Origin of the sequence: Aeromonas ichthyocola, assembly GCF_046087985.1 — a bacterium.
Lineage (GTDB): Bacteria > Pseudomonadota > Gammaproteobacteria > Enterobacterales > Aeromonadaceae > Aeromonas > Aeromonas rivipollensis.
This window is the reverse complement of sequence record NZ_JBJSWH010000007.1, coordinates 169,278-225,227: the sequence shown is the minus strand read 5'-3', so window position 1 is coordinate 225,227 and position 55,950 is coordinate 169,278. Positions and strand designations below refer to the sequence as shown.

Annotated in this window: 53 protein-coding genes and 6 pseudogenes (2 of these 59 running past the window's edge); 31 read left to right on the top strand and 28 right to left on the bottom strand. The window is 61.9% G+C overall.

The genetic code is table 11. The annotated features are described in order from the left end of the window. Positions 1–211, bottom strand: the start of a protein-coding gene (locus ACF2JD_RS20085; protein WP_111913441.1) for a hypothetical protein. Its footprint begins 317 nt before the window's first position; only the first 211 of its 528 coding nucleotides appear in the window; it begins with the start codon at positions 209–211; its stop codon lies off the left edge, out of view. 163 nt (positions 212–374) lie between these two features. Between ACF2JD_RS20085 and ACF2JD_RS20080 the strand changes: the two genes are divergently transcribed. Then, positions 375–854 (top strand): MarR family winged helix-turn-helix transcriptional regulator, encoded by a 480-nt coding sequence (locus tag ACF2JD_RS20080; protein WP_025325615.1) that lies wholly within the window; start codon positions 375–377, stop codon positions 852–854. Between the two features lie 65 nt (positions 855–919). Here the strand turns inward: ACF2JD_RS20080 and ACF2JD_RS20075 are convergent, their stop codons facing one another. Then, on the bottom strand, positions 920–1,501 hold the full coding sequence (locus ACF2JD_RS20075) for a YjaG family protein (protein WP_106885051.1): 582 nt from the start codon (positions 1,499–1,501) through the stop codon (positions 920–922). Positions 1,502–1,662: 161 nt separating this feature from the next. Here ACF2JD_RS20075 and ACF2JD_RS20070 point away from each other — a divergent pair, with 161 nt between their 5' ends. Further along, positions 1,663–2,607 (top strand): D-2-hydroxyacid dehydrogenase, encoded by a 945-nt coding sequence (locus tag ACF2JD_RS20070; protein WP_440988060.1) that lies wholly within the window; start codon positions 1,663–1,665, stop codon positions 2,605–2,607. Between the two features lie 66 nt (positions 2,608–2,673). Here the strand turns inward: ACF2JD_RS20070 and mepM are convergent, their stop codons facing one another. Next, complete coding sequence (gene mepM, locus ACF2JD_RS20065; protein WP_440988059.1) at positions 2,674–4,011, bottom strand: murein DD-endopeptidase MepM; 1,338 nt, start codon at positions 4,009–4,011, stop codon at positions 2,674–2,676. A 270-nt stretch (positions 4,012–4,281) separates the two neighbouring features. Between mepM and ACF2JD_RS20060 the strand changes: the two are divergent. Further along, positions 4,282–5,575: pseudogene (locus tag ACF2JD_RS20060) on the top strand (LapD/MoxY N-terminal periplasmic domain-containing protein). Beyond that, complete coding sequence (locus tag ACF2JD_RS20055) at positions 5,572–6,513, top strand: TAXI family TRAP transporter solute-binding subunit (protein WP_440988058.1); 942 nt, start codon at positions 5,572–5,574, stop codon at positions 6,511–6,513. Before ACF2JD_RS20060 ends, ACF2JD_RS20055 begins: the two are co-directional and overlap by 4 nt. Here the strand turns inward: ACF2JD_RS20055 and ACF2JD_RS20050 are convergent. Beyond that, positions 6,508–7,182, bottom strand: coding sequence for a transglutaminase-like cysteine peptidase (locus tag ACF2JD_RS20050; RefSeq protein ID WP_440988057.1), 675 nt, complete (start codon positions 7,180–7,182; stop codon positions 6,508–6,510). The two genes, ACF2JD_RS20055 and ACF2JD_RS20050, sit on opposite strands and share 6 nt — an antisense overlap. Positions 7,183–7,258: 76 nt before the next feature. Next, the gene (gene znuA / locus ACF2JD_RS20045) at positions 7,259–8,197 is read right to left on the bottom strand and encodes a zinc ABC transporter substrate-binding protein ZnuA (RefSeq protein ID WP_440988056.1); all 939 of its coding nucleotides are present in this window, start codon (positions 8,195–8,197) and stop codon (positions 7,259–7,261) included. Positions 8,198–8,291: 94 nt separating this feature from the next. Here znuA and znuC point away from each other — a divergent pair, with 94 nt between their 5' ends. After that, on the top strand, positions 8,292–9,056 hold the full coding sequence (gene znuC, locus ACF2JD_RS20040) for a zinc ABC transporter ATP-binding protein ZnuC (RefSeq protein ID WP_025325607.1): 765 nt from the start codon (positions 8,292–8,294) through the stop codon (positions 9,054–9,056). A 20-nt stretch (positions 9,057–9,076) separates the two neighbouring features. Beyond that, complete coding sequence (gene znuB, locus ACF2JD_RS20035; RefSeq protein WP_025325606.1) at positions 9,077–9,856, top strand: zinc ABC transporter permease subunit ZnuB; 780 nt, start codon at positions 9,077–9,079, stop codon at positions 9,854–9,856. A gap of 96 nt (positions 9,857–9,952) precedes the next feature. Here znuB and ACF2JD_RS20030 read toward each other — a convergent pair whose 3' ends face one another. Continuing rightward, a complete protein-coding gene (locus ACF2JD_RS20030) occupies positions 9,953–10,843 on the bottom strand; it encodes a LysR substrate-binding domain-containing protein (RefSeq protein ID WP_025325605.1) in 891 nt (296 codons plus the stop codon). Positions 10,844–10,934: 91 nt separating this feature from the next. Here ACF2JD_RS20030 and ACF2JD_RS20025 point away from each other — a divergent pair, with 91 nt between their 5' ends. Beyond that, positions 10,935–11,792: a DMT family transporter gene (locus ACF2JD_RS20025; RefSeq protein ID WP_005331061.1), complete on the top strand. Its 858-nt coding sequence runs from the start codon at positions 10,935–10,937 to the stop codon at positions 11,790–11,792. Position 11,793: 1 nt separating this feature from the next. Here ACF2JD_RS20025 and ACF2JD_RS20020 read toward each other — a convergent pair whose 3' ends face one another. After that, on the bottom strand, positions 11,794–12,375 hold the full coding sequence (locus ACF2JD_RS20020; protein ID WP_408848231.1) for a uracil-DNA glycosylase family protein: 582 nt from the start codon (positions 12,373–12,375) through the stop codon (positions 11,794–11,796). 100 nt (positions 12,376–12,475) lie between these two features. Between ACF2JD_RS20020 and rarD the strand changes: the two are divergent. Beyond that, positions 12,476–13,357, top strand: a pseudogene (rarD, locus tag ACF2JD_RS20015) (EamA family transporter RarD). On the opposite strand, the pseudogene ACF2JD_RS20010 reads toward rarD, so the two are convergent. Further along, positions 13,339–13,870 (bottom strand): annotated as a pseudogene (locus tag ACF2JD_RS20010) (ABC transporter substrate-binding protein); the annotation flags it as partial. The pseudogenes rarD and ACF2JD_RS20010 overlap by 19 nt on opposite strands. Positions 13,871–13,953: 83 nt before the next feature. On the opposite strand from ACF2JD_RS20010, the pseudogene ACF2JD_RS20005 reads away from it, so the two are divergent. Then, positions 13,954–14,239, top strand: a pseudogene (locus tag ACF2JD_RS20005) (GIY-YIG nuclease family protein). A gap of 83 nt (positions 14,240–14,322) precedes the next feature. Here ACF2JD_RS20005 and pspG read toward each other — a convergent pair. The 4 genes from pspG to ACF2JD_RS19985 all read right to left on the bottom strand — a co-directional run bounded on the left by pspG (position 14,323) and on the right by ACF2JD_RS19985 (position 16,399). Then, on the bottom strand, positions 14,323–14,541 hold the full coding sequence (gene pspG, locus ACF2JD_RS20000; RefSeq protein WP_440988055.1) for an envelope stress response protein PspG: 219 nt from the start codon (positions 14,539–14,541) through the stop codon (positions 14,323–14,325). A 48-nt stretch (positions 14,542–14,589) separates the two neighbouring features. Further along, entirely contained in the window at positions 14,590–14,796 is a 207-nt protein-coding gene (locus ACF2JD_RS19995; RefSeq protein WP_440988054.1) for a PspC domain-containing protein, read from the bottom strand. A gap of 2 nt (positions 14,797–14,798) precedes the next feature. Then, positions 14,799–15,461 (bottom strand): phage shock protein PspA, encoded by a 663-nt coding sequence (gene pspA / locus ACF2JD_RS19990; RefSeq protein WP_163147997.1) that lies wholly within the window; start codon positions 15,459–15,461, stop codon positions 14,799–14,801. Between the two features lie 209 nt (positions 15,462–15,670). Beyond that, positions 15,671–16,399: a 1-acylglycerol-3-phosphate O-acyltransferase gene (locus ACF2JD_RS19985; protein ID WP_106885064.1), complete on the bottom strand. Its 729-nt coding sequence runs from the start codon at positions 16,397–16,399 to the stop codon at positions 15,671–15,673. Between the two features lie 189 nt (positions 16,400–16,588). Between ACF2JD_RS19985 and ACF2JD_RS19980 the strand changes: the two genes are divergently transcribed. The 4 genes and pseudogenes from ACF2JD_RS19980 (at position 16,589) to ACF2JD_RS19965 (ending at position 20,297) form a co-directional block, all read left to right on the top strand. Further along, a complete protein-coding gene (locus ACF2JD_RS19980) occupies positions 16,589–16,957 on the top strand; it encodes a hypothetical protein (RefSeq protein WP_440988053.1) in 369 nt (122 codons plus the stop codon). 50 nt (positions 16,958–17,007) lie between these two features. Further along, positions 17,008–19,038 (top strand): annotated as a pseudogene (locus tag ACF2JD_RS19975) (protein-disulfide reductase DsbD family protein). Beyond that, positions 19,035–19,766 carry a DsbA family protein gene (locus tag ACF2JD_RS19970; RefSeq protein WP_163135702.1) on the top strand — a complete coding sequence of 244 codons (732 nt, stop codon included), beginning with the start codon at positions 19,035–19,037 and terminating at the stop codon, positions 19,764–19,766. The pseudogene ACF2JD_RS19975 and the gene ACF2JD_RS19970 overlap by 4 nt, the downstream one beginning before the upstream one ends. Before the next feature lie 3 nt (positions 19,767–19,769). Then, positions 19,770–20,297, top strand: coding sequence for a protein disulfide oxidoreductase (locus ACF2JD_RS19965; RefSeq protein ID WP_408866500.1), 528 nt, complete (start codon positions 19,770–19,772; stop codon positions 20,295–20,297). A 79-nt stretch (positions 20,298–20,376) separates the two neighbouring features. On the opposite strand, the gene ACF2JD_RS19960 is transcribed toward ACF2JD_RS19965, so the two are convergent. Continuing rightward, the gene (locus tag ACF2JD_RS19960) at positions 20,377–20,796 is read right to left on the bottom strand and encodes an EF-hand domain-containing protein (RefSeq protein WP_106885069.1); all 420 of its coding nucleotides are present in this window, start codon (positions 20,794–20,796) and stop codon (positions 20,377–20,379) included. Between the two features lie 360 nt (positions 20,797–21,156). Here ACF2JD_RS19960 and atcJ point away from each other — a divergent pair, with 360 nt between their 5' ends. The 9 genes from atcJ (at position 21,157) to ACF2JD_RS19915 (ending at position 26,660) form a co-directional block, all read left to right on the top strand. Next, complete coding sequence (gene atcJ, locus ACF2JD_RS19955) at positions 21,157–21,441, top strand: cold adaptation protein ActJcold adaptation protein ActJ (RefSeq protein ID WP_440988052.1); 285 nt, start codon at positions 21,157–21,159, stop codon at positions 21,439–21,441. 7 nt (positions 21,442–21,448) lie between these two features. Then, positions 21,449–21,979, top strand: a complete 531-nt coding sequence (atcA, locus tag ACF2JD_RS19950; protein ID WP_139751118.1) for a cold adaptation protein AtcA — start codon at positions 21,449–21,451, stop codon at positions 21,977–21,979. A 13-nt stretch (positions 21,980–21,992) separates the two neighbouring features. Beyond that, positions 21,993–22,754 (top strand): cold adaptation protein AtcB, encoded by a 762-nt coding sequence (atcB, locus tag ACF2JD_RS19945; RefSeq protein ID WP_106885072.1) that lies wholly within the window; start codon positions 21,993–21,995, stop codon positions 22,752–22,754. Positions 22,755–22,764: 10 nt separating this feature from the next. Beyond that, positions 22,765–23,667 carry a cold adaptation protein AtcC gene (gene atcC / locus ACF2JD_RS19940; protein ID WP_289978695.1) on the top strand — a complete coding sequence of 301 codons (903 nt, stop codon included), beginning with the start codon at positions 22,765–22,767 and terminating at the stop codon, positions 23,665–23,667. Positions 23,668–24,006: 339 nt separating this feature from the next. Then, positions 24,007–24,222 carry a glycine zipper 2TM domain-containing protein gene (locus ACF2JD_RS19935; RefSeq protein ID WP_440988051.1) on the top strand — a complete coding sequence of 72 codons (216 nt, stop codon included), beginning with the start codon at positions 24,007–24,009 and terminating at the stop codon, positions 24,220–24,222. Positions 24,223–24,418: 196 nt separating this feature from the next. Then, positions 24,419–24,670 (top strand): hypothetical protein, encoded by a 252-nt coding sequence (locus ACF2JD_RS19930; RefSeq protein WP_162520044.1) that lies wholly within the window; start codon positions 24,419–24,421, stop codon positions 24,668–24,670. 71 nt (positions 24,671–24,741) lie between these two features. Next, a complete protein-coding gene (locus tag ACF2JD_RS19925; RefSeq protein WP_440988050.1) occupies positions 24,742–25,116 on the top strand; it encodes a hypothetical protein in 375 nt (124 codons plus the stop codon). 69 nt (positions 25,117–25,185) lie between these two features. Continuing rightward, entirely contained in the window at positions 25,186–25,629 is a 444-nt protein-coding gene (locus tag ACF2JD_RS19920; protein ID WP_440988049.1) for a GNAT family N-acetyltransferase, read from the top strand. 266 nt (positions 25,630–25,895) lie between these two features. Continuing rightward, a complete protein-coding gene (locus ACF2JD_RS19915; RefSeq protein ID WP_440988048.1) occupies positions 25,896–26,660 on the top strand; it encodes a CPBP family glutamic-type intramembrane protease in 765 nt (254 codons plus the stop codon). A 109-nt stretch (positions 26,661–26,769) separates the two neighbouring features. Here ACF2JD_RS19915 and ACF2JD_RS19910 read toward each other — a convergent pair whose 3' ends face one another. Beyond that, a complete protein-coding gene (locus ACF2JD_RS19910) occupies positions 26,770–26,982 on the bottom strand; it encodes a hypothetical protein (RefSeq protein ID WP_106885079.1) in 213 nt (70 codons plus the stop codon). A 653-nt stretch (positions 26,983–27,635) separates the two neighbouring features. On the opposite strand from ACF2JD_RS19910, the gene ACF2JD_RS19905 reads away from it, so the two are divergent. Next, complete coding sequence (locus ACF2JD_RS19905) at positions 27,636–28,283, top strand: SH3 domain-containing protein (protein WP_440988047.1); 648 nt, start codon at positions 27,636–27,638, stop codon at positions 28,281–28,283. 53 nt (positions 28,284–28,336) lie between these two features. Here ACF2JD_RS19905 and parC read toward each other — a convergent pair whose 3' ends face one another. From parC to nudF, 10 genes are all read right to left on the bottom strand, one after another. Further along, entirely contained in the window at positions 28,337–30,631 is a 2,295-nt protein-coding gene (parC, locus tag ACF2JD_RS19900; RefSeq protein WP_440988046.1) for a DNA topoisomerase IV subunit A, read from the bottom strand. 78 nt (positions 30,632–30,709) lie between these two features. Next, positions 30,710–32,605, bottom strand: a complete 1,896-nt coding sequence (gene parE / locus ACF2JD_RS19895; protein ID WP_163148007.1) for a DNA topoisomerase IV subunit B — start codon at positions 32,603–32,605, stop codon at positions 30,710–30,712. A gap of 361 nt (positions 32,606–32,966) precedes the next feature. Next, a complete protein-coding gene (locus tag ACF2JD_RS19890) occupies positions 32,967–34,979 on the bottom strand; it encodes an FUSC family protein (protein WP_440988045.1) in 2,013 nt (670 codons plus the stop codon). A gap of 1 nt (position 34,980) precedes the next feature. Next, positions 34,981–35,847 (bottom strand): efflux RND transporter periplasmic adaptor subunit, encoded by an 867-nt coding sequence (locus tag ACF2JD_RS19885; protein WP_440988044.1) that lies wholly within the window; start codon positions 35,845–35,847, stop codon positions 34,981–34,983. Beyond that, positions 35,840–36,082, bottom strand: a complete 243-nt coding sequence (locus ACF2JD_RS19880; protein WP_106885084.1) for a DUF1656 domain-containing protein — start codon at positions 36,080–36,082, stop codon at positions 35,840–35,842. The genes ACF2JD_RS19885 and ACF2JD_RS19880 overlap by 8 nt, the downstream gene beginning before the upstream one ends. Before the next feature lie 96 nt (positions 36,083–36,178). Next, entirely contained in the window at positions 36,179–36,802 is a 624-nt protein-coding gene (locus ACF2JD_RS19875) for an NUDIX hydrolase N-terminal domain-containing protein (RefSeq protein WP_440988043.1), read from the bottom strand. A 2-nt stretch (positions 36,803–36,804) separates the two neighbouring features. Continuing rightward, a complete protein-coding gene (locus ACF2JD_RS19870; protein ID WP_440988042.1) occupies positions 36,805–37,392 on the bottom strand; it encodes a YqiA/YcfP family alpha/beta fold hydrolase in 588 nt (195 codons plus the stop codon). Positions 37,393–37,405: 13 nt separating this feature from the next. Beyond that, complete coding sequence (gene cpdA / locus ACF2JD_RS19865) at positions 37,406–38,224, bottom strand: 3',5'-cyclic-AMP phosphodiesterase (RefSeq protein WP_111913459.1); 819 nt, start codon at positions 38,222–38,224, stop codon at positions 37,406–37,408. Between the two features lie 27 nt (positions 38,225–38,251). Beyond that, complete coding sequence (locus ACF2JD_RS19860; protein WP_440988041.1) at positions 38,252–38,698, bottom strand: DUF1249 domain-containing protein; 447 nt, start codon at positions 38,696–38,698, stop codon at positions 38,252–38,254. An 88-nt stretch (positions 38,699–38,786) separates the two neighbouring features. Then, entirely contained in the window at positions 38,787–39,428 is a 642-nt protein-coding gene (gene nudF / locus ACF2JD_RS19855; RefSeq protein WP_440988040.1) for an ADP-ribose diphosphatase, read from the bottom strand. A gap of 307 nt (positions 39,429–39,735) precedes the next feature. Here nudF and tolC point away from each other — a divergent pair, with 307 nt between their 5' ends. Next, positions 39,736–41,061 (top strand): outer membrane channel protein TolC, encoded by a 1,326-nt coding sequence (gene tolC, locus ACF2JD_RS19850; protein ID WP_440988039.1) that lies wholly within the window; start codon positions 39,736–39,738, stop codon positions 41,059–41,061. A gap of 108 nt (positions 41,062–41,169) precedes the next feature. Here the strand turns inward: tolC and hldE are convergent, their stop codons facing one another. Then, on the bottom strand, positions 41,170–42,597 hold the full coding sequence (gene hldE, locus ACF2JD_RS19845; protein WP_440988038.1) for a bifunctional D-glycero-beta-D-manno-heptose-7-phosphate kinase/D-glycero-beta-D-manno-heptose 1-phosphate adenylyltransferase HldE: 1,428 nt from the start codon (positions 42,595–42,597) through the stop codon (positions 41,170–41,172). A gap of 252 nt (positions 42,598–42,849) precedes the next feature. Here hldE and lpxL point away from each other — a divergent pair, with 252 nt between their 5' ends. Next, positions 42,850–43,773, top strand: a complete 924-nt coding sequence (lpxL, locus tag ACF2JD_RS19840; protein WP_106885091.1) for an LpxL/LpxP family Kdo(2)-lipid IV(A) lauroyl/palmitoleoyl acyltransferase — start codon at positions 42,850–42,852, stop codon at positions 43,771–43,773. Between the two features lie 67 nt (positions 43,774–43,840). Here the strand turns inward: lpxL and ACF2JD_RS19835 are convergent, their stop codons facing one another. The 3 genes and pseudogenes from ACF2JD_RS19835 to ACF2JD_RS19825 all read right to left on the bottom strand — a co-directional run bounded on the left by ACF2JD_RS19835 (position 43,841) and on the right by ACF2JD_RS19825 (position 47,614). Beyond that, complete coding sequence (locus ACF2JD_RS19835) at positions 43,841–45,820, bottom strand: bifunctional 2',3'-cyclic-nucleotide 2'-phosphodiesterase/3'-nucleotidase (protein WP_440988081.1); 1,980 nt, start codon at positions 45,818–45,820, stop codon at positions 43,841–43,843. Positions 45,821–45,947: 127 nt separating this feature from the next. Continuing rightward, positions 45,948–46,568 carry an L-lysine exporter gene (lysE, locus tag ACF2JD_RS19830; RefSeq protein ID WP_440988037.1) on the bottom strand — a complete coding sequence of 207 codons (621 nt, stop codon included), beginning with the start codon at positions 46,566–46,568 and terminating at the stop codon, positions 45,948–45,950. Between the two features lie 264 nt (positions 46,569–46,832). Then, positions 46,833–47,614: pseudogene (locus ACF2JD_RS19825) on the bottom strand (LuxR family transcriptional regulator). Between the two features lie 64 nt (positions 47,615–47,678). On the opposite strand from ACF2JD_RS19825, the gene ACF2JD_RS19820 reads away from it, so the two are divergent. The 6 genes from ACF2JD_RS19820 to ACF2JD_RS19795 form a co-directional block, all read left to right on the top strand. Continuing rightward, complete coding sequence (locus ACF2JD_RS19820; protein WP_290029443.1) at positions 47,679–48,305, top strand: acyl-homoserine-lactone synthase; 627 nt, start codon at positions 47,679–47,681, stop codon at positions 48,303–48,305. 240 nt (positions 48,306–48,545) lie between these two features. Beyond that, positions 48,546–49,445, top strand: a complete 900-nt coding sequence (locus ACF2JD_RS19815; RefSeq protein WP_025325564.1) for a LysR family transcriptional regulator ArgP — start codon at positions 48,546–48,548, stop codon at positions 49,443–49,445. Positions 49,446–49,545: 100 nt separating this feature from the next. Continuing rightward, positions 49,546–51,582 carry an exoribonuclease II gene (locus tag ACF2JD_RS19810; protein WP_440988036.1) on the top strand — a complete coding sequence of 679 codons (2,037 nt, stop codon included), beginning with the start codon at positions 49,546–49,548 and terminating at the stop codon, positions 51,580–51,582. Positions 51,583–52,253: 671 nt separating this feature from the next. Next, a complete protein-coding gene (locus tag ACF2JD_RS19805; protein ID WP_440988035.1) occupies positions 52,254–54,182 on the top strand; it encodes a PTS mannitol transporter subunit IICBA in 1,929 nt (642 codons plus the stop codon). Positions 54,183–54,219: 37 nt separating this feature from the next. Beyond that, positions 54,220–55,365 (top strand): mannitol-1-phosphate 5-dehydrogenase, encoded by a 1,146-nt coding sequence (locus ACF2JD_RS19800; RefSeq protein ID WP_162627234.1) that lies wholly within the window; start codon positions 54,220–54,222, stop codon positions 55,363–55,365. A 114-nt stretch (positions 55,366–55,479) separates the two neighbouring features. Beyond that, a protein-coding gene (locus ACF2JD_RS19795; protein WP_440988034.1) for an MltR family transcriptional regulator crosses the window boundary here: on the top strand, positions 55,480–55,950 show its 5' portion. Its footprint extends 51 nt past the window's final position; only the first 471 of its 522 coding nucleotides appear in the window; its start codon is at positions 55,480–55,482; its stop codon lies beyond the right edge, outside the window.

Below are 55,950 nucleotides of genomic sequence, written 5' to 3'. Positions count from 1 at the left end.
ATTCGTTCACCAACTCCTTTAGACTGAAAGAACCTGTGTCGCTGCAGGAGAGCGGCAGCTCACCATCGTAGTGATGCACCTGCAGGTTGTTGGGATCCTCGTCATAGGCGGGCTGATAACGCACGAAAGCCGAGGTATCTGGCAGTTCATAGCGGACCCTGACCACGCGAAGGTCGGCAACCAGGGACTTGATATCCAGGTCGTCATTCATGATGTCACTCCTCAAATATCGGGTTTAAATGCGGCAATTGTCCAATAACCTAACATAAAATTCATTAGAGCAGAAATTATTACACCAAAAACCATATTGACCTTGTTGGGGATTAGGCGGAGAATTTTGCGCCTCTCCACTGCCCTGCGATGACCCCGACTCCATGGAAAAACATGATGAAGTGCTGATTGCTCTGCGCCAGATCATCCGTGCCATCGACATGCACTCCAAACGCCTGATCAAGGAGGCCGGGCTGACGTCGCCGCAGCTCCTGCTGCTCAAGGGGATCAACGAGCTTGGCCAGATCTCCATGCGCCAGCTCGCCGATCACACCAACATGAGCCAGGCCACCGCGACCACCATCATGGACAGGCTAGAGAGCCGCCAGCTGGTGCAGCGCATCCGCAGCGAAACCGACAAGCGCAAGGTGCATGCGACACTGACTGACGCGGGTCGCGCTCTGCTCGCCCAGGCCCCCACCCCGCTGCAGGAGAGCTTCATCCAGCGCTTCCAGGCCCTGGAGAACTGGGAACAGGGACTGCTGCTCTCCTCCCTGCAACGGATCTCGGCCATGATGAATGCCGACGGCATAGACGCGGCTCCCGTGCTGAGCGTCAGACCGCTCACCGAAGAGCGCGCCTGAACAAACGACGGCCATAAAAAAAGCTCCCGAATGGGAGCTTTTTTTATGGGAAGCGTGCGGGGAGATCACTCTTCCAGGCTAATGCCTATGTTGGAGACGCCACCCTGGGCCGCAAAGGTGCGGATGGCCAGGATGCGATCGCTGTCGCGCTCATGGGCGACCTGCTTGAGCAGCTCGACCTGGAACTCCAGTTCTGCCTCGATGTATTCGTGCTCGTAGAGCTCTTCGTCACTGAGATCCCGCTCTTCCAGCATCTCGATGAAACCGGCCACTGTACCGACCGAAGCGTGGCTGGCATCCATGGCTTCTTCCCCCACCCGGCAGATCACCGAGTTGTAGGCACAGCCCAGCGCCACGCAGGCATCCAGCGCCGGGTAGGCTCCGTAGGATTCAAACTTGCCAGGCTCGGGAATATAGACCTCGAACGCCTCCAGGATGGCCCCCAGATTGACACGGGATCCCTTCACGGTGAGGTAGTTCCACATCTGATCCAGCGCGTGGCGAAACGCCTTCGCATCCCCGAAACCGGCTGCCTGGGTAAACAGCACATAGTTGGGGTACATGCGCTCTGCCAGCGCCAGGGTGTAGACGGTCTGCTGCCAAGGCTGCAGCTCGGCCAGTCGCTTATAAAACTTGTCACCAAACACTGGAGTCGGATCCTTTGCAAAATGTGGGGCAGATTGTAGCCCACGAGGGGCGTGGCGAAAACGAAAAAGCGCCCTGGTCGACTATCTTGCCCGATCAACTGGGGTAAGATGAGGACAGACCCCTCCTCCGCCGTGCCGCAAACATGATAAGGAACAAGAGTATGAGCCAACGAACCCTGCTTCTGCTCAGCCAGGACAACAACCACTATGAACGCCTGCTCAAGGCCGCCCGCCTCCCCCATCTGCACATACTGCGGGCCGACAACCAGAGCGATGCCGAAAAGATGATCGGTGATGCCCACATCCTGATGGCAGAACCGGCACGGGCCAGACCCCTGCTGGCCAAGGCCGACAGGCTGAGCTGGCTCCAGTCCACCTACGCCGGGGTCGACGTGCTGCTGGATGCCAGCTGCCGCCGCGACTACCTGCTCACCAATGTGCGCGGCATCTTCGGGCCGCTGATGAGCGAGTACGTGTTCGGCTACCTGCTCAACCTGTCGCGCCAGTTGCCGCTCTACCGCGAACAGCAGCAACAGCGACTGTGGCAGAGCCATCCCTATCAGGGGCTCAAGGGACGCACCATGCTGATCCTGGGCACCGGCAGCATAGGCCAGCACATAGCCCACACCGCCAAGCACTTCGGCATGCGGGTGCTCGGCATCAGCCACAGTGGCAATGAGCGCGCCGGCTTCGATCAGGTGTATCAGCTGCCGACGCTGAACAAGATGCTGGCCCAGGCCGACGTCATCGTCAGCGTACTGCCGGCGACCCGCGAGACCCGCCATCTGTTCACCGCCGATCGCTTCAACCACTGCAAGCCGGGGGCCATCTTCTTCAACGTCGGCCGGGGCAATGCGGTCCATGAAGGGGATCTGCTGGCGGCATTGCGCGGCGGCAAGCTGGGCACTGCGGTGCTGGATGTGTTCGAGCAGGAGCCCCTGCCCGCTGACAGCCCGCTCTGGCATCAGCCCAATCTCATCATCACCCCCCACAACAGCGCCTACAGCTTCCCGGAAGATGTGGCCCAGATCTTCATCCGCAACTACATCCGCTTCATCGACGGTCAGCAACTCGATGGCCGCATCGACTTCGACAAGGGTTACTGAGCCCAACCACCAGCAAAAAGGCCCCACCAGATTGGCGGGGCCTTTTTTGTATCCGCAGAGAGGGGCTCAACCCGCCTCCATCTCCTTGCGATAGCTCTTCACCTTGGCAAGGAACTGGCGCTTGTCCTTGCCGGAGAGCGGCTCCGCCATCGGCAGCTTGACCTTCATGGGGTCCACCGGGCGGTTGTTGACTCGCACCTCATAGTGCAGATGGGCGCCGGTAGAGCGGCCCGTGTTGCCGGAGAGCGCTATCTTGTCCCCCATCTTCACCTTCTGGCCGGGTTTGACCAGCAACTTGCTCAGGTGCAGATAGCGAGTCATCAAGGTGCGGCCGTGCTTTATCACCACATAGGTGCCCGCGAGGGGGTGGCGGGTCGCTTTGAGCACGACACCGTCGCCGGTCGCCATCACGGGCGTTCCCACCGGCAGGGCGAAGTCAGTCCCCTCATGGGGGCGGACCTGGCCGGTAATGGGGTGGCGTCGGGCCGGGTTGAAGTTGGAGCTGACCCGATAGCGACTATGGGTCGGATACCGGCGGAAGCCGCGCTCCAGGCTGTTCGCCTGACCGTCATAATAGTTGCCATCTTCCGACAGCCAGGCCGATACCGTCTTGCCCTGGCTGAACACTTCGATGCCCAGCAGCTGGGTGTTGCCCGTGCTCTTGCCCTCCACCGTCTCCTGTCTCACCAACACCTTGAACTTGTCGCCTCTTTGCAGATCCTTGGCGAAATTCAGGCGCCACTGGAACAGGTTGGCAATCTTCTGGATGTGGTTGGCCGGGATCCCCGCGTTGCGGGCGCTGACGTAGAAGCTGCCATTGATGACGCCGTCATAACTCTTCTGCTGCCACTGCACCTCTTCATTGAGCATGTTGGCACTGTAGGTGTCGTCGGTACGCTCCAGCACCAGAGTCTGCTTGATGTTCAGGCGGATCTTCAGCTGCTGCAGTATGTTGTCCTGATCGATCAGCAACTCTATGGTCTGGCCAGGCTTGAGGCGGGCCAGATTGTTCTTGGCATCCGCATCCAGCACCTTGTAGAGGGTGGTGGTGGAGAGGCCGAGGTTGTTGAAGATGGTGGTCAGGTTCTCGCCGTTGCGTACCCGGTAATCCTGCCACTGGGGCGTGGCATCGGCCGGAATGTCATCTTCCGGCGCCGCGGCTTCCACCAGTTCGTGATCCGGGATGTCGTTAAAATCCGTATTGTCTTCGTTGGTTGCCGTGCCAGTGGTGGCAATGGGCAACTCCAGACGCAATGGCCGCTCAAGGATGTCACCTGGAGCTGGCAATACGGCTACTGCTGACAGCGTCATGGCCGTGAGCAATAGCATGGCGTAAAAATGTTTGCGGGGAACCGGGGGTTCCCAGTTGGCAGCCTGTGCTACCAAGGGACGGAGACGTTTCATCCGCTATCCTGTTATTAGATCTAAGGGTGGTAGTTGTGGGTCTGTTTTTATGATTTTTTATTATGAAAACCGAATATCTGGGTTTTAGACCTAAATACTTACAAAAAGTTCATCGCGATATGCACGAAACTCACATTTTATGCATAACCTTCCTGCATGGGCAGAAATGATCGCTTTTTTCAGCCATTTTTTTCTATTTTTAAGAACCAAGTCCGGTTGCGTTCACCCCCGGACCATCAGATGTTGCAAAAACATTTCCAGGGAGTGGGTATGTCATTGGCAAGATTGTTAAATGTAATCATCCTGATCCTGTTCACCATTGGTGCCATCGCTGCTGTTCATGCTGGAGAAGTCACGACGGTCCGCCAGTCCATCCTCGACCAGATGTCAGCCAACCTGGAAACGGCCATCACGGCCCTCGGGTCTGGTGCTGCAAGGCACCCTGCTCAACGATGACAAGGTGCTGGCCGAAACCATCGTCAACGCCATGTTCGATGGCGGCTTCGTCAGCTCGGTCACCCTGCTGGATCCCGATGGCCAGGTGCTGTTCCAGAAGGTATTCCACGGCCCAGCAAAATGTCCCCGGCTGGCTGCCCTCTGTTATCGGCATGCCACCGGTCAAGATTGAGCAGGAGTTGACCGATGGCTGGCGCATGCTGGGCACCCTCACCCTGGAAGGGCATAGCGGCTACGCCTATCAGCACCTGTGGAATGCCATCAGCCGCACCGGTACTGGCGCTGCTGGCGGGGCTGCTGGTATTTACCCTGATGATCTCCTGGGTCTGCCAACGCCTGCTGCGCCCCCTCGAACAGATCAGCCTGCAATTGGTGCGTATCCGCAAACGCCAGTTCAACAGCACCCTGCCCACTCCCTGGCTGCAGACCTCAAAGAGGTGGCACTTCCATCAACCAGCTGGTCTCCGAACGCAAACGGGATCTGCTGCAACAACGACTCAAAATCACCCAGCTGGGCAAACAGACTGCCTGCATGGCACATCAGCCGCTGCAAGGGGTGACCCATCGCCAAAGGCGGGTACCTGCAAAAATTTGTCTCCACACAGGGCAGCATCCGCCTCTATAGCCGGTTACTGCCCCAGACCCCCCCTACCACGGACAGCTCGAACGGACCATCCAGAGCGCCCTGCAACAGTGGCTGCACTCAGAAGACGGAAGGGATTTCGCTCCCCTCTCCCTGCTCAATCACCCGACTGGGCACAGTTCGCCTCTGCTCCCTGGGCGCCAGGGCAAGACCCTGGACTGGCGCTGGGATGTGGCAAGCTTTTCCCTCCCACGGCCAGGAGCGCCTGGGCGCTGCAGGAACAGGGGGTGTGAGATGGCATTCAGCAATGTGCCCATGAACAACGACACCTTCAATCAGCTCGACCCCATCAAGCCAGTCTTCATCAGTTGCCAGCTGACTCAGGCCCCCCTCTACTGGAACCTGCTTTCCCAGTGCCTGCACGCCTCCGGCTATACCCTGCTGGCAGAAGCCGGTGACATCAACGACGTGGACACCCTGCGCAGTTGGGGTATCGATGGCTATGCCAGCCAGGAGGCATCATGAAACTCCCCATCCTATTGCTTGCCCTGTTGTGGCAGCCCAGTCTGCACGCAGTATCAGTGACCATTAGCACGGGAGGAGAACAGGGCATCTATTACCAGGTCATCAAGGAGTTCTGCCGGCTGGCCCACAAGAGCGACCCCACAGTGCAATGCAAACCGCAGGCCAGTTCGGGCTCCATCGAAAATCTACGTCTGCTGCAAGCCAAAGAGATCCCCTACGCCCTCGTCCAATCTGACTGGCTCTATCAGGCCAGTCAGGGCACGGGGCCATTTGCCAGGCAACCTCAGCCCGAATTGAGAACCCTCTTTGCTACCCATGCCGAGCCTTTCACCATAGTGATGCGGGCCGATGGCGATATCACCACCCTGGAGCAACTCAAGCTGGCCCCCATCGACATGGGGCTGAAGAATTCGGGCACTCGCCAGACAGCATTGGCACTGTTCAGCGTGCTGGGGGCAAAGGAACAGGATCTCGATCTGAAGAGCGTGGCCAATCTGTCCGAAGCCTTGTGCAGCAAACAGATCGATGCCTATGGACTGGTGATTGGTCACCCCAACCGGATCGTGCTGGAGACATCCAAGCGCTGTGCCATCCGTTTCATGTCCGTCGAGGGCGCAATCCGGGAGCAATTGTTGCAAGGCGTCAAATATTATCAGCGCAGTCAGATACCGGCCCGCATCTATCCCGGCAATCTGAAAGCCACCCCCACCTTTGCCATCGCCGCCACTCTGGTGACCAATGCCATCACGCCGGATAAGGATGTCTATCACCTGACCAAGGCGATGCTGAGCCAGCAGACCAGCTTCAACGAGCAGACCTATGGCTATGCCAACCTGTTTCACAAGGCGCGCAACAAAACAGGCCCGGTGCTCAGCGTCACTCAGCATCCGGGGGCAGCGAGGTATTTCGAGGAGTTGAAAGCCGCAGGCAAGCTATAGCTGGCGACGGGGAGCACGCAGATGCTCGCTGGAGAAGCGGCTCTGCATCGACTTCCACTGGGTCAGGCGATCGGCACTCCCGGCCAGGGTTCCCTCACGACGTGACTTCATGACCCAGATGCTCTTGGCGTCGAAACTGTACACGGGTTGCAGATCGTTGCGCTGGCTGCCGGGCAGGATACGGCCGTTGATATTGTCCAGCACCAAGGGATCGGACTTGGTCGTCGGGAAGTAGAGCGTCACCATGTGAAACTGGTTGTAGCGGATCGCCTTCACATAGGCCAGCCGCAGTTTCTTCTCGTCGACGCCGAGTTCCATCAGGGTGTAGTACTTGGAAATGCTGTAATCCTCGCAGTCCCCCCCCCTGGCCCCGATAAATTCCAGCGGATTGGCCCAGTAGTCCTCATCTCCCCATAGCCTGGGATCCTCGCTGTAGGTCAGATTGTTGAAGTAGTTATTGACCAGTTCCAGCTTCTGCTGATCCGTGGTGCCCGCTCTGGGCGCGAGCAGGCGTGAAAAGGCCTCGGCGCGCTGGATAGCCCTGGCGCCATAGACTTCCTGCATTTTTGCCTTCAGCTCGGGGCTGGCAATGTGCTCGGACAGGCGGGAGGCCTGCACGCTGGCACAGAACAGTGCCAGGGTGCAGGTGGGGACAAGCAATAATTTCATAACTGACGCTCCATATCAGACGCTGGAGGTCAGTATAGTTGGCCGCGGCCGCCCCATAGGGCGAGTCTGGGATGACTCAGCGGCACTGGGCGAAGGCGTCGGCCAGCTGTTGCATGAAGCGCGGATAAGCATCAGCACCAAGCGGCACCTGCTCACCCACTTCATCGAGCAGCAACACCTTGGCGCCCGTGTTGCGGGCGACCGATTCGATCACCGCAGGCGAGAATTGCGGCTCGGCATAGATGCAGCTCGCCTGTTTCTCTTCAAGCGCCTTGCGGATCTCCACCAGGGTCTTGGCGCCGGGGCGACGCTCCGGGCTCACAGTGAAGTGGCCCTTGGAGCTCATGCCGTAGTGACGCTCCCAGTAACCATAGGCCTCGTGAAACACGAAATAGCCCTTCTGGTTCACCGCCTTCATCTGTTCGGCGATCACCTTGTCCTTGGCGTCCACCTTGGCATCGAATGCGGCGAGGTTGGCGGCATAACGGGCCTGATTGGCTGGATCCTGCTTGCCAAGCTCGGTCGCGATTGCCTTGGCAATCACCTTGGCCTGGGTCGGCCCCAGCCAGATATGGGGATCCACGCCCTCGTGGTGATGCCCCTCATGACCTTCATCGTGGTCATCGTGCTCATGGGCGGCGTGGTCATGGTCGTGGTCGTCATGATGAGCGGTATCCTGGCGGCCCTGAGTCGCGTAGTTGAACAGCGGCATCCCCGGAACCTGGGTCAGGGTCAGCTTGTGGGGATGCTCGGCCAGCGGCTTGGCCATGAAACCTTCCAGCTCGGGGCCGACCCACACCACCAGATCGGCGTCATTGATGCTGCGAATATCGGAAGGACGCAGGGAGAAGTCATGGGGAGAGGCGCCGGTTGGCAGCAAGACTTTGGGCTCGCTCACGCCATCCGTGATGGCCGCCGCGATAAAACCCAGGGGTTTGATGGTGGTCAGCACCTCGAGGGCGCGGACAGGCAGACTCACTGCCAGCAACGCAGTGATCAGAGTAAGAATTCGCATAGAGGTCTCGTCAGGGAGTGAGTGTGTGATAATATAACAAACCAACGTCGCTGTTATATTATAACTCTCACAGGCTGTAAACCCCGGAGCTGTCATGACCCAACTGGTGGAGCTGAAAGAGGTCTGTCTGTCATTTGACGGACGGTCCGTGCTCGACAAGGTCTCCTTTACCCTGAACAAAGGCAAAATCACCACGCTAGTCGGCCCCAACGGGGCGGGCAAGAGCACCCTGAGCAAGCTGGTACTGGGCCTGCTCAACCCGGACTCCGGCAAGATCATTCGTCGTCGCGATCTGCGGGTCGGCTATGTTCCCCAGCGCCTCTATCTGGATCCCACCCTGCCACTGACGGTGCGCCGCTTCCTCCAGCTCGGCAAGAACAGCCGCCTCTCCATCGAGGAAGCGCTGGAGCGGGTCGGCGCCCAGGAGCTGCTGGACAACCGGATGCAGAAACTCTCCGGCGGCGAGATGCAGCGAGTGCTGCTGGCCCGCGCCCTGCTGGTCAAGCCCGAGCTGCTGGTGCTGGACGAACCGGTCCAGGGGGTGGATATCACGGGCCAGATCGAGCTTTACGCCCTCATCAGCCAGCTGGCGGCCGAGTTCAACTGCGCCGTGCTGATGGTCTCCCACGATCTGCACCTGGTGATGGCCAGCACCCACGAGGTGATCTGCCTCAATCGCCATGTCTGCTGCCACGGCGAGCCGGAGAGCGTGGCACGCCACCCCGAATTTGCCCGCCTGTTCGGGCGCCCGGAGCGGGAGGTGCTGGCGGTCTACACCCACCATCATCACTGCGACGGCGAACACCATCATCATGAGCCGCAGGTCCCCGTCATCCGCCTGCCGTCTCGCAATCCATAAGCGCAGTTAAGGACATTCAAGTGGACAGCTTTCTGTTATATGCCCTCGCGGCCGGCCTCGGCATCGCCCTGCTGGCCGGGCCCCTCGGCAGCTTCGTGGTGTGGCGCAAGATGGCCTACTTCGGCGACACCCTCTCCCACGCCTGCCTGTTCGGCATAGCGCTGGGCATACTGCTGCAGGTGGATCTCACCCTGGCGGTGGTAGTCTGCTGCCTCGCCATGGCCATGCTGCTGGTGATCATGAGCCGCAACCAGCAGGTGGCGACCGATACCCTGCTCGGCATCCTGGCCCACAGCGCCCTCTCCCTTGGCCTGGTCACCTTGAGCTTCATGGACAACGTGCGGGTGGATCTGATGGCCTACCTGTTCGGCGACCTGCTCTCGGTACAGCCCATGGATCTGCTCTGGATCTACGGCGGCGGCGCCCTGGTGCTGCTGACCCTTTGGCGGCTGTGGGATCCCCTGCTCTCCATGACCATCTCGGAGGAGCTGGCGCGGGTGGAAGGGGTGCGGGTCGACGTGCTGCGCTGCGTGCTGATGCTGCTGATAGGCCTGGTGATAGCCGTGGCCATGAAGTTTGTCGGGGCGCTGATCATCACATCCTTGCTGATCATTCCCGCCGCCACCGCCCGCCGCTTCAGCCAGACGCCGGAGCAGATGGCCGGCTTTGCGGCCCTGATCGGCTGCCTCGCCGTGCTGGGGGGCCTGACCCTCTCCTGGTACCAGGACACACCCGCAGGCCCCTCGGTCGTGGTCTGCGCCACCAGCCTCTTTATCCTGAGCCAGTTCAAGAAAGCCTGAGCCTGGAGTGGCCTGATCCTAGTTATCAGGCCGCTCACACCCTCGGCCCCTCGTTCATCGCCAGCCCCTGTTTATCCTGAGCCGGCAGCCCACCGGCTAGAGCGGCATGCTCTGGCGCGTCTCCATCATCAGCCACTGGCGCAGCCGGCTGATGGCGGGCTCATGGGCCCGGGATCGCTTGCAGGTGAAGTAGAAGGCATCCCCCGTCTCCAGCTGGTGCACCGGCAAGGCCACCAACTGGGGATCGTCCGGTCGCAGCATGTAATCGTTCACAAACGCCACCCCCTGATCCCAGGCCGCCGCCTCCATCGCCAGCAGCACATGGCTGAAGTGGTGCATCCGCGCCTCGTCCGGAATGACCAGCCCCCCCGCCTTGGCCCAGCGCTGCCAATCCTCCCCCCGCGCCTTGTAGATGGACTGCACCGAGAGCAGCGGCAACTGCCAGATGGCGGCAGGCCACTCCCCCTCCACCTGCTGCAACAGGCGACGGCTGCAGACCGGAAAGAGCCGCTCCCGATAGATGAGATCGTGGCAATAGCCGCGCCCGTGGGGGGAGACGGTAATGAAGCAATCCGCCACCCGATCGGAGAGTTCGGGATCTTCCGCCACCATCTCGAGGCTCAGATCCAGCTCGGGGTAGAGCTGGCGCAGCCCGGCCAGCCTGGGGATCAGCCACTTCACCGCGAACGAGCTGTAGACCGCGAGCCGCAGCCGCATCTCGCCGCCACCGCGCAGCTGTTCGCTGCTCTGGGCTATCTGGCCGAGCCCGGCGGAGATCCCCTCGAAATAGCTCTCCCCCTGGGCGGTCAGTGACAGCAGGCGCCCCTGGCGCAGCAGCAGACGCTCCCCCAGAAAATCCTCCAGCAGGCGGATCTGGTGGCTGACCGCGCTCTGGCTGACATTGAGCTCCAGGGCCGCACGGGAGAAGCTGAGCAGGCGGGCAACCGCCTCGAAGTACTGGACGGCGCGCAGGGGAGGTAGCTTCATTATCCAAAATTCTCATGGATGGTGATTTTTTATCATTTTACTGGATAACGGGCGTCAGACTACCCTTCCCTCATCTAACGTGGGAGGTGGTATGAACGCAGTCGGGATTGGCATCCTCTATCTGGTGCTGGGCAACATGGTGGCGGTTTTCTCCGATGCGCTGGTCAAGGTGCTGGAGCCGAGCCAGCCGGTGTTCCAGTTCGTCTTCTTCCGCCAGCTCTCCGCCGCCCTCCTGCTGGCACCCTGGCTGCTCTGGTCCTGGCGGCGCAACCCGCCGGTGGCCATCAAGTGGCACCTGCTGCGAGCCCACATCTGGGCGATCGGCGTCTGCCTGATGGTGGTCGCCCTCACCCGCTTGCCGCTGGCCACCGCCAACGCCCTGTTTTATGCGGCGCCGCTGCTGATGGTGCCGCTCGCGGTCTGGCTGGCGGGGGAAGCGCTGTCGCGCCAGAAGGTGCTGACTGCCCTGGTGGGTTTCATCGGTGTGCTGATAGTGCTGCGCCCGACCGAGGTGAACTGGGCGGCCCTGGCGGCGCTCGGAGTGGCGCTCTCCATGGCGGTCAACAACCTGCTGATCAAGCGGATCCCCCTCAAGCAGCCCATAGCCCAGACCCTGTTCTTCACCAACGTGCTGAGCATGCCCATCATACTGGCGCTGGCCTGGTGGGAAGGGGGGGCCTGGCAGTGGCAGATGTGGTGGCCCGCCTTCGGCTCCTCGGCGCTGATCATGGTCTATGCGGGCTTGTGCGTGGTGGCCTATCGCAAGGCGGAGGCGAGCAAGATCGCCTCGGCGGAATACACGGGCCTGCTGATGGCGGTCGCCATCGGGGTCTGGTTGTTTGACGAGCAACCGGGTCTGCCGCTGCTGCTGGGGTGCCTGTGCATCATACTGCCGCTGGTCGCCATGGCGCGCGGCAAGTCAAAGCCGCTGGCAGAGCCGGCGGTCTGAATCAGAGCAGCAAGGGGGCAACCCTCTGCTGCAGATGGGGGATCACCTCCTGCTCGAACCAGGGATTCTTCTTGAGCCAGAAGGTATTGCGGGGGGAAGGGTGCGGCAGCGGCAACCAGGCCGGGCCATAGTCAGCCCAACTGCGCACCGTCTCGGTAAGCGAATCCTTACCCGCCTCACGCAGATAGTGCCGCTGAGCGTACTGGCCGATCAGCAGGGTCAGCTCTATGTTGGGCAACAGCATCAGCACCTTGTCGTGCCAGGTGGGCGCGCACTCGGGTCTGGGCGGCAGATCCCCCGACTTGCCCTTGCCGGGGTAGCAGAGCCCCATCGGCATGATGGCGATGCGGGACTCGTCGTAGAAGGTGGCCTTGTCCACCCCGAGCCAGTGCCGCAGCCGATCGCCTGAGGGATCATCCCAGGGGATGCCGCTGGCATGGACGCGGGTACCGGGCGCCTGACCGATGATCAGCAGGCGAGCACGCTCGCTGCCGCGGATCACCGGCCTTGGTCCCAGCGGCAGGTGGGCCTCGCACAGACGGCAGGCCCGGATCTGTTCAAACAGCAGGTCGAGTCGGTTCATGGCCTTGATAGTACCAGCATTTCCCTATTTCCCTCTTGTGGAACCGGCGGCAGATACTTATCATGCGGCCACATTTGTTTAATTTAATAAACGGAAAGCGATGAAGAACTGGCTGGGCCCCGGCAGTGCGGCCCTCTCCTTCGTGCTCTGGGGCATGCTGCCCCTCTATTACCAGTTCATGCCCGAGATCAACATGTGGGAGCTGCTCTCCCACCGGGTACTCTGGTCTGTCATCCTGCTGGGCGGCCTCTTCCTGCTGCTCGGGGTGCGGGTCCCCTGGGCACGCCTGCGCAGCGAGCCCCGCCAGCTTGGCCTCATCCTGCTGGCGGGCCCCGTCATGTCCATCAGCTGGTGCATGTTCACCTGGTGCCTGACCACGGGCCAGGTGCTGGCCACCAGCCTCGCCTTCTTCATGACGCCGCTGTTCAATATCGCCTTCGCCGTGCTCTTCCTCAAGGAGCGGCTCACCCCCCAGAAGCATCTGGCGGTCGCCCTGGCCCTGGCGGGACTGGCCTACATGCTGTTCTCCTACGGCGAGCTGCCCTGGTTCTCCCTGATCATGGGGGCCAACTTCGCCTTCTACGGCCTCATCAAGAAGAAGGTGCGCCACGACACCGGCACCAGCCTCTATCTGGAAGCCATGGTGCAGTGGCCCGTCGCGCTGATCATCATCGGCACGCTGGCGGGCACGGGGAAGGGGCATTCGTGAACGGGGATTGGCCGACAAGATGCTGCTGATGGGCAGCGCCCCCGCCACCCTGCTGCCGGTGGGGCTCTTCTGCTACGCGGTGGCGAGAACCCGGATGAGCACGGTGGGCTGCTGCAATATATCGAGCCCAGCCTCGCCTTCCTGCTCGCCATCTACTGGTTTGGTGAGGCGCCGGATCAGGCAGTCGGTTTCGCCTTCGTCTGGGCAGGTCTGCTGGTGAGCCTGTTGCCACTGCATCGGCTCAAGCGCCGCCCTCAGGGCGTACCGCGATAGGACTCCAGCACCTTGTGCCAACGGGGATCCCTCTGTCCATCTGCTCGGCGATGTCGTTGAGGGTGGCATGCAGCTGGGACGGGATTGGGCAGCAGGATATGGCGGGTATAGCTGGATTGGGGGAAGGGCGAGATAAACAGCTTGCCCTGATAGTGCTGTGCGTCGATGAAAAAGCCCAGCGATGAACCACTTACCAGCGTCACATCGATGCGGCGCACCAGCAGCTCAAGATTGGTCTTCGCCTTCTTGGCATCCTGACGTACCAGCCCCCCGCGGCCAGCTGCATCATCGCCCCTGATAGCGGTAGCCCTCCACCCCGCCAAACACCAGCCCCTCGAGGGAGTCAGGCCCGCGATAGGTGACCGGGTGCTGTTCGAGACCAGCTCGTTGGTGTCGCGCATCACCGGAAAGGTCCAGAGATAGCGTTCGCAAAACATGAGCATGTCGGACCGCCATCTCCAGCGCCAGTCGGGCGCGATTGACCAGCCAAAGCTCGATTCTGGGTTCACCCCCAGCTGGTTTACCAGCTCTAGCCCTTCATCCACTGGTGCGCACCGGATCGCGGGCTGCTCTATCGCACCTCCTTTGGGATCGGCATGGATCCGCCCCTTCCCGCGTCTGTCTATATGGTGCGCACCGCGTCTGCGCCAGCACCCCACTGCGCCGCGTGCGCCAGCACCAGCGGCAAGGGCGCTCGCGCCCTGCGCGGCAAGGGGCCGCTGACGCTGGCGTGGCAACAGGAAGTTGGCGAGAAGGGGGCGGCCCTGCGCATCGAATACCGCCTCAAGCAGCAGCCAAAATCCTTCAAGGAGCAGCTGATAAAAAGCCCCACTCTGGCAGCGCTGGAGCCCCCAGTGGTTACCCGCAGCCACCCAGCCTTGAGGACGACAGGCAAAAAAAGGCCACTCGATGAGCCGCCATAAAAATCAGGCCACCACAAAACGTCTTGCACAACCTCAGGCGGGTTAGAGGTAGGTATTGGAACGCTTGCTGCGGTTGCTGATCAACCAGCACACCGCCAGCACCAGCAGCAACCAGGGCGCCAGCTTGATGATGAGAGCAAGCATGCCGGCCAGGGCGCCAAACAGCACGAACAGGCCGCTCACCAGCAGCATGGCCAGCACGGTAAAACCGGTCAGCGCCATGACCAGCAGCACCACCAGCAATATGAAAAATTCCAGCATAACTTGCTCCTTATCAGTACCTTGTCTGCCGGCTGGTCAACCCTTCGGTCAATCCAGCCAGCGCTTCAATTCATAACGGGGCGGCATCACCAGCACCGCCAGCAGATAGGCGGCCAGTGCCAGCGGCGGCATCAGGATCAGGGCCAGCAAGGCCAGCACCCGCACCGTCACCCTCGAGATCCCAAGCCCGTTGGCCAGACCGGCACAGACCCCGGTCAGCTTGCGATGGGCCAGATCTTTGGGCCAGGGGCTCATGGTTATGCCTCCGCCTTCCGGCTTTTCAGGCGAGCCAGCTCGCGCTCAATCTCATCGTTCAACTCCAGCTCGCGGAACTGGGCCTCCAGCGAGGGATTCTGCCCCAGGGTAGCCGCCTCCAGCTGGGCTTCCAGCTGATCGACCCGGCCCTGAAAGCCGTCGAAGCGGGCCATCAGCTCATGCATGCGCTGGTTGTCCACCTGGGCGCGGGCACGGATCCGGCTGTGGGCAGTCTGTTCGCGCAGGGTCAGCATCTTCTGCTTCTCGCGGGCCTCGGTCAGCTTGGTCGCCAGCCGCTCGCTGTCGGCGGTGAGCTGGGCCAGCACCTCGGCTACCCGGGCCTTGTCCTGCTCCAGTTGCTCGCACTTCTTGACCTCGGCCAGCTTCTCCGTGAGGGCGGCACGGGCCAGATCCTCACGTCCCTTCTGGATGGCGAGCTCGGCCTTGGCAGACCACTCCTGGATCTGGTGGCGCAGCGCCTGCTGATGGCGCTCCAGCTGTTTCTGTTCGGCGATGACGCGGGCAGCCTGGGTTCTCATCTCGATCTGCACCTGCTCCATCTCTTCGATCATCAGACGCAGCATCTTTTCCGGCTCTTCACTCTTGTCGAGCAGGCTGTGCAGGTTGGCATTGATCACGTCAGTCAGGCGGCTGAATACGCTCATGGTCTGGCTCCTTGTTCATGGGGATGGCTATCTCTTCCCATGGCATTACAAGAGCCGTGCCAAGATAATTTATTGTTGTTTTACAGATAGATGGAGATTCGACGTTGTCATCTCAAGGCCATGAGTTGGTAAGAATGGCCAACATGGTGGTGATTTTAACCAATAAAAAAGGGAACCGGCGGCTCCCTTCATGCAGTTGAACTCAAACCTCAGGCGGCCGGGCGATGGCCCAGCTTGCCATCCAGCTCCGCCAGCTTGGCTTCCATCTTGGCCCGGCAGGTATCCGACAGATCGCGGATGCCGGCGGCGCCGTGCTCCTTGCTGCACAGGGGGGGCAGCATCTCCAGCAGCACCTCGCCGTTGTCCCAGCGGTTCAGGTCAACCTGACCGAAGTAGCTGGAGCAGACGATGGGCACCACGGGCACTTCGGCCTGGACGGCGGTGTGGAAGGCGCCGGCCTTGAACGGCAGCAGACCGCGGCCCTGCGAGCGGGTCCCTTCCGGGAACATCCAGATGGAGGTGCCGTGGTGCTTGATGCGATCCACCACCTGGCCTATGGTGCCGATGGCGCGGGAGCGGTTGGATCTGTCGATCAGCACGTTGCCGGAGAGCCAGAAGATGAGGCCGAAGAAGGGCAGCCACAGCAGGCTCTTCTTGCCCACCGCCACCACGCCGGGGCGCACGGCACCGGTCACGGTGAAGATGTCGAAGTTGCTCTGGTGATTGCAGACATAGACGGCAGGCCCCGCCGACTTGACCTCGTCCGGAATGGTGACCCGGACCTTGAGCCCGATGAGCGGGCAGACGGCATGGTACATGCGGGCGAAAACATAGACGTTGTTGGGGTGGCGCGGACGCACCAGACAGAGCAACAGACCAAACACGAACCAGAAGATGAGCAGCAGGGTAAGCAGCAGCACACGGGCAAGTTTGAGCATCGAACACCTCGGAATTTGACTCGGCGCAGTATACTGGTCCCCCTTTTAGCGAACAAGCGTTCGCCAGACAGAACCGACCACCCCAGATGGAGCATGTGGTCGGCTCATCAATACGCTGTTTGACTTGCCCCACCCGCCATTGGTCGTTAGATAAGATGGCCCCATCTTGATGGACGGGGCGAACATGATATGCAACAACGGGTAGCGAAACATCTCCTGCTGCTGGTCTGCCTGCTGGTGCTCAACTGTGCGGCCCAGCCGCTGGCTCAAACTTGCCCAGCTCGACCAGGCCCTCAGCTGTCAGGCACTGCCCGTTCCTCGCATCCACCAACGAAACGAGGCCAAGCCGCCAGCCCGCAGCCCAGCAGTTGCCAGCTCAACGGCAAGTGGCTCAGTGCCGCCAATCTGCTCTGCGCCGAGCAGATCTTCTTTGCCATCGCCTTCGTGATTGCCCTGCTGGCGCCCCTGTCGCGCCGCTCCCCTGCGCTTCCTCCTCCCATCAACATCTCGCCTCCCGAACGGCGACTGCACCTCACCCTCTGCGTCTGGCGGGAATGAGTCTGCGGCGGTTTTCTCCACCCTGACTTTCATTTTCAAGAGACAAACACATGTCAAACATCATCAAGACCGCCCTGTTGCTGAGCGGTCTGCTGTGGCAATCCATGGGATTGGCCAGCGACACCGGCTGGCTCACCAGCCCCCAGAACGATCATGCCCGGGTACGGCTGCAAGCCGACAGCAACCCGGCCCAGAGCCGCCTCCTGCTCGATGTGCAGCTTGAATCCGGCTGGAAAACCTATTGGCACAGCCCGGGAGAGGGGGGCATAGCCCCCCAGATCCTCTGGGATCAGCCGAAGCACGGAACCGGCGGCGCAGTGGCGTTGGCCGGTGCCACGTCGGCTTCGAGGTCAGCGGGCTCAGCACCCAGGGTTACCAGGGGGACGTGACCTTCCCCCTCAGCCTCAACTATCCCGCCGGGCAACCGCTTGAAGGGAACTCTGCGCCTCTCCACCTGCAGCAATGTCTGCATCCTGACCGACTTCCCCTTCACCCTGGCGGTGGACGGGCAGCCCCTGCCGGGGTTCGACCTTGCCTATGCCCAAGGCGATCAGCACCCAGCCACAGGCCATGCCGAGCGACCCGGGTCAAGCTCGGTTATCAGCACAACCAGCTGCAACTGCGCGCCGAGCGGGCAGAGGGCTGGCAGCAGCCGGCCATCTTCCTCGACGGTCAGGAGAGGCCGAGTTTGGCAAACCGCGCTTGAGGTCGAAGGCCAGCGTCTGGTGGCCCGGGTGCCGGTGAGCGATGGCTGGCAAGGGGATGCGCCGCATCTGCGCGGCCAATCCCTCAGGCCTGCTGCTCACCAGTGGCGAGCAGGCCTGGCAGACCAAAGGCTCGATTGGCGAAGCGCTCGTATTGCCAGCGGCCGGGCCAGCCCCTCTTCTGGTTGCTGGGAGCGCCTGCTCGGCGGCCTGATCCTCAACCTGATGCCCTGCGTGCTGCCGGTGCTGGCGCTCAAGCTGGGAACTGTGTTGCAACATCAGGATCGTGAACAGGGAACGGTGCGCAAGCAGTTCCTCGCCGCCAGCGCCGGGATCATCACCTCCTTCTGGGTGCTGGCGCCATGAGCAGCCTGCTGCGCGCCACGCAAGGGGCCGTCGGCTGGGGCATCCAGTTCCAGAGCGCCGGTTTTATCGGCTTGATGGTGCTGGTCACCCTGCTGTTTTGCGCCAACCTGTTGGGGCTGTTCGAGTCCGCCTGCCCAGCGCCCTCAGCACCCGCCTCGCCACCAGCGGCGGCAACGGCCTCGGCGGTCACTTCCTGCAGGGGAGCTTCGCCACTCTGCTGGCGACCCCTGCTCGGCCCCCTTCCTCGGCACTGCGGTGGCCTTTGCACTGGCGGCGCCCCTCGGCCAGCTCTGGCTCATCTTCACCGCCCTGGGATTGGCATGAGCCTGCCCTGGCTGCTGGTGGCCCAGGCCCTGGCTGCACGGCCGGGCCCTCTGGATGGGACGACTGCGCATGCTGCTCGGCCTGATGATGCTGGGCTCCAGCCTCTGGCTCACCAGCCTGCTCGACCTCGGCAGCCTGACCACCGGCTGGCTGATGGTTGCCATGCTGCTGGCACTGCTGGCTGGCATCATCTGGCGTTACGGCATGCGCGGCTTCACCCTGGCGATCGCGCTCGCTGCCCTGATTGGCAGCCCCTGCTGCTGAGGCGGCGCCTTCACCCTGGCGGCAAGGCCCCAGCGGACAGGGTGGTCTGGCAGCCGCTCTCGAGCGCGCCATCACACATGCGCTGGCCCAGAACAAGCGGGTCTTCATCGATGTCACCGCCGACTGGTGCGTCACCTGCAAGGCCAACAAATACAACGTGTTGCTGCGCGATGAGGTGCAACAGACCCTCTCGCCCCCGATGTGGTGGCCCTGCGCGGGTGACTGGAGCCGCCCAACGACAGCATCGCCGCCTTCCTGCGCCAGCGGGGCGCGTGGCCGTTCCCTTCAACCAGATTTACGGCCCGGCCTTGCCGCAAGGGGGTCACGCTCCCCCTGCTCGACAAGGACGATCTGCTGACCACATTGCACAAGGCTGGCCTGCTTCAAGCTGGCACTGCCCCCTCTCAAGGAGAAACCAAATGAAACCGACCCTGCTCGCCCTGACCCTGCTGGGCACACTCTTGACCCCGGCCCTGCACGCCGCCCCCTTCACCCCGGAGCAGGAGGCCCGCATCAAGGAGCTCATCCGCGAGACCCTGGTCCAGAATCCGAAGATCCTGGATGAGGCGGCCGAATCCTGGGAGAAACAGAACGCCGCCGATCAGGCGGCCCAGCTCGGCGACTTCATCAAGGGCAACAAAGACGTGCTGTTCAACAGCGCCACCAGCCCGCGCCTGGGGGCCAAGAACCCCAAGCTGACCCTGGTGCTCTTCACCGACTACAACTGCCCCTACTGCAAGCAGTTCGACCCAGCGGTGACCAAGCTGCTCAAGGCCTATCCGAACGATCTGGGGTTGGTGATCAAGCTGCTGCCGTTCAAGGGACAGACCTCCGCCAAGGCGGCCCAGTACAGCCTGACCCTGTGGCAGCAGGATCCGGCCCGCTTCCTCGCCCTGCACGACAAGCTGATGAGCAAGCAGGGCATGCTGACCGAGGCGGACATCAACAAGGCGCTGGCGGCCACCGGTAATGTGGCGCTCAAGCCTGAGGGCAAGGCCACCGAGGAGCTGCGCAATAGCCTGCGCATCGGTACCCTGCTTGGGGTGCAGGGCACACCGGCGACGCTTATCGGCAACCAGCTGGTGCCGGGCGCGCTTCCCTATGAACAGCTCGAACAGCTCGTGAAAACTGAACTGGCGAAACTGGGGTAACCAATGACCGAGACAGTCACACCCAGACCCCGCTGGCGACGCTGGGGCAAGGAGGCGCTCTGGCTGCTGCTGTTTGCCCTGATCATCTCGACCGTGCTGGATCTGTGGCGCAGCCCGGCGCTGCCGGAGGGGAGCCCGCTGCCTGTGCTGACCCTGCAAGATGGCACCCAGGCCGACCTGCAGGCCATGAGCCGGGACAGGCCGCTGCTGGTCTACTACTGGGCCAGCTGGTGCGCCGTCTGCCGCTTCACTACCCCGACGGTGGAGCAGCTCTGGCAAGACGGCGGTAACCTGCTGACGGTGGCGCTGCGCTCCGGCGACGACGCCAGGTTGCAGCAGGGCATGGCCAGGAAGGGGCTGACCTTCCCCACCCACAACGATGAGCAGGGGGTGCTCGCAGCACGCTGGCAGGTGAGCGTCACCCCCAGCTTCCTCATCATCAAGGAGGGCAAGGTGGTGAGCAGCACCACGGGCTGGAGCAGTCGCTGGGGCTTGCAGCTGCGGCTGCTGTGGGCCAGCTGGCTGGCTTGAGCCCCCTCACTATGAGCAGAGCCCGGTATGACTACCGGGCTCTTTTGTTATCTGAAGGCCGAACTTGCTGACTCGCCCCCTATTGCGCCGGTGACATGGCCCCCTGGCCGATCCGGGCCTTGACGCTGGCCCGCTCGGCCTCGTCGATCACGCCGTCAGCGTTCTTGTCCAGACGAGTGAAGAGGCTCTCATGGCGCTGGATGAACTGCGCCTTGGTCGTATCCTGCATCGGCCTCATGTTGCCCATCTTGCCCGGCATGGCCTTGCCCGATTGCTTCATCGCCTCTTGCATCTTGGCCATGGCGACCTCTTTCTCGGCGACCGACAGGGTGCCATCACCGTTGCTGTCTTGCCGGGCGAAGCGCTGCTCGGCTCTCTCCATAAACTGGGCCTTGGTGACATCCCCCTTGAGCAGCACCAGCGGCTCATCGAGGCTCTCATCGGCGGCGATGGCGAGGCCGCCCAGCAGTACCAGAGGCAGAAGATAAAGTTTGAACATGGCGGTTAATTCCTTTTGGTGGCCGCGATCTTGTCGAGGCCTGATGAGGATCGCCAGGGCAGGTCCCTTGTCACATGCACGTCCGGCGATTTGGTACCGGCATGGGCGCACTGTCGCCCGTCACGGATACCCTCTGTCAGTGTAGTCCCCATGCAGGGGCCCCATGCCAGACGGGCTGGCAAGCCGCGTCATGACGACCGGGATCCCCGTTCGCCCCGGGTTGCTGCCATATCGCGTCCTATTCATGGCGGTGGCCGGTGGTTTCCGTTAAAATGACGGGTTTTTACCGTGCCTGGTTCCCCAAGCCCCATCAGGCGCCAGCATTGTGACTCTGATGATGCCAGTGATGCAGGATCTGCCATGAACAACTACTTTCGGGTGCTGGGCGTCAAGTCCAACGCCAGCGAAAACGACATCAAGAAAGCCTATCGACGGCTCTCGAACCAGTACCACCCCGACAAGTTGCACGGGGCGACGGATGAAGAGCGAGAGCAGGCAGCCCTCAAGCTGCATCAGGTGAAGAAGGCCTACGAGGTGCTTTCCGATCCCAAGGCGAGAGCCGCTTTTATCAAAGATTTCAACAACGTCATCGTGACCGATCCCGCTGCTGCCATGCAGGAGATGTGGGACCAATTCTACCCCTGAGGGCGCTATGCAAAAAAAATGGGACCAGGCTCGACTCAAGGCGCTGCAAAGTGATGCCAGCGAGAACATCGAATCCTACCGGGATCAGGATCAGCCCAAGGCACTCGAGCAGTTCACCGGCAAGATGAAGGCCCTGCTGCTGGCCGACATCAGCATGCTGGAGTTCATGCCCGAATACCTGCCGCTGGCCCTCTATGGCCGGGTGCAGTTCCCGCCCAAGGCGAAGCCGCAGTGGGCCAGGTGGCTCGCCGACGGCGTACAACCCTCATGGGACGAGTTCAAGGTGTCGGTGGCCTTCAACAACGCCGATCTGCCGCTGGTCAAGGCGGTGCGGGCCCAGAGCGAAGATCAGCTGATCGAAGCCTGCGCCGTGCTCTACCTGCTGGACAACCCCCTGCCCCGCGGTGGCCGTCGTGCCGATGACGACTACGAGTTGCAGGACGACGAAGATGACGACGGGGAAGATGCCGACGCCGACTATCATGGCGGTGATGGCGAAGAAGACGATCAGGACATGTACGACGAAGTGCGTTTCTAATTTGAGGCAAAGCATGAACAGTCTGATAGAAATTACCGCCATCGAGATCAAAGAGCTGGCCGTGGTCGAGCCCAAGCAGGCCAGCGAAAAGTTCGAGCTGATCGCCAAGACGATGTCCGACGAGCAACTGGCCGAAGTCATTGAAAACATTGATATCGTTACCCTGACCCAGATCAACGGCCAGCACGACATCTCCTTCCCGTCGATCATCTCCGAGCTGATGACCCCGGAGCGGATCCGCGACATCGTCTGCCAGCAGCCTCTCTACTGGGAGGAGGCCATCAAGAACAATGCCGAGGAGCTGCAACAGCACACCTTCGACTTCCTCAACTACCTGATCCGCACCCAGGACAGCGAGGCCAAGCAGCGCGAGATCCTGGAGTGCATCGCCGAGGATCCCGCCGGGCTCTTCTACCTCGCCATCCCCTTCATCGAGTTCTACCGTGGCGATCGCTACGAGGATGAAGAGGGCTATAGCGATGGCCTGCACGCCGAAGAGGAAGATCTCGAGGAGTCCCTCGCCTACAGCGAGCGCCAGCAGAGCGAGGATGCCCACGACTACCCGCTGGATGATCCGAGAAGCCTGTTGATGCTGATCCGCGAGCAGGCTCCCGAGGTGGAGAAAGCCATCAAGTCGCTGCTGCGCAGCGAGAACGCCACCTGGGAGGGGATCATCAACAAGTTCGCCAACGAGCTGGTGATGCAGGCCAAGGAGAAGAATCAGGTCAGCGACGAGTACGACGAAGTGGACGACATGTTCAGCTTCCTGGATTGAGGAGAGCCCTATGCAACTAGTCATCCGCGAGGCCAACGAAGGCCCCTTCCTCACCCAGGTGCTGCGCTTTGGCGCCGAGCGTGAACTCCTGAGCGCCCAGCAACTTGCCGCCATCAAGGGCAAGGCGGTGCTGATGAGCCTGAAATTCGCCGACAAGTACTACAACAAGTACAAGATGCACCTGCTGGAGCAGGCCGCCCACGACGTCATCGGCGTGGTGAGCTTGGGATTGCAGGAGCTCTCCGGGCGCGACACGGCCCGGGCGCTGGCCCTGCTGCAGGCGCCGGAAGGCCCCATCAAGCCGTTCCAGAAGGGCTGGTCCATGCTGATCTCCGTCAGCCCCAGGCAGACCGGCAACAGCCTCTACGGGGACGTGGATGCCAGGCTGCTGGACAAGATCTCGAGCCCTCCCGATGTGGAGGAGTGGCAAGGGTGGCAGGAGTACGAGAAGGCGCTGGCCGAGCACAACAAGGTCCGCCTGATGGGGCTCATCGATCAGCACTTCTTCGCCTGCGAGAGCGATCACCCCACCATGGAGGACAAGCTGGCCGAGGCCCTGCTCTACCGCATCCTCTGCGGCAAGGGCAGCGGCGCCGCGCCCCTCAAGGTGAAGCAGGATCTCAAGCGCCGGCTGGCGCGGGAGATTGAGCTCGACGAGGCCTGGTACGACACCGCGCATCTGACCACCCAGCTTGCCCTCATGCTCGCCGAGCTGCCCGCCGACATGGCCGCCGCCCTGCGCCAGGAGCTGAGCCCGGGCTTCGTGCCCAACCTGCTGCACACCCTGGGGTTTGTGCGCCAGTACCAGCAGCAGCAAAGGGAGAACGCCTCGCCGGAGAAGCTCGACAACTTCGAGATGCGCGCCGGCCTCAGGCACCCCCTGCTCGGCTGGCCCCTCTACCACGACTTCTAGGGCGCTTGTCTGCCTTGAGAACTTGTCCCCCAACGCCCGGCTCGCCGGGCGTTGTCATCTCTGGGCCCCCGCACAGGCGCCGCCAATAAAAAGTGCCCCTATAAGCGCTAGCGTACAGACGCCCCTGCCGGGGTGAGGGAAGATGGCCTCATCACGAACAGGCGCAGGTCGCGCCGACCGATATACGGCCCCCTGGCGCGTCATCCCCTGCGCCCTGGCGTCCCCTGAACCAACCACTATCCGGGCTGATGCGTCGGGGTCCGGGTCGGGATCGGCAACCCCAGCGGGATGGCTTGCCGCATACCCCAGGCGCATTGCACAACATCAAGAGGTAACCCCATGAACAAGCTCCATGGTTTGACACAAGGGGCGGTGGCAATGGCCCTGCTGATTGGGCTGGCCGCCTGCTCCGGCATGTCGCAACAGGGCAAGAGTACCGCCGTGGGTGCCGGCATAGGTGCCGTCGGCGGCGCAGTCCTGACCGGAGGCAGCGCGGCCGGCACCATAGGTGGTGCCGTCGTCGGTGGCGTCATCGGCCACGAGATCAAGAAATAGGTCTCCCCCTCCCTTCTCATCCAGCGCCCGATCCGTCGGGCGCTGTTCTGCCTGAACTCATGACCCCCAATGCCGGCCGGGTGGCGCCAACTACCTCCTCAGCGTCATTGGCCCACATTTTGTCGGGGATATAATGGCACCCTCATACCGACCGCAGGGGAGCGCAGTGAGCAGAAAACCCGACAGGATCACCGCCATGCAGCAGATCATCGACGCCGTGAAGCAAGAATTTCCGCTCTATCAGCCAGATACCTTCAAATGCGGGCCGGACAACAGCTGCATCGGCTGCCCCAAGAAGCTGATGGAGCTGGTGGATACGGATCTCTGCTACTGGCAATATCAGATCCAGCGCGGCATTGCGCCCAGCTTCGACGAGCTCAACCGCTTCGGCAAGATGTGCAAGAACATCCGCCGGGCCCTGGTGCGCAGCGGCCGCATCCCCGCCTGATGCTCTGCCCCCGTATCTGATAAGGTGTGACCGACAGGCCCGGATCGGGCACAAGCGAGAAGGAGACCAAGATGACCCAGGAGCGGATCCAGACCCGATATAAGCTGGCGGGCCCCTTTGCCACTCAGGCCGAGTTGGAGCAGGCCATAGCCGGGGCAATAGAGCACCACAAGCAGGACTTCTTCCCCCTGCTGGAGCGGCTGGTGGACATGGGGGACACCAGAGTCAACCTGAGCCAGCAGAACCCGCTGCGGGTGCTTGGCATAGCGCTCGACGCCACAGGGGCCACGGGCACGGCCCAGCTCAACTACGAGTCCAACTTCGCCGAGAGCTGCCTCATCATCAACGAATATGACCAGCACCAGACCAGCGTGCCCTTTCGCCTGGAAGGGAACGAGCTTGTCTTCGACCTTGAGCTACCCATCCCCTGGAATTTCAATAATTAATACTTCGGCGTTGCGATTCACCTTGTTTATTGCGCCCTGCCGGCTCTTGAGCACTGATAAGGACATTAGATGCATATTCACCAGGCAACCTCCGTTGATATCGAAGATCTCACCCCCTTGTTTGATGCCTATCGCCAATTTTATGGACAAGATCCGGCGCCCATGGCCGCAGCCGCCTTCATTGCCGAACGTCTTGCCAAAAGTGAGTCTGTTATCTTTCTGGCTCGCGGTGAGACGGGTGAAACCATTGGCTTTGCCCAGCTTTATCCCGCCTTCTCATCCGTTGCGATGAAGCGGATGTGGTATCTCAACGATCTGTTTGTCGCAGCATCGGCCCGCCAGCAAGGAGTCGCGAGAGCCTTGCTAAAACAGGTGGCGACCTTTGCCAGGGAGACGGACGCACTGACGGTCAAACTGGCCACAGCCGTATCCAATCTGCCCGCAAAAGCCCTCTACGAATCGGAGGGATATCAAAAGGTTGTCGCCTTTGATCACTATACCCAACGGGTTTAGCGAGCAGGGTTGAGCGACGCAGTCTCATCGACCATGGCGCGGCTCCCGTCGCCACAGGCAAAGAGGGGGAAAAGATTGGGTGTCCGCAGCATAGTGGCTGCCAGGAAGGCAGGTGCTCCGAAATAACAGCTTGATGGTCGATCGTTAAATAAAGAGGCTGGCGTGGCCACTCAGCCGCCCCACTTGGTGTAGGGTTGTCTCCATGCCAACTGAATGAACTATCGGGGGTCAGCATGGGTGAGCAGCAATCAGCAGCAATACCGGAATTGAATGACGGTGATTGCTATGGCTTCGAGCGCAAGAGTGCCGGAGACTTCCCCTTCTATCGACAGTCCCCAAATGCCTTGTCTGGCCGCAGCTGGGTGCTGATCCTGCTGGGGGTGGTGCTGGGTTTCGCCGTGCTGACGGCGCACATAGGGTTTTATAAAACCACGGCGGGCGGCTTTGTCCCCGCCATCCTGTTTCCTCTCATCCCTCTGGCCGTGCTCGCCATGGTGGCGGGGAAGGCATGGCGATCGCTGTTTAGAACGCCGACGGGGCGGGATGTCCTCTTGATGCTGGCGATTGCCGGCGTCAATATCCTGGTTTCGGTCGCCGTTGCCTTGGTACTGCAGCACCTGTTCAAGATGAGTGAAAACCCGGTCAACGCCATGCTGGCAGAGGCCTCCAATACGGCGCGCATCCTCTTTTATATAAAAACGGCCCCTCAGCTCTTTGGCGAGGAGGTGGTCTCCATACTGCCTTTTCTGGCCATCCTCTGGTTTTGTCACACTAAGCTCAGCCTGAGCCGCAAGCGAGCGCTGCTCACCGCCTGGCTCTGCACCGCCCTTATCTTCGGGGCCATGCACCTGCCCACTTATGACTGGAATTTTCTGCAATGTTTTCTGGTGATCGGCACGGCCCGCATTGTGCTGCTCAGTGGCTACATCATCACCAAAAATATCTGGGTATCGACAGGCGCACACATCATCAATGACTGGCTGCTGTTTACCGTCATGGTGCTGCTGCGTGGTGGCCAGGCCGGCATATAAGACCGGCAGCAGGCCGGGGCATGATCACAGGAAAGGAGCCTTGCCGGCTCCTTTTTCCATTGCCCATAGAAAAGGCGAGGCCCTTGCCTTCGCCTGCATCGGATGGGCATCAGGTGAGATAGTAACGCCACGACCTGCTCGGCTCTGCATAGCCGACCCGGATGCAGAAGGGGGCAAGCTCGTGATTGGCCTGCTCCAGGCTGAGGGTCTGGTGAGTATCCTCCCGACACCACTGCACGAACTCGTCGCTGTTGAAGCTGTAGTGATCCCCGTGAAAGGCCCCGTGGGCCTCGATAAGCCCTATGGCTTTCTCCGTTTCCATGTCTGGCCTCCTGGCACTGTGCTGCTTCCTTCAAGGTTAGCGAGCAGAGGCAACTTGCGGGGCCTAATCCGCCATTTCCTTGACCTGTGGCAATTGGCAAAGGGGAGAGCAAGCCACCACAGCAGAAGCCATCGACCAGCAACAGAGCCTTAAATAAAACAGAGGCAAGTAGGGTCGATTAGCGAAGCGTAATCGGCCGCACCGGTTATCCGGTCGCGAGCAGGCAAAAGAGAAAGGACGTAGGGTGCAATAAGCGAAGCGCATTGCACCGGCAACCTCGCGGGGTCAATAACGGTGCAATTCACCCTGTTCATTGCACCCTACGGTTACCTCCCCTCACCCTGGCCCTCTCCCAAGGGGAGAGGGAACAAGTACCTGCCAACCTGTGCCGTTGCTGTCACGCCATTCCAAAATCGCTGCGATCTGGGCTCCCTTCTCCCCTCGCGGGAGAAGGGTCGGGGATGAGGGGGATCAAGCCACCACAACAGAAGCCATAGACAAGCTACAGAGCGCTGAATCCAACAGGGGCGGCAGGGTCGATTAGCGAAGCGTAATCGGCCGCACCGCAATCTTGGTGGCTATGGACATAGAGATCAGCTGGAGCACCAGCAGAATTTCGACAACCTGTTTTCGCGATCGTCTGATTACGCTTCATGAATCAGACATCATTTATATTTACCAACTCAGTTATCAAGAATAATTTGGTGCGAGACATAAAAGCAGATCTAGATCACGATAAAGTATCACTTTATGGTGTTAGCCTTCGACAATTAATATTAACCATTAAACTCTCTTACTGTATAAAGCAAAGCAACAATTTCTCAAATATATATTATAAGAATGTATCTAGCTACCGAAGCTATAATGAAAGAGTAACCATGAAAAATACCATTATATTACTGTCATTGTTTCTATTGCTGATCAGCCCGGTCCATGCCAAAAACTGCAAGAAGGGGCAACCATGTGGAAATTCATGCATTTCATGGAGTAAAACATGCCGTATAAACACACATAACTACCAATTAGCTACTCCATCGACTTCATCAACATTATCCACGCCAAGAAATCATGAAGAAAAAGTGACCGAATCGAAGTCTAGTAATGTACTTATCAGATACGTTATACCCTTGAAATTGAATGTCCGTACGAAGCCAAATACGTCATCATATATTGCGACAAGACTTATAAAAGGGGATTTTGTCTTGCTATATAAAGTAGAGGGAAGCTGGGCTTATATCAGTAAGCAAGGGATTTATGGATGGGTTAAGGATGAATACCTTTCTTTGTCCCCGGTCACCTGAATTTAGAAAAGAAAGGAGCGATTATATCGCTCCTTTCTTTTGGTAGTACGTTCTTACCCTTCCTGATTTTCCTCAGCGACCGGCTCGGCACCAGCGGCGGGTTCAATCTCGATGCGATCGACCCGCTGCAAGCCGCGGGGCAGCTTGGCGCCGCGGCGGCCGCGCTCGCCACGGTAGTAGTCGAGATCCGAGGGCTTGAGGGTCAGCTTGCGCTTGCCGGCAAAGAGGGTGACATATTGCCCCTGCGGGATAATGGCGGCCATCACCATAAACTCCTCCCGCGCCTTGACCCGCGCCGACGGAATGCTGATGAGCTTGTTGCCCTTGCCCTTGCCAAGCACCGGCAGTGTGCTGAGCGGGAACAGCAACATGCGCCCCTCGTTGGAAATGGCCATGCAGAGATCGGTTTCTGGCGAGCCAATCTTCTGGGGTGCCATCACCAGGCCCCCTTCCGGCACCGTCAGCAGCGCCTTGCCGTTCTTGTTCTTGCCAATCAGGTCGTCATATTTGCAGACGAAGCCGTAACCGGCGTCACTGGCGATGAGGTAGGGTTCGCCCTCATTGCCCATCACCAGATGGCGCACCTCTTCCCCCGCCCCCAGGGCGAAGCGGCCGGTGAGCGGCTCCCCCTGACTGCGGGCGGAAGGCAGGGTGTGCGCCTCCAGGGAATAGGTACGGCCCAGGCTAGAGAGGAACACCGCCTGCTGGTTGCTGCGCCCGCAGGCGTGGGCCAGATAGCCATCCCCCGCCTTGTAGGAGAGGCCTTCCACGTCCACGTCGTGGCCCTTGGCGGCCCGCACCCAGCCCTTGTCGGACAGAATGACGGTCACCGGCTCACTCGGGGTCAGCTCTTTCTCGGTCAGGGCCACAGCGGTGGCACGCTCCACCAGCGGGGTGCGGCGATCGTCGCCGTACTTCTCGGCATCCGCCAGCAGCTCTTTCTTGAGCAGGGTGTTGAGGCGACGCTCCGAGCCCAGGATCAGTTCGAGTTTGTCGCGCTCCTCGGCCAGCTCTTCTTGCTCGGCGCGCAGCTTGAACTCTTCGAGCTTGGCCAGATGGCGCAGTTTGAGCTCGAGGATGGCTTCGGCCTGGGTCTCGCTGATATTGAAACGCTCCACCATCACCTTGCCCGGCTCATCCTCGGTGCGGATGATCTCGATCACCTCGTCGATGTTGAGGTAGGCAACCAGCAAGCCTTCGAGGATGTGCAGGCGGGCCAGCACCTTGTCGAGGCGATATTGCAGACGGCGACGCACGGTCTCGCGGCGGAAGATGATCCACTCGGAGAGGATCATCTTGAGGGTCTTCACCTGGGGTCTGTTGTCGAGACCGAGGATGTTGAGGTTGACGCGATAGTTCTTCTCCAGATCCGTGGTGGCGAACAGGTGGGCCATCAGCCCCTCCACGTCCACCCGGTTGGAGCGGGGGATGATCACCAGACGGGTCGGGTTCTCGTGGTCCGATTCATCCCGCAGGTCGGTGACCATGGGCAATTTCTTCGCCACCATCTGGGCGGCGATCTGCTCCATGATCTTGGCGCCCGAGGCCTGATGGGGCAGCGCCGTGATGACGATGTCGCCATCCTCCTCGCTCCACACCGCCCGCTGCTTGATGGAGCCCTTGCCGGTCTCGTAGATTTTGCGGATGTCGTCCCGGGGCGTGATGATCTCGGCGTTGGTCGGGTAGTCCGGCCCCTGGATGTGCGTCATCAGCACATCCAGCCCCACATTGGGGTTGTCCAGCAGCTCGGCACAGGCAAGAGCCACTTCCCGCGCGTTGTGGGGCGGGATGTCGGTCGCCATGCCCACCGCTATGCCGGTCACCCCGTTGAGCAGTATGTGGGGCAGGCGGGCGGGCAGCACCACGGGTTCCTTCATGGTGCCGTCGAAGTTCGGCGTCCACTCCACAGTGCCCTGGCCGAGCTCGGAGAGCAGCAGCTCGGAGAAGCGCGACAGCCGCGCCTCGGTGTAACGCATGGCGGCGAAGGATTTGGGATCGTCCGGCGCACCCCAGTTGCCCTGACCGTCCACCAGCGGGTAGCGGTAGGAGAAGGGCTGGGCCATCAGCACCATGGCTTCATAACAGGCGCTGTCGCCGTGGGGATGGTACTTACCCAGCACGTCACCCACGGTACGGGCGGACTTCTTGTGCTTGGAGAGCGCGGAGAGCCCCAGCTCGCTCATGGCGTAGATGATGCGCCGCTGCACGGGCTTGAGGCCATCGCCGATATGGGGCAGGGCCCGGTCCATGATGACGTACATGGAGTAGTTCAAGTAAGCCTGCTCGGTGAAGGCGCGCATGGGCTGGCGCTCTACCCCGTCCAGACTGAGCTCGATAGCATCACTCATAAGGTTGTTCTCTTGCTAGGGTGCGCCACTGGGCGGCGCACCTGAAAGTCGGGTCGGCTGATGACAGAGGCCATTGGCTTAGATGATCGCAAGGTTGCCCTTCTCTTCCAGCCACTCCCGGCGATCCGGGGCGCGCTTCTTGGCCAGCAGCATGTCCATCAGCTGCAGGGTCTCGTCCCCCTCCTCCAGCTCGCCCATGGTGAGCTGCACCAGGCGGCGGGTATTGGGATCCATGGTGGTTTCCCGCAGCTGTTTCGGGTTCATCTCGCCCAGCCCCTTGAATCGGGTCACCATCACCTTGCCCTTCTTCTTCTCGGCCTCGACCCGTTGCAGCACGCCGTTCTTCTCGTCCTCGTCCAGGGCATAGAAGACCTCCTTGCCGATGTCGATCCGGTAGAGCGGCGGCATGGCCACATAGACGTGGCCCTTGTTGACCAAGGTTCTGAAATGTTTAACAAAGAGTGCGCACAGCAGGGTGGCGATATGCAGACCGTCCGAGTCCGCATCCGCGAGTATGCACACCTTGCCGTAGCGCAGGCCGGAGAGATCCTCGGAATCGGGATCCAGCCCTATGGCCACAGAGATGTCGTGCACTTCCTGGGAGGCGAGCACCTGACCGGCCTCCACCTCCCAGGTGTTCAGTATCTTGCCGCGCAGGGGCATGATGGCCTGGAATTCACGATCCCGCGCCTGCTTGGCACTGCCGCCCGCGGAGTCACCCTCCACCAGGAAGAGTTCCCCCTGCATGGGGTCGGCGCAGTTGCAGTCGGTGAGCTTGCCGGGCAGGGCCGGGCCCTGGGTAATCTTCTTGCGCACCACAGTCTTGGCGGCGCGCATCCGGCGCTGGGCGCTGCTGATGCAGATCTCCGCGATCTGCTCCGCCAGCTCGGTGTTGCTGTTTAAGTAAAGGCTGAAGGCATCCTTCACCACCCCGGAGACGAAGGCCGAGCTCTGGCGGGACGACAGCCGCTCCTTGGTCTGACCGGCGAACTGGGGATCCTGCATCTTGACCGAGAGGATGTAGGCGCAGCGATCCCAGATGTCTTCCGGAGTCAGCTTGACCCCGCGCGGCAACAGGTTGCGGAACTCGCAGAACTCGCGCATGGCGTCCAGCAGGCCCTGACGCAGGCCGTTGACGTGGGTGCCGCCGAGCGCAGTGGGGATCAGGTTCACATAGGATTCGGCGAGGCACTCGCCCCCCTCCGGCAACCAGCACAGGGCCCAGTCCACCGCCGATTGATCCGTGCTGAAGGCGCCGACGAAGGGCTGCTCCGGCAGGCAGGTGAACTGTTTGACCGCATCAACGAGGTAATCCTTGAGGCCATCTTCGTAGCACCACTCCAGCTTGATGCCGGTGTTCTTGTCGAGGAACTTGATGGTGAGGCCGGGGCAGAGCACGGCCTTCGCCTTGAGCAGATGCTCGAGCTTGGAGACCGAGAAGCGCGGCGAGTCGAAATAGCGAGCCTCTGGCCAGAAGCGCACCCGGGTGCCGGTGTTGCGGCGCCCGCAGGTGCCTGTGATGGTGAGCTCCTGCACCTTGTCGCCACGCTCGAAGGCGATGTCATAGACCTGACCGTCCCGGCGCACCGTCACCTCGACCCGATCGGAGAGGGCGTTCACTACCGAAATACCCACACCGTGCAGACCGCCGGAGAACTGGTAGTTCTTGTTGGAGAACTTGCCCCCCGCGTGCAGCTTGCAGAGGATCAGCTCCACACCGGAAACGCCCTCTTCCGGGTGAATGTCGACCGGCATGCCACGGCCGTCATCGACAACCTCGAGGGACTGATCTTCATACAGGGTCACCTCCAGGGTGCGGGCATGGCCCGCCAGCGCCTCATCGACGCTGTTGTCGATGACCTCCTGGCCGAGGTGATTGGGCCTGGTGGTGTCTGTGTACATGCCGGGGCGGCGACGCACCGGTTCGAGGCCATTGAGGACCTCAATGGCATCCGCATTGTATTGAGTGGACATGGAGGGCCTTGCGAATTGACGTTTGGAGGGAATCTTACTCGCTGGGAGGGTCTTGGACAAATAGGGCGGTGGCAAAGGGTGATCCAGAGAGGCTATGGCCCCGCAGGATCAGGCGGGTGTCAGTGCCATGGGCTGCGCCAGCAACAAGGGCAAGAGGGAGCTGACGGTGCCAGGGCCATGGGCTGCACCTGCAACAAGGACGAGAGGGAGCAGACGGTGCCAGGGCCATGGGCTGCACCTGCAACAAGGACGAGAGGGATCAGGCGGGCGCCAGGGCCATGGGTTGCGCCTGCAACAAGGACGAGAGGGATCAGGCAGGCGCCAGGGCCATGGGCTGCGCCTGCAACAAGGACGAGAGGGATCAGGCGGGCGCCAGGGCCGAAGGCTGCGCCTGCAACAGGGGGGAGAGGGAGCAATGGAGTCGCCACACCAGGCCCGCCAGCTCCCGGGCCGAGGGCTCGGGGTGATCGGCCAGGCCGAGGCTGATGCGATCCAGCTCGGCCAGGGTCTGATGGAGGGAGCCATGTTGCACCCCCTGCTCGGTGAGGATCCCCTCAAGACAGCGCACGCAGGCGTCCCGCACCAGATAGAGTGCCGGCTCCCTGCCCCGCCACTGGCGCAGTTGCCAGACGATGTGGCTGCAGTTGAGCAGCACCACGCCCCAGCGCAGCACCCAGAGCCGGGCGCCCTGATCCTGCCCCTGACCGAGCTGGCTGATGCAGTGATAGATGAGGGATTCAAACTGGCTCTCGCTCTGCCGGGGCCTGGCGGCCAGCTGATCGATGAAGTGGCGGCGCAGGGAGCGGATGAGGCGGCGGCTCTTGCGCCTGTCCGAGCTGGGCCTGAGGATCTGGAACGCCAGTCCCGCCACCATGACCCCCAGCACCTTGCCGATGCTGTCGTTGACGAAGGCTTGATAGTCGTAGCTCGGCGGGTTGGTGATGGCGAGGAAGGAGCCGAGCAGCACTATGAGCTGGCCCCAGAGCGCCGCCGACGAGGGGCGCTGCAACTTGATCAGCTGCATGGTGATGAGCGCGGGGAACAGCAGGGCGCAGAACAGCCAGAAGTCGTCGATGCGGATCATCAGGCCGAACTTGACCGCGAAGCAGACCAGGCTCAGCAGCAGGATGGCCTGCAGCATGGTCTGGGTTCCCTTGGTCGGCGTCGGGGTGGCCGAATAGAGCACGCAACAGATGGACAGCAGGGTCAGGGCCGAGGCGCCCGACTCCCACTGGGTGTTGATCCAGAAGGCGCAGCCCAGCACCACGCAGAGGAAGGTGCGACCGCCGTTATAGGCCGCCTCGACGCTGTCGTTGTAACGGGTGAGCGAGCTGTGGCGCGGCGGCGTTGGCCACTCCTGACCGTCATAGGGCGCCAGCCGGCCGAGCCAGCGCTGGCACTCCAGATAGCTCCAGCAAAAATGGCGCAGGCGCAGCCAGAAGGTGCGGCGGCGAAAATCGCTACCCGACTCGGCCACGAAGGGGGCCAGCAGGCGGGCGATGCGGTATTTGTCGCAATCGGGCTCGCCCAGCGCGCGGATCACCGAGGTTAGCAGGGGGGTCAACCCGTCCGGCGGCTGCGGCCAGTGCTGCAGCATGCGGCGCACCCCGGAGATCAGGCTGACCATCCGCAGCTGGCGGTGCAACAGGAAGTTGAGCAGCCGGTTGTGGCGGCGCAGCCGGTGGTGACTCCACACCGCCTGAATCCGCAGCACGTTCATGGTGAGGATCTGGCCGATGATCCCCTCGTGGGCACCGCGCACATCGGCCCCCGCCTCCCCCAGCCAGAGCAGCTGGGCGTGCTCCCGCAGCCGGGCCTGACTCTTGCCAAGGGACGCCAGCAGTGTCTCTCCATCCGAGAGGCTCGGCAGAATCATCATCATCAGGCCGCCGCAGAGAATGCCCACTATCACCTCGCTCACCCTGGCCTGAGCGATGTCGAAGATGTGCTCCGTCTCGGTCACGTTGACGCAGGAGAAGGCGATGATGGCCGCGGTGTAGCCCGCCAGGGCGAAGGCGTAGGAGACGTTGTTCTGATAGTGGTTGGAGATGTAGGTGCAAAGGCCGAGCCAGAGCGCGATAAGGAAGCTGAACAGCCAGGGATCGCTGATGCCAAGACCGGTGATCATCACGGCCGCCATGGCGCCGATGAGGCTGCCCACTACCCGCCCCAGGCTCTTGCTGATGACGCCGCCGACGGTGGGAAAACTCACCACGGCGGCCGAGGTCATGGCCCAGTAGGGAGCATCCAGTTGCAGCACAAACGCCAGCCAGAGCGACAGGCACATGGCCAGGCTGTTGCGCAGGGCATAGCGCCACTGGCCCTCATTGGCCTGGCCCCAGGGTGTCTGGCGCCAGCGTCCCCGGCCTGCCACCCTATTCCCCTATGGTGATGGTGCAGGTGGTGCCCGCGATCAGGGCAAGCTCGGGCGGCACCTCCAGCAGACGGATCCGCACCGGCACCCGCTGGGCCAGCCGCACCCAGGGCACGTTAGGCTTGACGTCGAGCAGCAGCCCCTGGCTCCCCTCCAGGCTCTGATCGTGAATGGCGCGCCCTATGCTCTCCACCTCCCCCTTGAGCGCCAGCTCCCCGCTGTAGAGCACCATGCGCGCCGGCTTGCCCGGCGCTATGTGCCTGAGCTTGGTCTCTTCGAAATAGCCCTGCACGTAGAAGGAGTGGATATCTACCAAAGCCACCAGAGGCACCCCGGCGCTGGCGTAGTTGCCGACCCTGGCCTGCAGGTTGGTGATGTAACCGTCGCTGGCGGCATGCACCTCGGTTCGCGCGAGCGACCATCTGGCCTGCTCCAGATTGGCCTGGGCCACCTGATAGGCCGCCTTCATCGCCTGGGCATTGAGCCTGGACTCGTCGACCGCCTCGGCGGAGATGACGGTGCGGGACAGCCCCTGGCGACGCCTGGCCTCGTGCTCCGCCTTGTCGAGATCCGATTTCGCCTTGGCCAGCGCCGCGTTGGCGTTGTCCAGGGCAATCCGGTAGGGCACGGGATCCAGGCTGAACAGGGTCTCCCCCTTCTTCACCAGCTGGTTGTCCTTGATCCAGATGCTGACTATCTTGCCCGACACCTCGGGGGTGATGCTGACCAGCTCGGCCCGCACCTTGCCATCCCGGGTCCAGGGGCCCTGCATGTAGTAGTTCCACAACCACCAGAGCGACACCAGCGCCAGGGCGCACACCAGCAGGGTGGAGAAGTATTTGAGGGTTGCCAGGGGAGATTTAGCCATGTAGCAGTATCCAGAGTGCGCCACTGACGGCGAGGATAAACAGGGAGAGATCCATCAGAAGAGGGTGCCAGACATCCCCGCCGTAGAGCCAATCCCGCAGCAGGTGGTGCACCGGCAACCAGCCGAGCAGCCCGAGCAGCACCGCCTTGAACAGGGGGGGAAAGTAGAGCGAGGCCCCCAGGATCAGATCCGGCAGCGCTGAAGCAGTCGTCACGGGCAGGCTCCCGGTTGGCAAGAGAAGGAGAATGGCCCGCCAGAGAGCAGGCTGACCAAGGTTAACACAGCCATTTCGGCGGCTACAGAAGCAGATGGCACCATGCCGTCACCTCTGTCAGTCAAACAGGGTATGACGCCGTCCCTGCCGCACATGGTCGTGAAGACAGCGCAGCTGGGACTCCACCACCCGGTGACGGGAGAGCGGAGGCAGGACGTCGATGGGGAAATAGGCCGCGCCTCGGGTCTCGTCAGTCTTGGTGAGCAGCGCTCCGCCCGTCACCTCGCACAGGAAGAAGGCCTTGTGGGCATGGGGCAGTTGCGGGGGATGGAGGTGTTTGAGCTTGTCGAACAGGGCCAGCAGCTGGATGGCACGGCACTCAAGGCCCGTCTCCTCCACCACTTCGCGCACCACTGCGCCCGCTGGCGAGTCGCCTATGTCGCACCAGCCCCCGGGCAGAGTCCAGAGTCCGTCGCTGCGCTCCTGCACCAGCAGCAGCCGGCCCGCGTCATCCAGGATCAGCGCCCGCACATCCAGCTTGGGGGTGGGATAACCGCTGTCCAGAGCAATCCAGTGGGCGATGGCCTCGGGATCCAGCTCGCTCTGGCTGGCGACAAGCGTGGCAGCCGCGTTTCGCAGCGCCTCGAAGCGGGCAATATCGAAGGGATCTTGGGAATAGGTGAGCCCGGCCTGAGCCGTGGCCAGCACCTGTTCCAGAAAGGCGGCCAACGGCGGTTGCACGGCTAGAGCCCGAGGAAGCGCACTATCTGGGCGGGATAGCGCTCGAAGCCGACGAAGGCGTGGTTGCCGCCGCACTCCAGGGAGAGGCGGGCAAACTCGTATTCCCTCAATGCCTTGCGATAGTCGAGCACCTCATCCTCCTGCTGTTGCAGGATCCAGAGTCGCTCGGGGGCGCTCACCGGTACCGCCAGCGCCCGCAGCTCGTCCATGTGGGTCGGCAGCAGCTCGTAGCGCTCGTCGGTATAGGGATTGACCTGGTGGCCCAGGTAGTCGCAGAGCAGTTCATGGGGGCGCACCGCCGGATTGATCAGCGCCGCGCGGCAGCCATGCAGCTCGCTCACCCGGGTCGCCATAAAGCCGCCGAGGGAGCTGCCCACGGCACCTAGCCTGAGGCGGCCATCATGGCGAGCCCTGGCCTCGGCAATGGCGCCCTCTATGGCCTCCCAGGCCGCCGCCGGGGTATTGGGCTGGGCCGGGATAAGCACTTCGATGTCGGGCCTGTGCTCGGCCACCCAGGCAGCCATCTGCTGCGCCTTGGCCGAGCCGGGCGATGAGTTGAAACCGTGCAGATAGAGCAGAACCGGGGTCATGGTGGCGGACTCCTCAATATCCGGTGGCGTTGGGGTCGGGCACGAACTGCCCCACCGGCAACCGCCACACCTGGCTGGCAATGCGGCCATCCGGATGCAGGGTGAGATAACGCCAGCCCGGGCCGGACTCGTCCAGGGCGAAACCGTCGGAGAGCGGCTTGAACTGGATGCAGGTGGAGGGGCTGGCGATCAGCCTCACCCCCTGGTGCACCTCGTCAAACTCCTGATGCACATGGCCGAACAAGATGGTCTTCTGCTGCGGATGGCGGGCCAGCACGGCGAAGAGATCGTCGGCATTCTTGAGATTGTGCTGATCCAGCCAGGCGCAGCCCACCGGCACCGCCTGATGGTGCAGGGCGATGAGGGCGTGGCGCTCGGGATGCTGACGCAGGGCGCTGTCCAGCGCCGCCAGCTGGTGATCGCCGAGCACCCCATGGGGTTTGCCGCGCACCTGGGTATCGAGCAGGATCACCTGCCAGTGGTCTCCCACCAGCTGCTTGGCTTCGCTGATCCCGGCGGCATGGAGGTACTCCGTCATCAGGGGGCCGTCATCGTGGTTGCCGGGCAACCAGTAGATGGGGCGCGCCAGCGGGGCCATCATGGAGGCGAACCGCTGATAGGATTCCGGGCTGTGATCCTGGGACAGATCCCCGGTGGCGAGGATCAGATCGAACGGATGCGCGTTGGCCTGCACCTGCTCCAGCACGGCGGCCAGGCTCTCTGCGGTTCGCACGGCCAGCAGTCGTCCCTCTGCACTGGCGAAGAGATGGGTATCGGTAATCTGTAACAGGCGCACACTGCCGTCCGGCGCCTGAGGTAGCTCTGTTTCCAAAATCACGCTTCTTTTTTATGGGTTCGACTAGAGGATGTTGATCAGGCTGGTGCCATGTTTGAGACAAAATCTTAGCCAATCGGCCAAGAATAGATTTACCTGCTCTTTTTCATCCCTGTGGTGCATTTTTTTATTGGGATAATCATAACGTGGTTGCAACATTGAAATCTGTTGCGCCGCACACACTTCCGCCATCCGCACATCGTGATACAAACGAATCTCTATACGAGCCTGCAAGTAGCTCGGCAACTCGGGATTGTGCTGGGCCAGGGTCACCTGACTGGTGAAGCGGCTCTCTTCGCTGACGGTGAGCTGGAACTGCAAGCCGTTGCCCACCTGATAACGGCGCTCCGCCCCCACGCTGCCGCCGGGGGGCAGCAGCTTCATCAAAGCCATGTAATTGACCTCGCAGGTGCGCTGCAAGGACATCAGATCAGGCACATAGCGTTTCATCGGGCTCTGGACTAATGGCATATCGCAACTCCATCAATCAGGGTCCATGGACGATTGACCTCGCAGACAGGAGGCACATGGCGCCTGGCGTGAACGAACGAGCGCCACCTTAGCGCCCCGCCAGCCAGCGGGCCTGCAGCTCGCCATGATTGAGGGCCAACCATTGCAGGGCGATGACGGAGGCGGCATTGTCGATGCGCCCCTCCTTGAGCCAGGCGTAGGCCTGCTCGCGGCTCACCACATGGACCCGGATGTCTTCACCCTCTTCCGCCAGACCGTGGATCCCCGCCGCCTGGCTGGCATCCACCTCCCCCACATAGACCTCGATCCGCTCTGTGCTGCCACCCGGGCTCACCAGGTAGCTGATGGCATGCTCGCAGCGACCCACCTCGATGCCCGCCTCTTCCACCGCCTCGCGGCGCACCACGGCTTCGGCTGTCTCCCCTTCATCTATGATGCCGGCCACCAGCTCCAGCAGCCAGGGAGTGGGGCTGGTCTCGATGGCACCGATGCGGAACTGCTCCACCAGCACTATCTGGTCGCGCACGGGATCATAAGGCAGCAGCGCGGCCGCATGGCCCCGCTCGAACAGCTCGCGGACTATGGGCTCATTCCAGCCACCGGCAAATAACCTGTGTTGCAGGCGATAGACGTTCACTTTGAAAAAGCCGTTGTATCCAGATGATTTATCGATGATTTTCACATCATCACCGGAATAGTGAGTGGTTTGAGGCAAGGCTTGCTGTGACATACGAGACTCCTACCAGCTTGACTTGGCTTGGTTTGACCATAATATTCGGGGGCATGAATGAACATTCATTCACTCGCTCTCGCCGACGATGAGGGATGGATTTTAGCAGCCACAGGACATTTGGCTAGGCGCGTGGCCGAGAAAACTCGCCCTGACTCTTGACGTTTCTGTCGCTGGAAAAGAGACAGTTCGCAATGAAATCTGCTTGTAGTAGAGTGGTTAAGCTGAAATCAAGCTTGGTCGGTGACAATCCCCTCCTTCATCCAGCGGACAGCTTTGGGTTGATAAATAAGGTTAAAACTATCATATGAAAAGAACACTCTTGTCAGTCATGGTGATGCTGGGTGTGAGCAGTGTCGCTCATGCCGAAAACCTGCTCGAAATCTACCAGCAAGCCCAGATCAAGGATACCCAGCTGCTGGAATCCAAGGCCAAGCGGGACCAAGCCTTCGAGAAGATCAACGAATCCCGCGCCGCTCTCTTGCCACAGATCAATCTGGGCGCCGGCCTGAACTACCTGCAGAACAAGGACGATACCCAGACCAACAGCGGTGCCAGCGGCAGCGTCACCCTGGATCAGTCCGTCTATCGTCGCAGCAACTGGGTCAACCTGGACCTGACCGAGAAGAGCGCCACCCAGTCCGACGTGGCCTACAACCTCGAGTACCAGAACCTGATGCTGCGTACCGCTCAGGCCTATTTCGACGTGCTCAAGGCGATGGATACTCTGGAGTTCGTCCGTGCCAACAAGACCGCGGTAGAGCGTCAGCTGGAACAGACCCAGCAGCGCTTCGAAGTGGGCCTGACCGCCATCACGGACGTGCATGAGGCCGAGGCCGAGCGCGATCAGGCGCTGGCAGACGAGATCAATGCCGAGAACACCCTGGACAACAGCTACGAGAGCCTGCGCGAGCTGACCGGCATCGATCATCGCCAGCTGGACGTGCTCAACACCGAGCGTTTCGCCCCGCAGAAGACCCCGTTCAACTCCGACAAGTGGCTGGAGCTGGCCCTGGACAAGAACCTGGAGCTGCACAGCGCCCGCATCGGCAAGGACATCGCCAAGGAGCAGATCGATCTGGCCAAGACGGGCCATGAGCCGACCCTGGATCTGGGCGCCGGCCTCACCGCCGGTTACAACGACTACAAGGACGAGATCCGCAACCCCGAGAGCAACAGCAATCAGGGCAATATAGGCCTGAACTTCAACCTGCCGCTCTACACCGGGGGCGCCACCACCTCCCAGGTCAAGCAGGCACAGTTCAACTACGTGGCCGCCAGCGAGCAGCTGGAGCGCAGCTTCCGCTCGGTGCAGAGCACAGTGCGTTCTTCCTATAACAACGTGAACGCCAGCATCGGCTCGGTGCGCGCCTACAGCCAGTCCGTCATCTCCGCCGACAGCGCCCTGAAGGCGACCGAGGCCGGTTATGAAGTGGGTACCCGGACCATAGTCGACGTGCTGGACTCCACCCGCAAGCTGTACCAGGCCAAGCAGAAACTCTCCGAGGCCCGTTACAACTACATCCTCAGCATCCTCTCCCTCAAGCAGGCCGCCGGCATACTGGAGCAGAAGGATCTGGAAGACGTGAACCAGGGCCTGATGCCCGCCGCCCAGGTCACCAAGAAGTCCTGAGCCGGATTCACGGCATGAAAAAGGCGACCTTAGGGTCGCCTTTTTGCTGCCTGCTTGCCGCTCGCCAGGGGCGAGTGGTCAGGCACCTCCGGCCGAGGCCGGAGGTGCTCAGCCGCGCTCGCGTATGGTCTTGATGATCTCGCTGGTGGAGCAGCCGTCCTCGAAGTTCAGCACCCGCACCTCGCCGCCGTTGGCGGTCACTTCGGCATAACCGGCGATCTCTTCGGGCTTGTAATCGCCCCCCTTGACCAAGAGGTCTGGCAGGATCTCGGCGATCAGTCGCTGGGGCGTGTCCTCACCGAAGGACACCACCCAATCCACGGCACCCAAAGCCGCCAGCACCGTCATGCGGCGCTCTGTGGGGTTGACCGGACGGCCCGGCCCCTTGAGGCGGCGCACGGACTCATCGGTGTTGACCGCGACTATCAGGCGATCCCCCAGCTTGCCCGCATTGGCCAGGTAGGAGACGTGGCCCGCATGCAGGATGTCGAAGCAGCCGTTGGTCATCACCACCTTCTCGCCGCGCAGGCGGGCGGCCTGCACGGCCACCTTGAGCTGGGCCTCGGACATGACGCCAAAGCCGGTCTCCTGCTCGGTGTAGAGGGCGTTGGCCAGCTCCACCGGGCTCACCGTGGAGGTACCCAGCTTGCCGACGACTATGCCGGCTGCTGTGTTGGCCAGGGCACAGGCCTCGTCCAGGCTCATGCCGGCGGCAAGCGACGTCGCCAGGGTGGAGATGACGGTATCGCCGGCACCGGTCACGTCATAGACCTCGTGAGCCTGGGCCGGCAGGTGCAGCTCGGGCTGTCCTTCGCGGATCAGGGTCATGCCGTTCTCGGAACGGGTCACCAGCAGGGCATCCAGCTCGAAGCGCTTGACCAGCTCCAGCCCCTTGGCAACCAGCTCCTCTTCGCTCTTCACCTTGCCCACCACGGCCTCGAACTCGGACATGTTGGGGGTCAGCAGGGTGGCGCCGCGATACTTCTCGAAATCCGTCCCCTTGGGATCCACCAGCACAGGGATGCCGGCGGCGCGGGCGCGGGCAATCATGCCAGGCACGTCGTTCAAGGCGCCCTTGCCGTAGTCGGAGAGGATCATCACGTCGGCCCCCGGCAGCGCCTGCTCCACCTTGCCCATCAGCAGGCTGGCGTCCACGTCGTGGAAGGCCTCTTCAAAATCGAGGCGCAGCAGTTGCTGGTTGCGGGACAGCACCCGCAGCTTGGTGATGGTCGGGTAGTCGGTCAGACGAACGAAATCACAGGCGACCTTGACCCCTGCCATCTGGCCGGCCAGGGCATCGGCGGCCTCATCCTGACCGGTCAGCCCGAGCAACACGGCCTGGGCACCCAGGGCGGCAGAGTTCAGGGCCACGTTGGCGGCGCCACCCGGGCGCTCCTCTATGTGCTCGACCTTGACCACGGGCACCGGCGCCTCGGGGGAGATGCGGCCGGTGGGGCCATGCCAATAGCGATCCAACATGACATCGCCAACGACCAGAACGCGGGCTTTCTCAAACTCGGGCAGGGTGATTTTCATCTGTATCGGCTCTCAAAACCTGAAAATTTCAGCGGCCGATTTTATCACACTCTTTTCCTGGACGTGAAAAAAGCACTGCCATGCCCGCCCAGGCGCCCCCGTCTGACCCCTCTGACCAGGTGATGGCGATTCGCACCCGCCCCCGTTTTTCGGATAGAATCCCCAGATTGCGAGTGACAGCCTATCCAGGGGCACCGATCCCCCCGTGTCGGCTGGGCTCCCTCCCTTGCCTTTGTGAACAAGAGACTCTTCATGGCCCAAGAACATGCTCCCCGCCTCGAACCCCGTCTGTTCCATCCCCGTTACTGGGGCAGCTGGTTCGGTCTGTGCCTGCTCTGGCTGCTGGTGCTGCTGCCCTGGCGCAGCCAGATGTGGCTGGGTCGCCAGCTCGGCACCCTGGCCCGCAAGGTATTGAAATCCCGCGTCAAGATTGCCCGTCGCAACCTGGAGCTGGCGATGCCCGAGCTCAGTCGGGATCAGCGGGAAACCCTGCTCAAACAGAACTTCGAGAGCGTGGGCTGCGCCATCTTCGAGGTGGGCATGGCCTGGTTCTGGCCCGACTGGCGGATGCGCCGCCTGATGAAGGTGGAGGGGGAAGAGCATGTCATCGACGCCATCGAAAAGGGTCAGGGCATGCTGCTGCTCTCCTGCCACTTCCTGACGCTGGAGCTCAACGCCCGCTGCTTCGGCCTGGTGCGGCCCGGGGTCGGTGTCTATCGCCCCAACACCAATCCGGTGCTGGAGTACGCCCAGTACCACGGTCGCTGCGCCTCCAACAAGTACCTGGTGGATCGCATGGACGTGAAGGGGATGATCAAGGCACTGCGCAACGGCGACGCCCTCTGGTATGCGCCGGATCACGACTACGGCAGCCATGCCAGCGTCTTCGTGCCCTATTTCGCGGTGGAGCAGGCGGCCACCATCACCGGCACCGCCACCCTGGCCCGGGTCAAGAACACTGTCACCCTGCCCTGCTACAACATCCGTACCCAGGAGGGCTACACCCTGCACATAGGGGCGCCGCTGGAAGGCTACCCGAGCGGTGACGACCTGGTCGATGCCGCCCGCGCCAACCGCGAGATTGAGGCCGCCGTGCGCAAGGCCCCCGAGCAGTACATGTGGCTGCATCGCCGCTTCAAGACCCGTCCCAACCCGGACGACGCGGGTTTCTACTAAGGCCCCTTCCCAATGAAAAAGCCCTCGCATGCGAGGGCTTTTTTACGGGTCTGCGACCGCGCCTGAATTACTGGCGGATCAGCCGGTAGATGGCGTAACCGGGATGTTTGGCGTCGTCCATCGCCAGGGTGGACTTGTACTCAAGATCCGCACCGGCCAGAGCCTTGGCCTCATCGCTCGGCGAGGAGTAGAGCCGCACGTCAACCCCCACTGGCAGCGCCTTCATGTGCCAGTTGTTGTTGGCCGCCGGGCTGAAGCCCGCCGGATTGGCAGCAGACTGGGACTTGAGGTACTGGGCGATGATCTCCCGCGTCTCGAAGGGATCTTCATGGACTATGTTGCTGCCATCTATGCCCGGGAAGTGACCGCCACCGCTGGCGCGATAGTTGTTGGTCACCACGTAGAACTTCTGGGCCGGATCCACCGGCTGGCCGTTGAAGGTGAGGCCGCTGATGCGCTGACCGTCGCTCACCTTGAGCCCCTCCTTGCTGTAACGGGCTGGCTGGGTGATGTCCACCTCGTAGCTCACACCGTCGATCACATCGAAGTTGTAGGTCGGGAAGCTTTCGTTCACCAGCCACTGCACCTCGCTCTTGCCGGTGTCTATCCGGTTGAACTGGCCGGCGCTCATCTCCAGCCACTCCTTGACGGTGGCCCCGTTCACCTCGACCACCTGCAGGGTGTTCGGATAGATGTAGAGATCGGAGACGTTGCGCAGGGAGATGTCACCCTGGGCTACATAGGTGAAGTCATTGATGCCGTTGCGCCCGCCGCGGAAGGGGGCCGCCACCGACAGGATCGGGTAGGGCTCCTTGAGCAGACCGTCTTGTTGCAACTGCTCGGCGTGCTGACGCTGGGCATCGCTCACCAGTTGCACCGAGGGGTCGTCCTGCACCAGGGCGAAGAAGCTGTGAATGGGAGAGGTGATCTTGCCGAGCGGCTCGTCCAGCCACTGGTTGGTGGCGTCGTGATCCGCCTGCACCAGATCCACGACCCGTTGATCCACGGCGCTGCCTTCGCTTGAATCTATCTTGCGCAGGCTGGCCTGGCTCTGCTTCACCTGCCACTTGCCATCCACTTGCTCCAGCTTGAGATCGATGATGCCGAGGTGGTTGCCCCAGTAGCCGGGCATCACGGTCGGAATGCCACTCAGGGTGCCGGCCTTGTTGTCCACCTCGGGCAGGTCCGGGAAGTCGCCGGGGAAGTTCTTGTGGGCGTGACCCAGCATCAGGGCATCTATCCCCTTCACCTTGGCCAGGTGCCAGGCGGAGTTTTCCATCATGGCCTCGTAGCTGTTGGCATTGATGCCGGTGTGGGCCACCACCACCACCAGATCGGCCCCCTTGGCGCGCAGCTCGGGCACATAGTGGTTGGCGGTCTCGACCATGTCGGCCACCACCACCTTGCCTTCCAGATGGCGCTTGTCCCACTGCAGCACCTGGGGCGGCGTCAGACCCAGGATGCCGACCTTGACGGTCTGTGACTGGCCCTTGTCATCCGTCACCTGGCGCTCCAGCAGCAGATAAGGGGTGAACTTGTTGCCGCTCCAGTCAATCTGTCCCTTGGCGTCGCGCTTGAAGGCACCCGCCTCGAACACGTTGGCGTTCACATAGGGAAACTCGGCCCCCGCCAGCACCTTGCCGAGGTAATCCAGGCCGTAGTTGAACTCGTGGTTGCCGAGGTTGCCCGCGTCATACCCCAGCTCGTTCATCGCCTTGAACACAGGGTGGGCCTGCTTCTCGAGGTAACCGGCACCGGACTGCTCGAAGATATAGTCCGCCAGCGGCGTGCCCTGGATCAGGTCACCGTTGTCGAGCAGCAGGTTGTTGGGGTTTTCGGCGCGGGCGGCGCGGATCAGCAGGGCGGTGCGGGAGAGGCCGAACTTGCGGTCTTCCTTGTTCTGGTAGTAGTCATACCCCAGCACGTTGGAGTGGATGTCGGAGGTCTGGATCAGGCGCAGGGAGACTGTCCCCGGCTGCGCCTTGCTGTCATTTTCATTGCTGCAGGCGGTCAGCAGCACGATGGCGGCGATTGCCCCCAGCTTCATGGAGTTATTCACTGTCTTTTCCCTTTTATTATGAGTAACGCTTTACCAGCGCCGGGAATTTAACAGACGAATATGTCAGCAGATGACACCGGGACTCATTTTTATGAAGCCCGGCACAAAAATAGCCTTATGAGGCCAGCAGAGCCCCGCTGGCCAGCTTGACCGCCAGCACCAGCATTATGATACCGACAACCATATCAATGACTTGCTGCACCCTGCTCCGGGCAAGCCAGGGAGAAAGCGCCGCCGCCCCGAAGGCCAGCCCGTAGAACCATACCAGAGAGGCTAGCATGGCGCCTGCGGCGAAGGCGGGCCGCAGATCCTCGGCAAACTGGCTGCCGAAGGAGCCGAGCAGCATCAGGGTATCCAGGTAGACGTGGGGGTTGAGCAGGGTTACCCCGAGGGTCATGGCCAGCACGCTCTTGACCCCCATCAGCTGAGGAGAGTCCGCCAGGGCCGCCCCCTGTCCGCGCCAGGCACTGCGCAGGGAGCGCACCCCGAACCAGCCGAGAAACAGCACGCCGCCCCAGGTCAGCAGCGCCAGGCCGATGGGGCTGGCCACCAGCAGGTTGGCACCGCCAAACACCCCTATGCCGATCAGCACGAGATCGCACAGGCAGCAGAGGGTCGCCGTCAGCAGATGGTGGTTGCGGTGAATGCCCCGGCTCAGCACGAAGGCATTCTGGGCACCTATGGGGATGATCATGGCAAGGCCGAGGGTAAAGCCTTGCAGTGTGGTCGCGAACATGGACAAACCTTTGTGTGGGAGATCTGGGGGCACTATAAGGGGAGGCGTGAAATCAGAGAAATTCATTCATTTTCTGATGCATTCAAAAAACTGATAAGACGGGGCGAAAAACGACATCTGGCAGGCTGTCAATTGCAGGATCTGACAATTGTGGCCCCGGAGGCCCGCCCCGAGAATCGCCAAAGTGACGGGATCGGCTTGGGACACTGGGTGATGGCGACAGAGGAGATGCCGAGCGACAGGGCAGCGTCGCCCGGCCGGCATTCACTGCAACAGTCTGGGGAAGTTGGTGACCACCACCTGCTCCAGATTCGGCAGCAAGATACCGCTGCTGACCCCCTTGGCGATGGCCTGGTAGCGATTCATCGACCCCGTCTTGCGGGTGACCTGGTTGAGGTGGTAGTTCACGGTGCGCTCGGTGATCCCGAGGATGCAGGCGATCTCCCCCGATGTCTTCCCTTCGCTGGCCCAGAACAGGCACTCGGTCTCCCTATCCGTCAGGGCCTCCTGGGGATCCTCCTCCCTCATGCTTTGACGCACTATCCGGATCGCCGCCTCGAAGATGTAGTTGGACATCCAGGAGAGGATGGGCGAGGACTCCAGCAGCAGGTCGCTGGATGCCCGTTCCCGGGTGATGAACGACAGTATGCCGTTCTCCCCCGCGCCCCGTGCAGCGGAAACGAGATGCCGTTGCGCAAGCCGAACTCCGCCGCCAGCCCCATCACGTCCATGCTCCCCTCTTGCAGGAAGCGCGCCTTCTCGTCCAGCCGGTTCCAGTAGATGGGCAGGGTCTGTGTGCGGGCGAGCTGGATGATGGGGTCGCAGGCCAGCATGTTGTTCACCGTGTAGGCCTGCACCCAGGAGTCCGGGCACTGGTTGAACAACACCACCTTGGGCCTTTGCATCGACATGGGCAGGATGAGCGCAAATCGATAGTAGTCGTAGCCCATTCCCAGGGTGAAGCGGCCGATCAGCTCGGCCAGCCGGTTTCCATCCGTTACCAGCGTGAAATGTTCCAGATACTCAAGCAGTTGGTCGCGTGTCATAGGCTAGCCTCCCCTGGCCAAGGCCTTGGATTATAGCGCCTAACCATGAAATGGAGAGACATGAATGCTTGTTTTCAAAGGAAAATTGAAAGAACACCCCAGATGGGAGGTCGAAAACGAGCTTTATCGCTTTCGCAAGCGCGTCTTCTCCGATCGGCTCGGTTGGGACGTGGAATCCCACCGGGGTCTGGAGCGGGACAGCTTCGACAAACCCGATACCCACTGGGTGCTGATTGAAGATGAAGAGGGCCTGTGCGGCTGCATCAGGCTGCTCAGTTGCGCCCAGGATTACATGCTGCCCAGCATCTTTCCCGGTGCCCTCGCCGGCGAGCGTCCCCCGCGCGGCGCCGATGTCTGGGAGCTGACCCGGCTTGCCATCGATGCCGGCCGCGCTCCCGCGCTCGACAACGGCATCAGCGAGCTGACCTGCGTCATCTTCCGCGAGGTTTATGCCTTCGCCAGGGAACAGGGGATCCGGGAGCTGGTCGCCGTGGTCAGCCTGCCGGTGGAGCGCATCTTCCGCCGCCTTGGCCTGCCCATAGAGCGGCTCGGTCACCGTCAGGCGGTGGATCTGGGGGCGGTGCGCGGAGTCGGGATCCGCTTCCAGCTGGACGAGCGCTTCGAGCGCGCTGTCAACCGTCCCCTGCGGGGGGAGTACGTCCCGGCCGGAGAGCTGCTCGGCATGAGCTGACCCCATAAAAAAGTCCCGGGCTGACACCCGGGACCAAAACTCTCGCTATGGCCCGTTTCCACCCCATGCAAAAACGGACCGAATGAGTATCTTATGAATCTCACATAGTCTCTACTGTCACATCTCACAGTGACAGCCCGGGATGTCCCCCACGCAGTGCCCGCCACCGGGCCTGGTTGTTCTCCCTCCGTCACTCCAGTAGCATCCTTGCTCAATCCCCTTCTCTGATAAGGAATGCTGATGAAGACGCTGGACTACAAGCTGCTGCTGGCACTGGATGCCGTGATGCAGGAGCAGAACTTCGAGCGCGCCGCCCAGCGTCTGCACATCACCCAGTCCGCCATCTCCCAGCGCATCAAGCAGCTGGAGCAGCAGTTTGCCGAGCCGCTGATCATCCGCAGCCAGCCCCTGCAGGCCACGGCCCTCGGGCAAAAGCTGCTGGCCCACTACCGTCAGGTACGCCAGCTGGAGCTGGAGCTGGCGGGCGAACTCTCCCCCGCCGAGCCCCAGGCGCCGATCCGGGTCAGCATAGCCGTCAACGCCGACAGCCTGGCCACCTGGTTCCTGCCCGCCCTGGCGCCCCTGCTGGAACAGCACCCCATAGAGCTGAACCTGCTGGTGGATGACGAGAGCCGCACCCTCGACAAGGTGCGCGAGGGCCAGGCGTTCGGCGCCGTCAGCCTGCAGCCGCAGGCCCTGGCCGGTTGCTGCGTCGACGAGCTCGGCGAGATGCGCTACCTGCTGACCGCCAGCCCCGCCTTCGTCGCCCGCCACTTCCCCCAGGGGCTCACCCCGGCGGCGCTGGCCAAGGCACCGGCGGTCGCCTTCGATCAGCGCGACGACATGCACGTCAGCTTCATGGCCCGCCACTTCGCCCTGGCCCCCGGCGGCTACCCCTGCCACACGGTGCGCTCGTCGGAGGCCTTCGTCGCCATGGCCGAGCAGGGGCTGGCCTGCTGTCTCATCCCCGAGTTGCAGATCCGCCAGCAGCTCGCACAGGGGCTGTTGCTCGATCTCAGCCCGGATCTCCACCTGGTCGAGCGCCTCTACTGGCACCGCTGGGTGCTGGAGCGGGGGCTGCACAAGCAGATCTCATTGCGCCTGATCGAGCAAGGGCGCCGGGCACTGCAACCCCGCTGAGCGGGCCATTCACCTTGGCTTTGGAGGGGTAAAAACGTATAGTGCTGGGCGATCCTTCATCAGGTCTCCACCCAGGTTTTCCACTTCAGGTTCCTCACTTATGTTCCAAGACAATCCGCTGCTGGCCCAGCTCAAGCAACAAATCCGCGAAAACATCCCCAAGAAAGAGGGTGTTATTCGCGCCTCCGATCGGGGCTTCGGCTTCCTGGAGGTCGATGAGAAGACCAGCTATTTCGTGCCGCCTCCCTACATGAAGAAGGTGATGCACGGTGACCGGGTGAGCGCCCTGATCCGTACCGAGAAAGAGAAGGAAGTGGCCGAGCCGGATGCCCTGCTGGAGCAGGCCGTGGTCCGCTTCGTTGGCCGCGTCAAGATGTTCCGCGACCGCCTCAACGTGGTGCCTGATCACCCCCTCATCAAGGACGCCATCAAGGCCCGCGCCAAGAAGGGTCTGGACGAGAAGTCCTTCAAGGAAGGGGACTGGGTGGTGGCGACCCTCAAGCGTCACGCCCTGGTGGATGGCAACTTCTCCGCCGAGATCACCCAGCTCATCGCCGACAAGGACGATCACAACGTGCCCTGGTGGGTGGTGCTGGCACGCCACAACCTGGCCCAGATCGAGCCGGCGGACCTGCCCGAGTGGAACGTCATCGAAGAGGAAGAGCTGCCCCGTCGCGATCTGACCCAGCTGCCCTTCTTCACCATAGATGGCGCCAAGACCAAGGACATGGATGACGCCCTCTCCATCCGCAAACTGGACAACGGCTGGGAGCTGCTGGTCGCCATCGCCGATCCGACCGCCTACGTGGCCGAAGGCAGCGAGCTGGACCAGGAAGCCGCCAAGCGCGCCTTCACCGTCTACATGCCGGGCCGCAATGTGCCCATGATACCGCGCACCCTCTCCGACGAGCTCTGCTCCCTGAAAGAGGGCGAGGAGCGCAACACCCTGTGCGCACGTCTGCTGATCGCCGAGGATGGCCTGCTGCTGGAAGAGACCGAATTCTTCGCCGCCCGCATCGTCTCCCACGCTCGTCTGAACTATGACGACGTCTCCGACTGGGCCGAGCACGGCAAGGCGCTGGACATAGACGCCGGCGTCCTGGCCCAGCTGCCGCTGATGAAGGCCATGACGGAGGCCCGTATCAAGTGGCGTACCGAGCACGCCCTGGTGTTCCCGGACCGTCCCGACTACGACTTCGAGCTGGGTGAGAACGGCGCCGTGCTGGCCATCCATGTGGAGCCGCGCCGCATCGCCAACCGGATGATCGAAGAGTCGATGATAGCCGCCAACATCTGCGCCGGTCGCGTGCTGGGCAAGAGCGTCGGCTACGGCATCTTCAACGTCCACACAGGGTTCGATGAAGAGTCCCTCGACGGCGCCATCGACCTGCTGAAAAGTGCCGAGGCCCCGTTCGAGAAGGAAGAGATCGCAAGTCTGTCCGGTTTCTGCGCCCTGCGCCGCTGGATCGACAGCCTGGACACCCGCTGGCTGGACGGCAAGATCCGCCGCTTCCAGAGCTATGCACTGATGTCCGCCGAGCCGGGTGCCCACTACGGCCTAGGGCTGGATGCTTACGCCACCTGGACGTCACCTATTCGCAAATACGGCGATATGGTCAACCATCGTCTGCTCAAGGCCGTCATCGCCGGCAAGACCCCGGGTGAGCGTCCGAGCCAGGAACTGACCGAACACCTGACCGAGTGCCGCCGCCTGCACCGCAGGGTGGAGCGCGACATCGGCGACTGGCTCTATGTCCGTTACCTCCAGGCCGCCGCCGGTACCGATCAGCTGTTCAACGCCGAGATCATCGATGTGATGCGGGCCGGCCTCAAGCTGCGTCTGCAGGAGAACGGTGCCGTGGTCTTCATGCCCGCCCGCCATATCCTGGACAACAAGGACAGGCTGGAGTGCAACTGGGACAACGGTCGCGTCTACCTGGACAAGACAGAAGTGGTCTATGAGCTTGGCCAGATCATCGAGGTGAAGCTGAGCGAGGCGGTGGAAGAGACCCGCTCCCTCATCGCCAAACCGGCGGTGGCCCTGGTGCCGGGTCCGGCACCGGAAGCACCGGCGGCCGAGAGCACAGCAAGCGAGAGCAGCGAGGCTGCGGCCGATGCGGCCCCCAAGGCGGAATAAGCCCCGCTCCCCAGCATGCCAAGAGCCCGCAATATTGCGGGCTTTTTTATGGCGCGGCAACCTGGGCAGAAGCGTCAGGGGGGATGAATGGGCCGGGTCGGCCTGTGCTTGTGGCTGTGCCGACACTCCCGTTTTTCGCAGCGGGTATTGGCAGACGTCGCCAGGGAGGCCAATCAGGGCCTGCCAAAGGAGGCGGGACAGCGCCCAAGTGGCCGAAAGCTAGGGGAGCAAAACTGAAAGTGGGTTACAAAACCACTGATTCATTGATTAGTAGTTGATGATGATGCGAAATCCATCGCCGCCACCCTCTGAATTGCCGTCACCAGGCATGTTCCAATTGGCTACAAATTAAATATTTGTGATAACAATCACATTGACACGAGGTTTGCGAAAATCATAAAGAGTGACCTGAGTCACATTAAAAAGCCGTTCACGATGAAAAAGATCGAAATGTAGCCAAACTACAGCGCCTGAATGTGACCGGCGTCACCATGAAGGGAGGGGGGATGTCAGGGTATTTGAGAACTGGGTCACAAGATACCCCGTTTTCAGCCTAATTTGATCACAAGCTGGTAGATTGAAGTTGCTTAGACGACAGGGATGGGGGTTCGGCAAAACCCGTCATCCCGACTACCACTTTCAATCACACAGGCTTAAAACGGGGTCCCGACATGTTATCACCGGATACCAAAGTCAAGATACAGAATTTTGGACGCTTCCTGTCCAATATGGTCATGCCCAACATAGGCGCCTTCATCGCCTGGGGCTTCATTACCGCCCTCTTCATCCCCACCGGCTGGCTGCCAAACGAAACCTTGGCCAAGCTGGTCGGCCCCATGATCACCTACCTGCTGCCCCTGCTGATTGGCTATACCGGCGGCAAGCTGATCGGGGGTGAGCGGGGTGCAGTGGTCGGTGCCATCACCACCATGGGCGTCATAGTGGGGACCGACATCCCCATGTTCATGGGCGCCATGATGGTCGGCCCGCTGGGTGGCTGGGCCATCAAGCGCTTCGACAAGGCGATGGAAGGCCGGGTCAAGAGTGGCTTCGAGATGCTGGTCAACAACTTCTCCGCCGGCATCATCGGCATGTTGTGCGCCATCCTCGCCTTCTTCGTCATAGGTCCCTTCGTCAAGGTGCTCTCCGGCGCCCTGGCCGGTGGCGTCGACTTCCTGGTCGCCCACGGTCTGCTGCCGCTGACTTCCATCTTCGTCGAACCGGCCAAGATCCTCTTCCTCAACAACGCCATCAACCACGGCATCTTCTCGCCGCTTGGGATCCAGCAGGCCACCGAGCAGGGTCGCTCCATCTTCTTCCTGATCGAAGCGAACCCGGGTCCGGGTCTGGGGGTGCTGCTGGCCTACATGGTGTTCGGCCGTGGCGCCGCCAAGCAGTCCGCCGCCGGTGCCTCCATCATTCACTTCTTCGGTGGCATCCACGAGATCTACTTCCCCTACGTGCTGATGAACCCGCGCCTCATCCTGGCGGTCATTGCCGGTGGCATGACAGGGGTCTTCACCCTGACCCTGTTCAACGCCGGTCTGGTCTCCCCGGCCTCCCCGGGCTCCATCTTCGCCGTGCTGCTGATGACGCCGAAAGCCTCCCTCATCGGGGTGCTGCTCTCCATCATCGCCTCCGCCATCGTCTCCTTCCTGGTCGCCGCCGTGTTCGTCCGTGCCCAGCAGCCGGAAGCCGACGAGGCCGATGCCCTGGGTGAAGCCACCCGCAAGATGAAGAGCATGAAGGGTGCCAAACCCGAGACCTCTGCGGCCAAGAAGCCGGGTGCCGAGCTGACTGCGGTGCGCAATATCGTGGTCGCCTGCGATGCGGGCATGGGCTCCAGCGCCATGGGCGCCGGCCTGCTGCGCAAGCGGGTGCAGGCCGCCGGGCTCAACATCAGCGTGACCAACCGCGCCATCGATCAGCTCGACGATCAGGTGGACTGGGTCATCACCCACAAGGATCTGACCGAGCGGGCCCGTCGCCATGCGCCTCACGCTCACCATATCTCCCTCTCCAATTTCCTCGACAACGCCCTCTATCAGGAGCTGGTGCAGAACCTCAGCCTGGCCAGGGCCGCCAACGACGACGTGGCCAACCCGCAACTGCTGGTGGCGGCCAACGACGACAGCTACGAGCCGCAGGCCGCCGAGGTCTTCACCCTGAGCCTCCAGGACGTGCACCTGGGCCTCAAGGCCGACAACAAGGAGGCCGCCATCCGGGCTGCCGGCAAGCTGCTGGCGGAGCGGGGCTATGTGGCGCCCGACTACGTCAACGCCATGCTGGAGCGTGAGCAGCTGGTCTCCACCTACCTCGGCGAGTCCATCGCCGTCCCCCACGGCACCATAGCCGCCAAGGAGCACGTGAAGCGTACCGGCATCGTCATCTGCCAGTACCCGGCCGGGGTCGCCTTTGGCGAAGCCGCCGACGAGGTGGCGCGCCTGGTGATCGGCATCGCCGCCCGCAACGACGAACACATGCAGGTCATAACCCGCCTGACCAATGCACTGGATGAACCCGGTCTCATCGACCGGCTGGCCAGCACCCAGGATCCCCAGGAGTTCCTGGATCTGCTGGGGGCCGAACAGGCTGCCTAATCGTCCTTCATCGTCTTTGGTTATAGAGGTTAATATCATGAAAACATTGCATTTTGGTGCCGGCAACATAGGCCGTGGCTTCATCGGAAAACTGCTGGCGGACGCCAGCCATCAGGTCACCTTCGCCGACGTCAACGAGACCCTGATCGATCAGCTCAATCACCGCCAGGAGTACAAGGTGCACGTGGTGGGCACGGATCAGAAGCTGGACGTGGTGCGCAACGTGGCGGCGGTCAGCTCGGCCGGGCACGAGGTGATAGCCCGCATCATCACCGCCGATCTGGTGACCACGGCGGTGGGCCCCAACATACTGGACAAGATAGCCAGCACCCTGGCCAAGGGGCTGCAGGCCCGCTTCGATGCCGGCAACCTGACCCCGCTGAACGTCATCGCCTGCGAGAACATGGTGCGCGGCACCAGCCACCTCAAGCAGGAGGTACTCAAGTACCTGCCGGTCGCGTATCATGCCACCCTCGACAACTGCGTCGGCTTCGTCGACTCGGCGGTGGATCGCATAGTCCCCCCCGCCGCGGCCAACGATGATCCGCTGGAGGTGACGGTAGAGAGCTTCAGCGAGTGGATCGTTGACCAGACCCAGTTCAAGGGGGCGCTGCCCCAGGTGGCGGGCATGGAGCCCACCGACAACCTGATGGCCTTCGTCGAGCGCAAGCTGTTCACCCTCAACACAGGGCACATAGTCACCGCCTACCTCGGCAAGCTGCGGGGCTATCGCACGGTGCGGGAGGCGATCGAGGATCCGCTGATCCGCAGCAAGGTGCGCCGCGCCATGGAGGAGAGCGGGGCCGTGCTGGTGAAACGCTACGGCTTCGATCCGCGCCTGCATGCCGCCTACATAGAGAAGATCCTGTCCCGCTTCGCCAACCCCTATCTGGTGGATGAAATCGACCGGGTCGGCCGTCAGCCGCTGCGCAAGCTGGCGGCGGGGGACAGGCTGGTGAAGCCGCTGCTCGGTACCCTGGAGTACGGCCTGCCAAGCGACCACCTGCAGGAGGGCATAGCGGCGGCGCTGCACTACCACAATGCTGACGATCCCCAGGCGGTGGAGCTGCAGGCCCTGCTGGCGGAACTGGGCCCGGCCAGGACCCTGGCCCGGGTGACCGGGCTGGATGAAGGCAGCGACATCGTCCGTGCCATCGTCGCCCGTTATGACACCTTGAAGTGACCCCATGGGGCGCACTCGCCGGCAGCCCGAGCGCATGGCGAGTGACGCCGCCCCATATGATAAAAACCGGGAGAGAGGCACTCTCTCTCCCAGTCAGCCGGACCTTAAGCACCTATGACCACACACCAGGAAGATGATGTACTGGAGCGACTGAACGAGCAGGATGGCCCTCGCGGCTTCTTTCTCGAGGTCGTGACCATCCTGGAAGAGGCGGTCGACTCCCTGATGCGGCGCGCGTTCCGCCAGGAGGAGTATGCCGTCAAATACGCCATCGACCCCCTTCTCAATCAGAGCGGCCCCCTCGGCCAGCTGGAGGTGCGCCTCAAGCTCATCTTCGCCCTCGGCCTCATCTCCCTCGAGCACTACCAGGATCTCGAGGCCTACCTGAAGATCCGCGATTTTCTGGTGCGCGACCCCAAGGATTATCGCTTCAGCGACAAGCCGATCCGCGACCTGCTAAGCCGCCTGCATGCCATCCATCAGACCAGCATGATGCCGCAGGATCCCCCGGCCAACGAGGAGGACTGGCCCCTCTATCAAATGCAGCTCAACCGGCTCGATCAGATGGTGCGCTCCGCACTGGTG

Bases quoted from the DNA above. Each gene is read 5' to 3' on its own strand.
- ACF2JD_RS19860 (WP_440988041.1), bottom strand. From the start codon at position 38,698: ATGCCATTAGTCCAGAGCCCGATGAAACGCTATGTGCCTGATCTGATG.
- nudF (WP_440988040.1), bottom strand. From the start codon at position 39,428: ATGTCACAGCAAGCCTTGCCTCAAACCACTCACTATTCCGGTGATGAT.
- ACF2JD_RS20080 (WP_025325615.1), top strand. From the start codon at position 375: ATGGAAAAACATGATGAAGTGCTGATTGCTCTGCGCCAGATCATCCGT.
- ACF2JD_RS19980 (WP_440988053.1), top strand. From the start codon at position 16,589: ATGCAACAACGGGTAGCGAAACATCTCCTGCTGCTGGTCTGCCTGCTG.
- ACF2JD_RS19930 (WP_162520044.1), top strand. From the start codon at position 24,419: ATGCAGCAGATCATCGACGCCGTGAAGCAAGAATTTCCGCTCTATCAG.
- ACF2JD_RS20055 (WP_440988058.1), top strand. From the start codon at position 5,572: ATGAAACTCCCCATCCTATTGCTTGCCCTGTTGTGGCAGCCCAGTCTG.
- ACF2JD_RS19815 (WP_025325564.1), top strand. From the start codon at position 48,546: ATGAAGACGCTGGACTACAAGCTGCTGCTGGCACTGGATGCCGTGATG.
- mepM (WP_440988059.1), bottom strand. From the start codon at position 4,011: ATGAAACGTCTCCGTCCCTTGGTAGCACAGGCTGCCAACTGGGAACCC.
- pspG (WP_440988055.1), bottom strand. From the start codon at position 14,541: ATGCTGGAATTTTTCATATTGCTGGTGGTGCTGCTGGTCATGGCGCTG.
- ACF2JD_RS19910 (WP_106885079.1), bottom strand. From the start codon at position 26,982: ATGGAAACGGAGAAAGCCATAGGGCTTATCGAGGCCCACGGGGCCTTT.
- ACF2JD_RS19870 (WP_440988042.1), bottom strand. From the start codon at position 37,392: ATGACCCCGGTTCTGCTCTATCTGCACGGTTTCAACTCATCGCCCGGC.
- atcB (WP_106885072.1), top strand. From the start codon at position 21,993: ATGAACAGTCTGATAGAAATTACCGCCATCGAGATCAAAGAGCTGGCC.
- ACF2JD_RS20050 (WP_440988057.1), bottom strand. From the start codon at position 7,182: ATGAAATTATTGCTTGTCCCCACCTGCACCCTGGCACTGTTCTGTGCC.
- ACF2JD_RS19965 (WP_408866500.1), top strand. From the start codon at position 19,770: ATGACCGAGACAGTCACACCCAGACCCCGCTGGCGACGCTGGGGCAAG.
- tolC (WP_440988039.1), top strand. From the start codon at position 39,736: ATGAAAAGAACACTCTTGTCAGTCATGGTGATGCTGGGTGTGAGCAGT.
- ACF2JD_RS19820 (WP_290029443.1), top strand. From the start codon at position 47,679: ATGCTTGTTTTCAAAGGAAAATTGAAAGAACACCCCAGATGGGAGGTC.
- ACF2JD_RS19885 (WP_440988044.1), bottom strand. From the start codon at position 35,847: ATGGCTAAATCTCCCCTGGCAACCCTCAAATACTTCTCCACCCTGCTG.
- ACF2JD_RS19985 (WP_106885064.1), bottom strand. From the start codon at position 16,399: ATGCTCAAACTTGCCCGTGTGCTGCTGCTTACCCTGCTGCTCATCTTC.
- ACF2JD_RS19925 (WP_440988050.1), top strand. From the start codon at position 24,742: ATGACCCAGGAGCGGATCCAGACCCGATATAAGCTGGCGGGCCCCTTT.
- ACF2JD_RS19835 (WP_440988081.1), bottom strand. From the start codon at position 45,820: ATGAAGCTGGGGGCAATCGCCGCCATCGTGCTGCTGACCGCCTGCAGC.
- ACF2JD_RS19810 (WP_440988036.1), top strand. From the start codon at position 49,546: ATGTTCCAAGACAATCCGCTGCTGGCCCAGCTCAAGCAACAAATCCGC.
- ACF2JD_RS19970 (WP_163135702.1), top strand. From the start codon at position 19,035: ATGAAACCGACCCTGCTCGCCCTGACCCTGCTGGGCACACTCTTGACC.
- ACF2JD_RS19935 (WP_440988051.1), top strand. From the start codon at position 24,007: ATGAACAAGCTCCATGGTTTGACACAAGGGGCGGTGGCAATGGCCCTG.
- atcC (WP_289978695.1), top strand. From the start codon at position 22,765: ATGCAACTAGTCATCCGCGAGGCCAACGAAGGCCCCTTCCTCACCCAG.
- ACF2JD_RS19805 (WP_440988035.1), top strand. From the start codon at position 52,254: ATGTTATCACCGGATACCAAAGTCAAGATACAGAATTTTGGACGCTTC.
- ACF2JD_RS19905 (WP_440988047.1), top strand. From the start codon at position 27,636: ATGAATCAGACATCATTTATATTTACCAACTCAGTTATCAAGAATAAT.
- ACF2JD_RS19995 (WP_440988054.1), bottom strand. From the start codon at position 14,796: ATGAGCCCCTGGCCCAAAGATCTGGCCCATCGCAAGCTGACCGGGGTC.
- hldE (WP_440988038.1), bottom strand. From the start codon at position 42,597: ATGAAAATCACCCTGCCCGAGTTTGAGAAAGCCCGCGTTCTGGTCGTT.
- ACF2JD_RS20030 (WP_025325605.1), bottom strand. From the start codon at position 10,843: ATGAAGCTACCTCCCCTGCGCGCCGTCCAGTACTTCGAGGCGGTTGCC.
- pspA (WP_163147997.1), bottom strand. From the start codon at position 15,461: ATGAGCGTATTCAGCCGCCTGACTGACGTGATCAATGCCAACCTGCAC.
- lysE (WP_440988037.1), bottom strand. From the start codon at position 46,568: ATGTTCGCGACCACACTGCAAGGCTTTACCCTCGGCCTTGCCATGATC.
- atcA (WP_139751118.1), top strand. From the start codon at position 21,449: ATGCAAAAAAAATGGGACCAGGCTCGACTCAAGGCGCTGCAAAGTGAT.
- ACF2JD_RS19960 (WP_106885069.1), bottom strand. From the start codon at position 20,796: ATGTTCAAACTTTATCTTCTGCCTCTGGTACTGCTGGGCGGCCTCGCC.
- ACF2JD_RS20025 (WP_005331061.1), top strand. From the start codon at position 10,935: ATGAACGCAGTCGGGATTGGCATCCTCTATCTGGTGCTGGGCAACATG.
- lpxL (WP_106885091.1), top strand. From the start codon at position 42,850: ATGGCCCAAGAACATGCTCCCCGCCTCGAACCCCGTCTGTTCCATCCC.
- znuA (WP_440988056.1), bottom strand. From the start codon at position 8,197: ATGCGAATTCTTACTCTGATCACTGCGTTGCTGGCAGTGAGTCTGCCT.
- znuC (WP_025325607.1), top strand. From the start codon at position 8,292: ATGACCCAACTGGTGGAGCTGAAAGAGGTCTGTCTGTCATTTGACGGA.
- parE (WP_163148007.1), bottom strand. From the start codon at position 32,605: ATGTCCACTCAATACAATGCGGATGCCATTGAGGTCCTCAATGGCCTC.
- parC (WP_440988046.1), bottom strand. From the start codon at position 30,631: ATGAGTGATGCTATCGAGCTCAGTCTGGACGGGGTAGAGCGCCAGCCC.
- ACF2JD_RS19920 (WP_440988049.1), top strand. From the start codon at position 25,186: ATGCATATTCACCAGGCAACCTCCGTTGATATCGAAGATCTCACCCCC.
- atcJ (WP_440988052.1), top strand. From the start codon at position 21,157: ATGAACAACTACTTTCGGGTGCTGGGCGTCAAGTCCAACGCCAGCGAA.
- ACF2JD_RS20020 (WP_408848231.1), bottom strand. From the start codon at position 12,375: ATGAACCGACTCGACCTGCTGTTTGAACAGATCCGGGCCTGCCGTCTG.
- ACF2JD_RS19800 (WP_162627234.1), top strand. From the start codon at position 54,220: ATGAAAACATTGCATTTTGGTGCCGGCAACATAGGCCGTGGCTTCATC.
- ACF2JD_RS20070 (WP_440988060.1), top strand. From the start codon at position 1,663: ATGAGCCAACGAACCCTGCTTCTGCTCAGCCAGGACAACAACCACTAT.